This window comes from Desulfomonilaceae bacterium, assembly GCA_041662605.1.
GTDB lineage: Bacteria > Desulfobacterota > Desulfomonilia > Desulfomonilales > Desulfomonilaceae > CAJBEZ01.
This window is the reverse complement of record JBAZSD010000030.1, coordinates 1-49014: the sequence shown is the minus strand read 5'-3', so window position 1 is coordinate 49014 and position 49014 is coordinate 1. Positions and strand designations below refer to the sequence as shown.

Annotated in this window: 41 protein-coding genes; 15 read left to right on the top strand and 26 right to left on the bottom strand. The window is 48.6% G+C overall.

Annotation, left to right across the window (positions count from 1 at the left end; genetic code table 11):
- Positions 1-111 precede the first annotated feature (111 nt).
- From WC647_17615 to WC647_17600, 4 genes are all read right to left on the bottom strand, one after another.
- Entirely contained in the window at positions 112-342 is a 231-nt protein-coding gene (locus tag WC647_17615; GenBank protein ID MFA6224123.1) for a hypothetical protein, read from the bottom strand.
- Positions 343-491: 149 nt separating this feature from the next.
- Positions 492-1001: a hypothetical protein gene (locus WC647_17610; protein ID MFA6224122.1), complete on the bottom strand. Its 510-nt coding sequence runs from the start codon at positions 999-1001 to the stop codon at positions 492-494.
- Positions 1002-1079: 78 nt separating this feature from the next.
- Positions 1080-2432 (bottom strand): hypothetical protein, encoded by a 1353-nt coding sequence (locus WC647_17605; GenBank protein ID MFA6224121.1) that lies wholly within the window; start codon positions 2430-2432, stop codon positions 1080-1082.
- A gap of 509 nt (positions 2433-2941) precedes the next feature.
- Positions 2942-5386, bottom strand: a complete 2445-nt coding sequence (locus tag WC647_17600) for a sigma 54-interacting transcriptional regulator (GenBank protein ID MFA6224120.1) — start codon at positions 5384-5386, stop codon at positions 2942-2944.
- A 605-nt stretch (positions 5387-5991) separates the two neighbouring features.
- Here WC647_17600 and WC647_17595 point away from each other — a divergent pair.
- The 9 genes from WC647_17595 (at position 5992) to WC647_17555 (ending at position 15417) form a co-directional block, all read left to right on the top strand.
- Positions 5992-6555 (top strand): helix-turn-helix transcriptional regulator, encoded by a 564-nt coding sequence (locus WC647_17595; protein MFA6224119.1) that lies wholly within the window; start codon positions 5992-5994, stop codon positions 6553-6555.
- Between the two features lie 22 nt (positions 6556-6577).
- Positions 6578-7369 (top strand): molybdate ABC transporter substrate-binding protein, encoded by a 792-nt coding sequence (gene modA, locus WC647_17590; protein MFA6224118.1) that lies wholly within the window; start codon positions 6578-6580, stop codon positions 7367-7369.
- Positions 7366-8067, top strand: a complete 702-nt coding sequence (gene modB, locus WC647_17585) for a molybdate ABC transporter permease subunit (GenBank protein MFA6224117.1) — start codon at positions 7366-7368, stop codon at positions 8065-8067. Before modA ends, modB begins: the two co-directional genes overlap by 4 nt.
- A 3-nt stretch (positions 8068-8070) precedes the next feature.
- Positions 8071-8838, top strand: coding sequence for a molybdenum ABC transporter ATP-binding protein (gene modC / locus WC647_17580; GenBank protein MFA6224116.1), 768 nt, complete (start codon positions 8071-8073; stop codon positions 8836-8838).
- A gap of 325 nt (positions 8839-9163) precedes the next feature.
- Positions 9164-12223 (top strand): formate dehydrogenase-N subunit alpha, encoded by a 3060-nt coding sequence (fdnG, locus tag WC647_17575; GenBank protein ID MFA6224115.1) that lies wholly within the window; start codon positions 9164-9166, stop codon positions 12221-12223.
- Positions 12224-12236: 13 nt separating this feature from the next.
- Positions 12237-12884 (top strand): 4Fe-4S dicluster domain-containing protein, encoded by a 648-nt coding sequence (locus tag WC647_17570; protein MFA6224114.1) that lies wholly within the window; start codon positions 12237-12239, stop codon positions 12882-12884.
- Positions 12885-13023: 139 nt separating this feature from the next.
- Complete coding sequence (locus tag WC647_17565) at positions 13024-13416, top strand: LysR family transcriptional regulator (protein ID MFA6224113.1); 393 nt, start codon at positions 13024-13026, stop codon at positions 13414-13416.
- A gap of 352 nt (positions 13417-13768) precedes the next feature.
- Entirely contained in the window at positions 13769-14797 is a 1029-nt protein-coding gene (locus tag WC647_17560; protein ID MFA6224112.1) for an inorganic phosphate transporter, read from the top strand.
- Between the two features lie 8 nt (positions 14798-14805).
- On the top strand, positions 14806-15417 hold the full coding sequence (locus WC647_17555; GenBank protein MFA6224111.1) for a DUF47 family protein: 612 nt from the start codon (positions 14806-14808) through the stop codon (positions 15415-15417).
- Between the two features lie 6 nt (positions 15418-15423).
- On the opposite strand, the gene WC647_17550 is transcribed toward WC647_17555, so the two are convergent.
- From WC647_17550 to WC647_17520, 7 genes are all read right to left on the bottom strand, one after another.
- Positions 15424-18930 carry a response regulator gene (locus tag WC647_17550; GenBank protein MFA6224110.1) on the bottom strand — a complete coding sequence of 1169 codons (3507 nt, stop codon included), beginning with the start codon at positions 18928-18930 and terminating at the stop codon, positions 15424-15426.
- Between the two features lie 331 nt (positions 18931-19261).
- A complete protein-coding gene (locus WC647_17545; protein ID MFA6224109.1) occupies positions 19262-20047 on the bottom strand; it encodes a DUF4198 domain-containing protein in 786 nt (261 codons plus the stop codon).
- A 43-nt stretch (positions 20048-20090) separates the two neighbouring features.
- Complete coding sequence (locus tag WC647_17540; protein ID MFA6224108.1) at positions 20091-20429, bottom strand: hypothetical protein; 339 nt, start codon at positions 20427-20429, stop codon at positions 20091-20093.
- A 45-nt stretch (positions 20430-20474) separates the two neighbouring features.
- Complete coding sequence (locus tag WC647_17535; GenBank protein ID MFA6224107.1) at positions 20475-22307, bottom strand: hypothetical protein; 1833 nt, start codon at positions 22305-22307, stop codon at positions 20475-20477.
- Between the two features lie 277 nt (positions 22308-22584).
- Entirely contained in the window at positions 22585-23433 is an 849-nt protein-coding gene (locus WC647_17530) for a metal ABC transporter permease (protein MFA6224106.1), read from the bottom strand.
- Complete coding sequence (locus tag WC647_17525; protein MFA6224105.1) at positions 23412-24191, bottom strand: ABC transporter ATP-binding protein; 780 nt, start codon at positions 24189-24191, stop codon at positions 23412-23414. The genes WC647_17530 and WC647_17525 overlap by 22 nt, the downstream gene beginning before the upstream one ends.
- Positions 24192-24209: 18 nt before the next feature.
- Positions 24210-25127 (bottom strand): zinc ABC transporter substrate-binding protein, encoded by a 918-nt coding sequence (locus WC647_17520; GenBank protein MFA6224104.1) that lies wholly within the window; start codon positions 25125-25127, stop codon positions 24210-24212.
- Positions 25128-25309: 182 nt separating this feature from the next.
- Here WC647_17520 and WC647_17515 point away from each other — a divergent pair, with 182 nt between their 5' ends.
- Positions 25310-26551 (top strand): adenylate/guanylate cyclase domain-containing protein, encoded by a 1242-nt coding sequence (locus WC647_17515; protein MFA6224103.1) that lies wholly within the window; start codon positions 25310-25312, stop codon positions 26549-26551.
- A 44-nt stretch (positions 26552-26595) separates the two neighbouring features.
- Here WC647_17515 and WC647_17510 read toward each other — a convergent pair whose 3' ends face one another.
- From WC647_17510 to WC647_17495, 4 genes are all read right to left on the bottom strand, one after another.
- Positions 26596-29472, bottom strand: coding sequence for a PAS domain S-box protein (locus tag WC647_17510; GenBank protein ID MFA6224102.1), 2877 nt, complete (start codon positions 29470-29472; stop codon positions 26596-26598).
- A 219-nt stretch (positions 29473-29691) separates the two neighbouring features.
- The gene (locus WC647_17505) at positions 29692-30195 is read right to left on the bottom strand and encodes a hypothetical protein (protein ID MFA6224101.1); all 504 of its coding nucleotides are present in this window, start codon (positions 30193-30195) and stop codon (positions 29692-29694) included.
- 83 nt (positions 30196-30278) lie between these two features.
- Entirely contained in the window at positions 30279-31913 is a 1635-nt protein-coding gene (locus WC647_17500; protein ID MFA6224100.1) for a TolC family protein, read from the bottom strand.
- Between the two features lie 62 nt (positions 31914-31975).
- Positions 31976-33208 carry a M20 family metallo-hydrolase gene (locus WC647_17495; protein MFA6224099.1) on the bottom strand — a complete coding sequence of 411 codons (1233 nt, stop codon included), beginning with the start codon at positions 33206-33208 and terminating at the stop codon, positions 31976-31978.
- Positions 33209-33333: 125 nt separating this feature from the next.
- On the opposite strand from WC647_17495, the gene WC647_17490 reads away from it, so the two are divergent.
- Positions 33334-33963: a trimeric intracellular cation channel family protein gene (locus WC647_17490; GenBank protein MFA6224098.1), complete on the top strand. Its 630-nt coding sequence runs from the start codon at positions 33334-33336 to the stop codon at positions 33961-33963.
- Positions 33964-34059: 96 nt separating this feature from the next.
- Here the strand turns inward: WC647_17490 and WC647_17485 are convergent, their stop codons facing one another.
- The 6 genes from WC647_17485 to WC647_17460 form a co-directional block, all read right to left on the bottom strand.
- On the bottom strand, positions 34060-34332 hold the full coding sequence (locus WC647_17485; protein MFA6224097.1) for a type II toxin-antitoxin system RelE/ParE family toxin: 273 nt from the start codon (positions 34330-34332) through the stop codon (positions 34060-34062).
- Complete coding sequence (locus WC647_17480) at positions 34329-34583, bottom strand: type II toxin-antitoxin system Phd/YefM family antitoxin (protein ID MFA6224096.1); 255 nt, start codon at positions 34581-34583, stop codon at positions 34329-34331. Before WC647_17480 ends, WC647_17485 begins: the two co-directional genes overlap by 4 nt.
- Before the next feature lie 114 nt (positions 34584-34697).
- Positions 34698-35597, bottom strand: coding sequence for a 16S rRNA (adenine(1518)-N(6)/adenine(1519)-N(6))-dimethyltransferase RsmA (gene rsmA, locus WC647_17475; protein MFA6224095.1), 900 nt, complete (start codon positions 35595-35597; stop codon positions 34698-34700).
- A complete protein-coding gene (mnmE, locus tag WC647_17470) occupies positions 35584-36993 on the bottom strand; it encodes a tRNA uridine-5-carboxymethylaminomethyl(34) synthesis GTPase MnmE (protein ID MFA6224094.1) in 1410 nt (469 codons plus the stop codon). Before mnmE ends, rsmA begins: the two co-directional genes overlap by 14 nt.
- 84 nt (positions 36994-37077) lie before the next feature.
- Positions 37078-37695 carry a 50S ribosomal protein L25 gene (locus WC647_17465; protein ID MFA6224093.1) on the bottom strand — a complete coding sequence of 206 codons (618 nt, stop codon included), beginning with the start codon at positions 37693-37695 and terminating at the stop codon, positions 37078-37080.
- Positions 37696-37757: 62 nt separating this feature from the next.
- Positions 37758-38702: a ribose-phosphate pyrophosphokinase gene (locus WC647_17460; protein ID MFA6224092.1), complete on the bottom strand. Its 945-nt coding sequence runs from the start codon at positions 38700-38702 to the stop codon at positions 37758-37760.
- 164 nt (positions 38703-38866) lie between these two features.
- Here WC647_17460 and WC647_17455 point away from each other — a divergent pair, with 164 nt between their 5' ends.
- Positions 38867-39184, top strand: a complete 318-nt coding sequence (locus tag WC647_17455; GenBank protein MFA6224091.1) for a hypothetical protein — start codon at positions 38867-38869, stop codon at positions 39182-39184.
- A gap of 41 nt (positions 39185-39225) precedes the next feature.
- On the opposite strand, the gene WC647_17450 is transcribed toward WC647_17455, so the two are convergent.
- Together WC647_17450 and WC647_17445 are read right to left on the bottom strand one after the other, a co-directional pair.
- Positions 39226-39777 carry a hypothetical protein gene (locus WC647_17450; GenBank protein MFA6224090.1) on the bottom strand — a complete coding sequence of 184 codons (552 nt, stop codon included), beginning with the start codon at positions 39775-39777 and terminating at the stop codon, positions 39226-39228.
- 162 nt (positions 39778-39939) lie between these two features.
- Positions 39940-40842: a site-specific DNA-methyltransferase gene (locus tag WC647_17445; GenBank protein ID MFA6224089.1), complete on the bottom strand. Its 903-nt coding sequence runs from the start codon at positions 40840-40842 to the stop codon at positions 39940-39942.
- Between the two features lie 445 nt (positions 40843-41287).
- Here WC647_17445 and alaS point away from each other — a divergent pair, with 445 nt between their 5' ends.
- Together alaS and WC647_17435 are read left to right on the top strand one after the other, a co-directional pair.
- The gene (alaS, locus tag WC647_17440; protein ID MFA6224088.1) at positions 41288-43921 is read left to right on the top strand and encodes an alanine--tRNA ligase; all 2634 of its coding nucleotides are present in this window, start codon (positions 41288-41290) and stop codon (positions 43919-43921) included.
- A gap of 38 nt (positions 43922-43959) precedes the next feature.
- Positions 43960-44130 carry a hypothetical protein gene (locus tag WC647_17435; GenBank protein ID MFA6224087.1) on the top strand — a complete coding sequence of 57 codons (171 nt, stop codon included), beginning with the start codon at positions 43960-43962 and terminating at the stop codon, positions 44128-44130.
- A gap of 8 nt (positions 44131-44138) precedes the next feature.
- Here WC647_17435 and WC647_17430 read toward each other — a convergent pair whose 3' ends face one another.
- Both WC647_17430 and WC647_17425 read right to left on the bottom strand, forming a co-directional pair.
- Entirely contained in the window at positions 44139-45827 is a 1689-nt protein-coding gene (locus WC647_17430; protein ID MFA6224086.1) for a 4Fe-4S dicluster domain-containing protein, read from the bottom strand.
- Complete coding sequence (locus WC647_17425; GenBank protein ID MFA6224085.1) at positions 45824-46759, bottom strand: DUF362 domain-containing protein; 936 nt, start codon at positions 46757-46759, stop codon at positions 45824-45826. Before WC647_17425 ends, WC647_17430 begins: the two co-directional genes overlap by 4 nt.
- A gap of 240 nt (positions 46760-46999) precedes the next feature.
- Here WC647_17425 and WC647_17420 point away from each other — a divergent pair, with 240 nt between their 5' ends.
- Positions 47000-47677: a LemA family protein gene (locus WC647_17420; GenBank protein ID MFA6224084.1), complete on the top strand. Its 678-nt coding sequence runs from the start codon at positions 47000-47002 to the stop codon at positions 47675-47677.
- A 20-nt stretch (positions 47678-47697) separates the two neighbouring features.
- Here the strand turns inward: WC647_17420 and WC647_17415 are convergent, their stop codons facing one another.
- A complete protein-coding gene (locus tag WC647_17415; GenBank protein MFA6224083.1) occupies positions 47698-48813 on the bottom strand; it encodes an SH3 domain-containing protein in 1116 nt (371 codons plus the stop codon).
- Between the last annotated feature and the right edge of the window lie 201 nt (positions 48814-49014).

Below are 49014 nucleotides of genomic sequence, written 5' to 3'. Positions count from 1 at the left end.
GCAAGTAGAATGCAAATTATTGCCGCATACAACCCAAAACCGTTCTTTTTCATAACAATCTCCTTTTTCAATGAGTCAATACTAACGTTGTTAGCGTCTGGATAAATGGGGCTACCATTTGCTCAGACGCTCATCCAGTTCCTTCTCCGCTTCCTCACGCTTCAGCCCGTATTTCTCTTGGAGCTTCCCTACGAATTGTTCACGTGTTCCGTGCAAGACTTCCAATTCGTCGTCGGTGAATTTGCCCGATGTTTCTCTTAGTTCATGGATCCTCCTTGTCGCTGCGGATTTAATTCGCCGGGGTTTTTCTGTTCCCGGGTCAGAAACCAAACGAAGGTGCAAACGCTTCTTATGAATGGGGCTTCTCTCAATTTTTTGTTCTACAGTCGCCAGAGTGAGCCTTCTGATACTGCTCTATCATTGCGTGCTGAGCCCTACCTCTACCAGGAGTATCGCGGAGAAATCAGCCAAGCGAGTTTCTCAATGCCCAATCAATTCTTCTTGTCTGAGGGAATGGGTTCCTTAGCCTTTTCCTTGACCTTTTCTTCTTGAGGCTTGGCCCCTTCCATTTTTTCCTGGGTCTTTTCTTTCATCTTTTCAATCTGCTGTTGCTGCTGAGGCTCCTGCATTTGTTGTTGTCGCGGCGTTTGCTGTTGCTTCAGGTGTTCTTGCTGAAGCTCTTCCCGCTGCATGTGTTGACGTCGCATCGGCTCGGCCTGCTCGCGATCAGGGCGCATACGCTCACGTTGCTCCCTTTGAGGACGAACCTGTTCTGTGGGTTGCCCTGCGCCCTTTGCACAGTCCCTTGCCTTTCTTTTTTCCGCCTGTTCCATGGTTTTAAATGGACCCGCAACGGTGTCAGCTTCGATCACCCTGCACGTTCCACCCTTGTCCTTGACCACAAACCAATGTTTCTTCTCAGCCAGAGCAACCCCGGCCATCAGAGAAAAAACTATCACAACAAACAGTACTGACGAATTTCTCAACAATTGACGTTTCATGTTTCTCTCTCCGTTTGTGTTTATTTTGCAAAATATTCGCTCGCTCGTTAGCTATCCAAGAACGACCCTACCAACACACTATTGCGCAGCGTTTGGCGCTTCTTTCTTTTGTTTGTCAGATGGCTCATTTAGCCTCACCAACAGCCATTCTTGCGTACGTTCTTTACCAAGATGAACCAAAACCCCTGTTTCGTCCTTGGTAAGGTTGTAAATCCCCGTCTCCATTATCACGGCGTTTTCATTCTTGTCGGCAAAGGTCCAGACAGCTCTCTGAGATTCCTTATCAACCATGCCTTTGATCGGTTTGGCCGTATTGTCCTCGCTATTGAAGTATGTCCCCTGTATGGCGCCATCCTTGTTAACAGCCAGTTGAAGGACCATGTTAGAGGGTTTGTTAGCCTCCTGAGTGACAGCGAAAACGCCTAACGGCATCCATTGGTCCTTGTCATCCGTGATTTTTGGCGCTTTGTCTATTATCCGGACAGCCTGGTTATAATACTCCGGCGCAGAGGCAAGACGTCGACCATTGAGATAAACGTAATCATCCGCATAATAAAAATTGGAGCCATAGTCATAGTACAGGGGCGTTCCCCAGCCCCATGGGACCCATGAACTGAGCGCAATCCATGTGGCGGGACCCCACCAATACCCCCAGGGTCGGTTTGGCCAGATGTGATTGTGCCAGTAATAGTTGTTGAGGTACGGGTGGTTCCTCGACCAATTATTATTAAATACGTTGTTGTACTTCGTGGAGTAGTTATTTCGGAGTTGCTGGGTTGTCTGAGGATTTAATCGTTGGCTCGCCTGGTCGCCCTTGATGGGCAGATGGCCTGCGGTCATCCTCTCGCCGGATTTTCCTCCCGCAAAGTGATCCAGGGCGATTGCGCCTGCCGCTGCCCCCGCGGCGGCAACCCCAACTTTGCCTAGCCCGGATTTTGCGCTACCAACATTGGTCTTGGGCAGGTTAAGATGTTCCTGTAACTGACTCTGGGTCGGCTTCTTTCCAGACCTTACATTTGAGGACCTGTTTACGCTGGATGGCCCAGACCTTACATTTGAGGACCTGTTTACACTGGACGGGCCAGATCTGCCGTTTGAGGACCTGTTTACACTGGATGGACCAGACCTGGTGTTTGAGGACCTGTTTACGCTGGATGGCCCGGACCTTACGTTTGATGATCGGTTTACACTGGATGGGCCAGATCTCATGTTTGAAGGCCGGCTCACAGATGGCGTAGTCCGACCTGTCCCACCTGTTCTGGCGCCACCTCTGTTAACCCCGGCTCCTCCACCGCCGCCTCCATGAAATACGGGGCCTCCTCCGCCGCCACCGCCGCCATGGCCTCCGCCTCTGCCCTGGGCGACCGCGGAAGGCGCCATTAAGGCTAGAATTGATACAAAGGCAATTAAAAGATACGATATTTTTTTCATTGCGGCCTCTCCTTTAGAATTAGATGCGGAACCTGGTATCATTACTTTGATCGGACCTGTTTCTCGCGAATAAACTGGGTCTCTGCTTTTTCAAAATAAGTACGTTTACGACCCGCGTTGAGGGTCAGAATTGATATGACTTTTTAAAAAAGAGATCTAACAGATGATTAGATCGCCTCATTATTCCTATATCTTAAACTAGATAAACACATTAAAAGCGCTCTAGAGCCTTTCAATGTTCTATCAATCCTTCTTGTATGACGGAATGGAGATAGTTTAACCCTTATCGTATATGAAGCACATTTCGTGCCAATTTTCCTACACAGAACCATATGCTTGAAAAACCAAAACTAATTAAACAGTTAGGAATAGCGACAGAATTTGGAGTGGGTTATGAAGCGTCTACGACAGAGGCTTAACGAGAAGAACGTGCCCTAACAACGGACCACGAAACGCCTGATGTGTGTTTTATCAAGGGGTTAGAAATTAGCCTGGTGTCTTAATGTAGGTCAATCATCCTGGTCTGCGGTACGGTTTTCGCTCGTAATCCCAAAACGCTTCATGTGACGATACAGAGAATCTCGGGCTATACCCAGCGTACGGGCTGCGCATCTTCTGTTGCCTTCACAGCGTCGCAGCGCCTCTAAACAAAGGGATTTGATCACCTCGTCGGTCACGTCGTGAAGCGTGCGTTCTTGCAACGGGAAACTGGAAACGTGAGACCAGTCCTCAGAGCTTCCTTTACCGGAAGGGAGCGTCAAGCTCAAGCTATGCCCGTCGGATAGCATCAACGCGCGTTCGAGAGCGTTCCGCAACTCCCTGACGTTGCCCGGCCAATCATACCTCGTGAGCGCAATTGCGAAGGCCGGATCAACATACGGGAGAGTAGTTAGTTGAAGTTCCACCGCTAGCCGCGACATGATCTCTTCCGAGAGTATGCGGATGTCTTCGATCCTGTTACGAAGGGGTGGCACGGTTATCCCGAAAACGTTAATTCTATAGAAAAGGGCGGACAGGAATCGGCCTTCCTCAACCTCGTTATCAAGACTCCTATTGGTAGCCGAGATGATCCGAGCATTCACATTAATGGGTTTCTCACCACCGACACGAAGGAATGACCTTGTGTCCAGAAACGTAAGAAGCTTGGACTGTAACGAGAGTGGAAGCTCCCCTATTTCGTTGAGTAGGAGAGTGCCCCCTTCCGCCAACTCCAGAAGTCCTCGTTTACGCCTATGCGCCCCTGTGAATGAGCCACGCTCATGTCCGAAAAGCTCTGATTCGGCTAATTCCCTTGATATGGCAGCGCAATTCAGCGAAAAGTAAGGGCCAAGCGCACGCTTCGAGTGGTCGTGAATCCACCGCGCTAAATAGTCCTTCCCGCTCCCGATCTCCCCCTGAAGAAGAACCGCGCCGTCACTGGCGGCTGCCGAGCGAGCCTCGCTCATCGTCGCCCTCATGGCCTCCGAGGGGTAGCTTTCAAAAGATGCTTTTGGAGTTGGCAATACCCTCGAGCGCTCCGTCACATCACGAGAAATCCCGAATACGCCGATAGTTTTACCATGAGCGTCATGAAGAGGTCTGAGGACCGTATTCAGGGTGAACGAGACGCCCTTTCTGCGGACAGTGTGTTCTCTTTCGATGGCATCTCCGGCGAGTACGCGGAGATCCAGCAGTCGAAGCTGGCGCCCAACTGCCTCGCCATAGATGTCCTTGGGTTTGCGTCCAATGATTTCGGACGTGTCAAGTTCAACCATTTTGGCCATCGCTGCGTTCACTTGTGTGTATTCAAAATTACTATTCATAATGAAAATCATGTCCTGGGCGCCGTCAAATATTGCCCTGAAACGCTCTTCACTGCTACGCAAAGCTTCCTCATCCCGCTTCCGTTCGGTAATATCGAGATACGTTCCCGCTACCCGCAAGGGTTTGCCGTCTTTACCCCGTTCGACGACTGAACCACGGGCCAACACCCACTTCCAGTCGCCGAGCCTTTGCCTGACCCGAAATTCGGCCTCGTATAAAGGTATACGGCCTTCCAAATGGGCATTGAGAGTCTCCATGACCCGAGACCAATCGTCTGGATGAGTTAGATTCTCCCACCAAGGGAGATGTGACTGAATCTCATCCAGAGTGAATCCTAGCATTTCGGCCAAACGCTGGTCGCAAATGGTCTCACCTGTCTCAAGGTTGTAGTCCCACGACCCCAGGCCCGCTCCGCTCAATACGAGATTCAGCCTCAGTTCACTTTGCTTAAGACCGCTTTCCGCCTCGTGGCGCTCGACAATTTCCAGTTCAAGCGCTGAATTGGCCTGCAATAAATCGGATGTGCGTTCTTTTACTCTAAGTTCCAGTTCATCGTAGGCTCTCTGTACCGCATCCTCCGCGAGCTTGCGGTCGGTGATGTCCGTTATGGCTGTTCGCCATTGGCCGGGTCCGCCTTTAGTATCCGCTATTCTTACGCTATGCAATTGAGCGTGGAACCAACCGCCATGCGATTTTACCAATTTGATTTCGCTAATGTGCTGGGTCTCGGTTTGCAAGACCTGCTTACGATGCAAATAGAAGGTGTCCTGGTCATCCTTATGAATAAAACTCGTCAGGGGCTTATTAATTAGGGATTTTCTCTCAATTCCAAGTAGGCTCGCTCCTGTGAGGTTAGCTTCCAAAATAACAGCATTCTTGTCCAAGGTGAAATATCCAACCGGCGCATAGTCAAATAAATCCAAATACCTTTCTCTGGACCGCTCTGCTTCCTCTTGAGCCCGCTGGAGTTCCTCATTCTGCATTTCCAACTCAATCTGGTGGACCCACAACTCATGAATGAGTTTTTGCATTTCCTCTTTGGTCAGAGCTGGTAAATCGGGGATTCCCTCTCCAGATTTTCCGAGAAGGGCAGCTTCGGCCAGAGATCGTAGACCGGTGAGATTACTTTTGGGATTCTCATCTTTTGTCATGTATAAACGCAACCTCCTCGATCAAATATACAATAGTATTATAGCATTGTGTCTTAATATTATACCACCGGTTTTGATTGCCGGAAATTTAATTTGTTTGGGGCTCATATTAGTAAGGAAGCCAATTAATAAAACCGGAAATAAGGGAGAGGCGGGATCGTCTACCGACCCAACCTCTCGATGCACACGAAAAAAACCGGGCAGTTTTGTTACGTGTACTAATCAATTGTGACATGTTCTCTACATGTCAATGGCCTCAAAAAAATTTTCAGGTTCATTCATAATGGCTCCGCATTCTGAGAGCCTCTATTAATTACCCCGGCAACCAGATATTTTACAGAACCCTTAGTTTCTGGCATAATTTGAGCCGTCTTTTCAAAAAGTTACGGATATCAAACCAACTCTTTCTGAGTATGTCCTGAAGAAGTGAGGATTTTTGAGGTACCCTTCTGAGAATTTTGAGCCCAATCGGGACGAAAGTGATTCAAATGAATTCAAACATGGCGCAGGCAGCCTAGTTCGCGGTCTTTGGCCTGATTTGGGCCTATTTTCTTGACACGCAAAACGAATCTAGGCATATTACTCACACTATGACTAGTCAAGCAATGAAACTACATACCGTTTCGTCCAGAAACCCTGCGGAATTCGCTGTCATGGGCGCTCTGGACCTTGAGGATTCTCATGGCTACAGGTTGGTAGCATTCCTTCAGGAAAATTTGTCCGGAATCTGTTGGCTTGGCCGCAGCCAAATCTATGCGTTACTGTCGAAACTCGAGCATGAAGGCCTGACAGCTCACGAACGTGTCGAACAGTCTAACCTCCCTTCGAAAAAGGTGTTCAGACTCACCGAGTATGGAAGAAATGAACTCCATCAGTGGCTAGCCGCGCCTGTCTCGAATCTCAGGGATCTCAGAATTGAGTTCCTTATCAAGCTTTTTTTCGCTCGACTCAGATCTGAAGACATAGAAATGGTTCTTCTGTCCGAACAACTCGAAGTATGTAAATCCAAGCGGTCCCATTTGATTGAAGTCAGGTCCGGGGCATCAACCAGAATCGTCCAGGAAGCTCTTGAGTATCGCATTTCAATGGCTCAGGCCGCCTGTGTCTGGCTGGAAACCCTGATCAAACAAACTTCCAACCCGTCTAGTAAACCTGTTCCCGCCCAGTAATCAACTGCGCTTTGAAAGGACTATGATGAAAAGAAAAGGTTTTCTAATCCCTATTTTGTCAGTTCTATTGTTAGTTGGCGTCGCTCTTGTTTCGGGCGCCAATTGCTTTGCCGCCGAAACTGGACATGTCACCATTTTTGCCGCGGCGTCCACTACTAACGCTATTAATGATATCGCCGCCGTGTTTAAGAAACAGTTTGGGGTCGACGTGGTGTCCTCATTCGCTTCATCCTCCACTCTAGCCAAGCAGATCGAACAGGGAGCGCCTGCGTCCATTTTTATTTCCGCGGACGAGGACTGGATGAATTACCTGGCAAAGAAAGACTTGATCAACCCTGCAACCCGATACAATCTTCTAGGTAACACATTGGTGCTGATTGCTCCTGTTTCCAGTAAAATAGTGAAGATAGATAATATCAAGTCCCAATTGATGGCTGAGTTGGGCTCCGGACGGCTTGCGACAGGAGACCCGGACCACGTTCCAGTTGGTAAATACGCTAAAGCCGCGTTTGAAAAGCTCGGGATATGGAAAGAGATTGAGCCGAGACTCGCTCGAGCGAGCGATGTTCGTGGCGCTCTAGCTCTTGTCGAAAGAGCCGAGGCCCCTTTGGGAGCCGTATACTCTACTGACGCCGCTATTAGCAAGAAGGTAAAGATCGTCGGAGCCTTTCCTTCAGACAGCTATCCTCCTGTAATCTATCCGATAGCCTTGATTAAGGCCCACGAGAGCCAGGACGCCAAGAAATTCTTTGAGTTCCTCAAGGGAGTGGAAGCAAAGGCGATTTTTAAGAAATACGGTTTTAGCGTCAAGTGACTGAATGGTACTCATTGACGCCACTGGAACAGGAGGCGCTCAGGCTGAGCCTGTGGATATCAACATGGGCGGTCATAGCCATCCTTCCGCCGGGAATATTTATCGCCTGGATCCTCGCCAGAAAGAGGTTTGTCGGCAAGACCCTTCTCGATGGATTGACGCATCTGCCTCTTGTGTTGCCTCCTGTTGTAATTGGCTATCTATTGCTGGTTCTTCTTGGCCGAAATGGCGTCATCGGCGCATGGATATACAAGAACCTCGGAATCAGCTTCATCTTCAACTGGAAAGGGGCCGCCGTAGCGTCCGCTGTTGTGGCGTTTCCTCTCCTGGTAAGAGCGATTCGCCTTTCCATTGAACAGGTGGATGAAGGATTGGAAGCGGCCGCCAAAACTTTGGGAGCTGGGCCGATCCGGGTATTTTTCACAGTAACCGTGCCTTTGATTATGCCGGGGATCATTACCGGCGTTATTCTAGCGTTTGCCCGTAGCCTTAGCGAATTTGGAGCGACAATAACCTTTGTCTCAAACATTCCGGGACAAACTCGGACCTTGCCTTTAGCGCTATATACGCTGACACAGGTCCCGGACGGCGAAGCCGGAGCAATGCGTTTATGCGCAATTTCCGTGATTGTGGCGTTTGTGGCGTTGATGCTGTCGGAATTCAGCTCCAGATACGTTTTGAATAGGATTCGAGGCTAAACGGTGCTTGAAGTAAATGTCCGAAAAAAATTGGGCGCATTTACAGTTAACGTCGCATTCTCTACGGGAGATTCGGGCATCACCGCAATCTTCGGGCCTTCCGGGGCCGGAAAAACATCTGTCATTAACATGGTCGCCGGACTGCTTGAGCCTGATGAAGGCCGAATTTCTTTGGACAATGAAACGATCTTTGATTCGAAAAAAAAGATTAATGTCGCTCCCAATAAAAGGCGACTCGGTTATATTTTTCAGGATGGCCGTCTTTTCCCTCATCTATCTGTCAAATCCAACCTGACTTACGGCATGAAATTGGTTCCCAGGAAAGATCGAAGACTTAGCTTTGATAAAGTAATTGACCTTCTGGACCTGGGCGCGCTTCTCAATAGACGGCCGGCCAAACTGTCCGGCGGGGAGAAGCAGCGGGTGGCTATAGGCCGGGCTCTTCTGACGAGTCCTTCCCTCCTGCTTATGGATGAGCCGCTTTCGTCACTGGATGGACAACTAAAGGCGGAGATTTTGCCTTTCGTTTCAAAAATGCAGACGGAATCCATGATTCCGGCGCTCTATGTCAGCCATTCAATTGACGAGATATTGTTAATCGCTGAAAGTGTAATTGTTGTCAGAGGTGGTCAAATAGCGTTTTCCGGTAAACTTGATTCATCTTTAATAGAAGAGCGTTCCGAGCTTTTCCCCACACTCCAGGGAAACAGCCCTGCCCTCCTACCGGAGCCCTATCTTCAAAACACTTTAAGTTCCAGCCTCCTGTTTTAGAAGCGCAACAGTCGGTTACCTCCTTACGCTGACATTTGCTCTTTTGTTCCTGCTTTTGAGTTGAACCTATGCGAATCCAGTCATAGCATTCTTCACCAATTTCCATATTTTTATCTAATGTAATAAGCAAGTTGCATCGCAGATACGGACTCGTTGTTGACCACATCTCATTAGTCCTGCTAAATATGACATAATGGTTATGTCTGCTTGGACATATTGTTCAGGCGAGACGCATAGTAAACCAATTTACCTCACAAAATCACCATCTACAGGTTTACGTCGGAATCTATCCGAGGCGAACCACGAATCCGGAAAGGAGGTTCCTATGGATTTGACTCGTCGTCAGTTCATTTTGCTTTCCGGCGCAGTTGGAGCCGGGGCGGCTTTGTCTTCCCTCGGGCTCGATCTGGGGCCGGTCAAAGCTTATGCTGAAGAACTCAAAATCGACAAAATGAAGACCGCGAAAAATACCACAACCATATGTCCTTACTGCTCAGTATCTTGTGGTCTTATCGTGAGCACAGACACCGCAGCCGGAAAAATCATCAACATTGAGGGGGACCCGGACCATCCCATCAACGAAGGAGCGCTTTGCGCCAAAGGGTCAGCGCTTTACCAGACAACAGCCAATAACCCTAGTCGTTTGACCAAGGTGCTATATCGCGCGCCATTCAGTGACAAATGGGAAGAAAAACCCTGGGATTGGGCCATCACGGAGATCGCCAAGAGAGCGAAGGCCACACGCGACGCTGATTTCATGGAAAAAAACAGCAAAGGACAGATAGTCAACCGTGTCGAAACTATCGCTCATCTGGGAAGCTCGAACATAGACAATGAGGAATGCCATACTCTTAACGCATTGATGAGAAACCTGGGTATAGTCTATCTGGACCACCAGGCGCGGGTTTGACACAGCCCGACAGTTGCGGCTCTGGGAGAGTCGTTCGGGCGTGGCGCAATGACCAATCATTGGATAGATCTTAAAAACAGTGACTGCCTTCTGATAATGGGCAGCAACGCTGCTGAAAACCACCCTATCTCCATGAAGTGGGTAATGAGGGCAAAAGAGGCCGGGGCCAAGATTATTTCTGTAGATCCTCGTTTTACTCGTACTTCCGCGGTCGCCGACATCTATGCTCCTCTTAGATCAGGAACCGACATCGCCTTCCTGGGGGGCATGATCAATTACATCATTGGAAAGAATAAGTATTTCAATGATTACGTTGTAAACTACACCAACGCGTCGTACATTGTCGGAGAAAAGTTCGATTTTAAAGATGGCCTGTTCTCGGGTTATAACCCCGAGACCAAAAAATACGACGCTTCCCAATGGGCATTCAAACGTAACGACAAGGGTGTCCCGGAAATGGACCCCACTCTGAAGAATCCGCGCTGTGTATTCCAGTTGTTAAAAAAACATTACTCCCGATACCCTGTTGAAAAGGTTTCTGAGATAACCGGGACGCCGGTGGCCGATCTTCTCAAGGTATACGAGACATTCTCTTCGACAGGGGTGAAGGACAAAGCCGGCACGGTGCTTTACGCGTTAGGGTGGACACACCACACCTTTGGGACACAAAATATCCGGGCCAGCGCCATCATTCAGTTGCTGCTCGGTAATATTGGAATTGCAGGTGGCGGAATCAACGCCCTTCGTGGTCAGCCCAATGTTCAAGGCTCGACTGATGGTTGCTTGCTTTTCCACTTGATACCCGGCTACCTGAAAGTCCCTCGAACTTCGCAACAGAGTCTGGAGTCGTACCTCAAGGCCAATACTCCGACCACGGCAGAGCCTCAATCCGCGAATTGGTGGCAGAACACTCCCAAGTACACAGTCAGTCTTCTCAAATCCTACTATGGAGACAAGGGCTCGAAAGAGAATGATTTCGGTTACTCATGGTTGCCGAAGTGTGACGACGGGGCCACATATTCGTGGTTCGACATGTGCGATGCCATGTATCACGGAAAAATCAAAGGTTTCTTCGTATTCAGCCAAAATCCTGCGGGGAGCCATCCCAACGTGAATAAAGTCGTGAAAGCGCTTTCGAATCTGGACTGGCTGGTGCATACAAACATTTTCAATAATGAAACAGCGTCCTTTTGGCATGGCCCCGGTTTAGATCCCAAGAAAATCAAAACAGAGGTATTTCTGTTACCGGCCGCATGTTCAGTGGAAAAAGAAGGTAGTCTCTCAAATAGCGGCAGGCTTGCCCAATGGCGTTACAAGGCGGTTGAACCCCCTGGAGACGCCATTTCTGATGGAGACATGGTTGCCAGGATAGTTCTTAAGCTCAAGGAACTCTATCAAAAAGAAGGAGGGAAATGCCCTGAGCCGATTGTGAATCTCCAGTGGGATTATGTTGATGACAAAAACCGATATGACTCGCATAAGGTAGCTAAAGCTATCAACGGTTATTTCCTGAAGGACGTGACGCTTAAAGATCCTTCGGGTAAAGATCTCAATTTCAAAAAGGGCGATCTTGTGCCCGGTTTTGCATTGCTACAGGCCGACGGGAGCACATCCTGCGGTAACTGGCTCTACTGCGCAAGCTATACAAACGCCGGCAACATGATGGCCCGTCGAGGAAAAGAGGATCCCACAGGACTTGGGATGTACTCCAACTGGGCCTGGTGCTGGCCGGTCAATCGTAGAATCATTTACAACAGAGCCTCCTGTGATCCGGCCGGTGTCCCGTGGAACCCCAAACGAGCGATCTTGAAGTGGGAAGGCGGTAAATGGGTCGGGGACGTTCCTGATGGACCTTGGCCTCCCATGAGTGACAAGGAAAAGGGGAAACTGCCATTTATCATGAAACCGGACGGACGAGCTTTCCTGTATGGTCCAGGACTGGTGGACGGGCCGTTTCCAGAGCAGTATGAACCAGTGGAAAGCCCGTTAAAAAAGAACCCGATGTCCCAACAAATGAATAATCCAGCGATAAAGTTCTTCAAGAGTGACATGGACAAGTTTGCATCGGCGGATCCCAGATTTCCGTTTGTGTGCAGCACGAACGGCATCGCTGAGCACTGGTGTTCAGGGTCATTTACACGCTGGCAACCATGGTTGCTGGAGGCCCAGCCCGAACTCTATGTCGAAATGAGTCCGCAACTCGCCAAGGAGATCGGCGTCAAGAACGGCGATAGAGTTAAGGTGGCGTCCATCAGGGGAGAAGTGGAGTGTGTGGCCATGGTGACCCCGCGCATACGTCCATTCAAGATAACCGGTAAAGTGGTTCATCAGGTAGCAATGCCTTATTCCTTCGGCTGGCTGATTCCTAGGTCGAGTAGAAACAACGCAACAAATCTCCTTACTCCATCCGTAGGAGACGCTAACACCATGTGCCCGGAATACAAGGGCTTCATGGTCAATGTCACGAAAGTATGAGGGGGTGTAAAAAATGTCCAAAGGATTCTCGATACTCGTAGACACCTCCAAATGCACCGCGTGCAGAGGTTGTCAGATAGCGTGTAAGCAGTGGAATCAGTTGCCGGCCACGCAAACGAAGAACTGGGGCAGCTACCAAAACCCGCAAGATCTGTCGGCTGTGACCTGGAAATTGGTTAGAATGGCAGATGGAACCAACGGCGATGGCAAAGTTTACTGGAACTTTTTTTCCGATCAATGCAGACACTGCTTGTCTCCAGGTTGCATGGCGGCGGCTGAAAACGGTGAAATTATCCAGGACGAAAAGACAGGAGCTGTCCTGTTCACCCCAAAAACAAAGGACCTGGACTTCAAGGCTACTCTCGAGGGATGTCCTTATAACATTCCTCGCCAGGATCCCAAAACAAAGCAGCTTTTCAAGTGCGTAATGTGTTTCGACAGAATCACTAACAACCAGATTCCCGCATGTGTAAAAGCCTGTCCAACGGGCGCCATGGTTTTCGGGGAACGTGACAAGATCGTTGATATGGCCAAAAAGAGGGCGGAAGAACTGAAAAAGATCTACCCCAAAGCTGCGGCTTTGAATGCTGACGACGTCCGGGTGATCTACGTAGTCAAGGGCGACCCCAAGAAGTATTACGAGTTCGCCGCCGGCAAATAGGTTTTCTCATTTTTTATGACCGCAACCCTGAGGAATTTTCCTCAGGGTTGTCTTTTCACCGAATCAGATTTAATCTCGGTCTTTTTTCAATGTGACCCGTTCTTTGAAGATGTGATTCTAATAAATCGGTTGGTTCTGAATGGATTTCAGACTTCGCTACAAGATTTGGCTCGAAAACGACGAGGGAAAACCTGTAATTGGAATGGGCAAGGTCAAAATTCTGCTCGCAATTCGCAGGTTGGGCTCCATTAGCGCCGCGGCTCGTGAACTTGACCAGCCATATCGTAATGTTTGGGCCAAAATTAGAGAGGCCGAAAAGCAATGTGGATATAAGCTGGTAGAAACTGGACCCAGCGGATCCAAACTTACGAAAAACGGAGAAAATCTACTCTCAAAATATATTTGTCTCTTCAGGAGTTGCTCTCGATCGGCCAAGAGCAAATTCCACCAACTCTTCGCTTCTGATTGCGACGCCAAGATTAATAACCAAGTGGATTCAAATCTCCAGACTGAAGAGGAAAACTTACAATAGACAGGTTCAAGCTGGTTGTGGAACAACTGCGTTTAGAATTCTTATTCCAGAGGAGAGTCGACAACGATCGGAATTGTAAACATGGCTGACATTATGTTTAGGTAAACTTTACACCACTAACAATATATCCTGCCTACGCTCCATCAAATTGAACGTATTTTCCCGTAATTGAATCAATAAATCCTGTTTGAATTTCCATAGAAATGTTGGCGCGGTTAATGCATTAATCTAAATAGTTCATAAACAGAGCCGAATGCAAACTCGTTCTTGCGCAGCGATTAGATCAATTTGTTGACCTGAACCATAATGATTGTCTACTATCATCTCCCTCTAAGCCACGCTTGAGGTTATCTTGACTGATCCTTTCTTCGACATCGCCATAGCCCTCACACTATGTTTCGCTTTCGTAAACGGATTTCATGACGGCGGCAATGTAGTGGCCGCCACAATCTGTTCACGGGCCATGAACCCGTGGAGAGCCCTATTTTACGCCGCCATCGCGGAGTTCATCGGGCCGGTATTACTTGGGACCGCTGTGGCAAGGACCATGTCTTCCTGCGTTCTTCGGCCTGACATGGTTGAGGAGATTCAACCTCACGTCCTATATATTGTTGTATCCAGCGCAATGGCCGGCGCCATGTCCTGGAAGTTGCCTACCTGGTATTTCGGTCTGCCGTCAAGTGGTTCCCATGCGTTGATTGGCGGGTTAGTGGGGGCAGGCGCCGTCGGTATAGGCGTTCAGTCGATTATGGTCGATAAGGTTATTCGCAGTGTTCTGCTCCCTCTCATGGTGTCACCGATCCTTGGGGTTTTTCTCGGTTATTTCCTTTTTTCAGTTATTAGGCGCCTGTTCTCCGGCGCTCCCAGGCGAATCGGCCGTTCTTTCGCTGTTCTTCAAAGGCCGGTAATGGCGCTCCTCGCCGCAGGCCATGGTTCAAACGACGCCCAGAAATCCATGGGGGTCATTGCTATAGTCCTTTCCGCGAGCGCTCATCAGGTGGAAGGCGATTTGCCCATACCGGATTGGGCTCTTTACAGTTGCGCAGCGGCCTTGGCTCTGGGCCTGTTGGCCGGCGGGTGGCGCATAGTCAAAACAGTAGGAAGAGGAATCTGCAAGATGGAACCGGTTCACGCGTTTGCGGCCCAATTGTCATCCGCAGTGATAATACTTGGCGCCTCGGTTTTCGGGGGACCCGTGAGCGCTACGCAAGTAGTAGGGTCGTCCGTGCTTGGGGTAGGAGCTTCCCGCAGGGCTAGCGGAGTCAGATGGTCCGCCGCCACTCAGATCGCCTACGCCTGGATGCTTACCTTTCCTGTTTCCATGCTCATTGGAGCCGGATTCTGCCGGCTCTTAATCCATTTCTTCGCTTCCACCAATTGAGGTGACGAATGGCATTGTGGAAAATCTTCGGTAAAAAACGTGAAGCTGATTTTTACGAGCTGTTGCTGTCTCAATGTGAAAAAACAGTTTTGGGATGCCAGGCCCTTGTAAGGTTTCTGGACAATGCCAGCCCGCCTGATGAGCTGTTGAGACTGGAACAGGAAGCTGACGATATTCGTCGAATCCTCATTGACGAGCTGAATCAGACATTTATTACACCAATGGACCGTGAAGACATTTTCACGCTTTCAAGGGCCATTGACGACGTCCTGGACCACGCATACAACGCTGTCAAGGAAATGGAGGTCTTTGACGTCCAAAGTAATGAATTTCTTTTCAAGATGGCGGCATTATTGCTAAAAGGGGCTGAAGAACTCTTAAACGCTATCAAACACCTGAAAAAAAATCCCAATGTCGCGGTCGAATACGTTGTAAGGGCGAAACGATTAGAGAATGAAATGAACGACGCCTATCTGGATGCGCTCAAGCAACTCTTTTCAGGGAACAATGTCAGGCTCATGCTTAGTTACCGCGAAATTTACAGGCATTTTAACAGAAGCGCCGACACGGTGGATGAGGCGGCCAACATTATCAGCGACATTGTGGTCAAGATGGGTTAATCCATTCTAAACTGAATCCGGAGCCATTTCAGTTATGCCGTATGAAGATGAAATCGAATTCAGATCGTTTGGACGATGGGAATCGGGCGCTAGATTCTTTTTCTTGCCATTACCATTACCGTTAGAACCGCTCCATCTTTCGAGAATCTCGGCCAGGTCTCTGGCTTGAACCGGCTTGGAAATGTAATCATTCATCCCAGCCTCTATACATCTTTCTCTGTCTCCTTTCATAGCGTGGGCGGTCATGGCTATTATGCGCGCATCAGGATCCAGAATCTCGTCAACACTTTCACGAATAATCCTTGTTGCCTGTAAACCATCCATTATCGGCATCTGAACATCCATTAGAACGATATCGAACTTCTCCTTTTTCAGTATGTCCAGGGCTTGGCCTCCGTCATTGGCGCACTGCGCGTCGTGGCCCATTTTTTCAAGGACGGACAACGCCAGTTTCTGATTTGTATAATTGTCTTCAACCACCAGAACCCGAAGCCTCTTTCTCCTGGCCTCGGCTATTGTATGCCTTGTGACGATCCGTCTATTTTCTCCTGAAATTGGACCACAGGCCTGCCCAAGAGACATCACCAGACAATCGTAAAGTTGCGCCTGCCGCACCGGCTTGGTGAGGTAACCCGCAAAACCTTTCTCCTGCAGACGCTTTGCATCACCACGTCTGCTGAGTGACGTCATCATGATCAATATCAGATCACTCAGGTCAGGGTCCCCTTTGATAATTTCACCAAGAGTTTCCCCGTCCATCCCCGGCATTTGCATATCCAGAAGGACGATCTCGTATGGATCACCGGTTAAAGAAGCGTGGCGCAGCTTTATTAACGCGGACGGCCCGCCATCGACCAGGTCGAAACCGCAACCCCATGTTTGCAGATAGGCTTCCAGGAGTCTCCGATTGGTAGCGTTATCGTCTACCCCAAGAATTCTCCGTCCACAGATTTCCTCTCTCGGGCTTACGTGTTTTGGGGGAGCGAAAGGCTGCTGTTCCAGGACGGCAGTGAACCAGAAAATAGAACCATTATCTATTCCACTCTCCACACCAATCTCTCCTCCCATCAGCTCAACCAGGTTCTTTGAGATTGAAAGCCCCAGGCCTGTTCCTCCATACTGTCTCGTGTCTGATGAGTCAATCTGGGTGAATGGATCGAAGAGTTGCTCCACCTTATCCGCGGGGATACCGATACCCGTGTCAGTCACGGTAAATTTCAATATCGTTTTACTCTCCAACTCGCCCAATACGAACACGTTAACGGATACTTCCCCATGCGGGGTGAACTTTATGGCGTTTCCAATTATGTTTGTTAGAATTTGCCGAAGTCTTCCCGGATCCCCAATCACAAAAGAAGGAACTTCCGGATCGATCAGACAGACCAGTTCCAGATCCTTTTCCTGGGCCCTCATGGCCAGCAGATCCGATATGTCCTCCAGTGTGGCCCTTAGGTCAAAATCTATGTTTTCTAAAGCAAGTTTTCCTGCTTCGATCTTGGAAAAATCGAGGATGTCGTTTATCAAAGTCAACAGAGAGTCTCCACCGATCTTGATGATATCGGAGTATTCCTTCTGCTTTTCATCAAGCTTGGTGTCGAGCAATAGTTCGGTCATTCCTATTACCCCGTTCAGCGGGGTTCTTATTTCGTGGCTGACGTTGGCCAGGAACTGACTCTTGGCGATGTTCGCCGCCTGCGCCTCAACTGTCAGCTTTTGGGCTTCCTTGATGGATGATCTAAGCCTTTGGTTGGTTTCCTCGACTTCGGAGTTTGCCTTTCGTAAGGCTTCTTCAGAACTCTTCCTCTCAGAGATATCGCGGATACTTGTGAGTACCAGGTTGGTCGCTCCATCCTCAAACTTTTTTAAAATTACTTCAGCGTGAAAAAACGATCCATCCGATCGCCTGGCCTCCCATTCAATTATCTGATTCTCGCCATCCAGGGTTTTCCGCCAGACCTCCGGCATAGTGTCGAGCGGGCTCGCAGGACCAGGGAGATCTCTCTCTATAGTCGTGGACATTATTTGATCGGGGGTATAGTTAAAAAGATCGAGCATCATGCTGTTGAAATTTATCACCCTACCTGTGGCGTCCTGAATGATTAGAGCGTCATGGGCCGAATTGAACACTATCCTTAATCTGGCCTCAGAGGCCCTAATTTCGAGTTCAGATTCCTTATGCTTGAGTTCAATCGCAAAAAAACCGATGATAAGCATTACCGTAATCAAGGTAAACAATATCGGCAAGAGTCTGCTTGTAGCTATGCTCTTAGCCCACAAAGAGCTGCTGACATCTATTCCCAGGACAGCCATAACCTTGCCGTCCGTATTTGGACCAGATAGTGGGACGAAAGCGCTTATCCACGATCCCCATTTGTCCGTGTACGGCCCGTCGGTTATCTCTTTTCCAGTTTCAAATATTTTCTTTATTGCAGGCGGGGCGTCATCGTAAACGTAGCCCGGCGGGGAAAAATCTTTAGAGCCTATTGGTTCAGAGTCCATAAGAAAAACGACCAATCCGTCTTTCCATCCCAGTAGATAAAGAAAACGGCAAAGCGGATTACCCTTTTTCATCATTTCAAATCGTTCGTGGACAGCTTTGTAATCCGAAGAGTCCAGGTCACTGACTGATCCAGTCAGACGCTCAAGTTGATCTGAAGCGACTCCGCCGGCTACCATGCCGGCCTGAACCAGAAGGTTTTCCCGCTCATTTCGATCAGCCCTGGCGCCTACCAACCCTGTAGCGCCCCAACCGGCGAGAATCGTCAATGTCAATGAAAACGCAAGCCACCGCCCACCTAAGGTTTCGGTTGGTTCGAGAGAAAAGTCCTGGGTGGAAACCCAACGATGGAGGAAAAAGCGCCATATCCCCACAGCCATGATCACTGCGCAAGCGGCTCTGATCAACTGAACAGGAAACCCGAAGGTACGCCAGAACCATTCCTGGTTGAGTGACGCAGCAGGGAAAAAAGTCGATTCGGCAGGAAACAACCCGGTGGCCAAGCCATAGACTAACATGGAAACCGCTGCAATCTTTAACTGCCTGCTTTCCTTTGATAAATTGTCATTAGATTCCCGCCACAACACCATTGAAGCAAGGACGGAACTGGAAATCCCCAGAAAATACCCACACGTGGCGAACGCACCCTTAACACCTTCCAGAGCGCCAATTGCGGAGAGAAAGATCAAGGGATAATAGATCCATGGACCGATTTCATTATTCTTTGTCTGGATCAGACGACTCAGGCGGCCAAACTCGAACAGGGCGATATAAGATCCTGCCATTAGAGCGAGACGTATGACCTTGAAAAGGAACAAGTCAGTGGCGCTCAGAGCCAGCGTTTCCAATAAGGAGCTGAGGCCGTGTGTCGCCGCAAAGACAGTCATCCAAACGAACGGAAGTCTATCCCTTCCCGCCTGGGCCAAAACCCCACAAATCACGGCCAGGATTATGAACGCTAGGCCTGAAACAAAAAATGCGTAATCGACTTGACTTGTTATAAAATGTTGCGTCATTTTAGTTCACTGGAAGGAACAAATAGAATTCACATAACCCCTATGTGCGCGGGATGGAATATATTCAATCCCAACAGCGCTGTCTACAAACTTTAATCGTTTAAAATCTGAAATAAGGCAGTTTAAAGGCGTGTTAGAGTAATTTTTATCAAATATTTGAAGCTATATCGGTTAACCTATAATAATTATGCGTAAATTAATTTACGCGCAGACAATGTGTCCATCATGAAATTCGCTCAATTCCAGGATGTGTGACGCTAAACAAATTTTCTTGAAAGAGATATTGCCGGAGATTGTTCCAAACAAATGGTTTGCTTTCAGATCACGGTTGCTATTGTATGGGGTAAGCTTTGATCCAGATTACCGCTCCAATTTCTACCTTTTTGTCCTTACCTTCACGTTCGATAGGCTTATCCGCTTCCATTATCGCTGAAAAGCCCCACCAACCGGCTTTGGGCATGGCAAAGTTGAAAACTCCATTAGGGTCTGTCTTGACAACCTGTCTAACATGAGAATCCGTAGGCGCCTGTGCGGCTCCCTTCGCCCACCACTCGACTTCTACGTCGACATGAGGAGCAGGTTTTCCGTCTCTGAAAACACGGCCTGTGAAAAGATTTCCTGAGTAGAGGCTGTATGGTCTGGACAGCGGGACTATTTCAGCGGGCAAACCTGCGCTTTTAGCGATAGGTTTATCCCACCCTTCTTCGGCGCCAAAAGCGTCGACAATAACCTTCGTAGCGTGAACTATGTATTTGTCCTCAGAGGGTTCCCAGTAAGGGGCGGGCAACAGAAAAAAAATGTAATCCGCCGGTCTGGTAACCTTGAACGTGGTCTCCCAGGTTGACCTGCCATCCACCTTTTTTTCACGCAAGGCAGCCAACAGGTCGGTCACCTTTTCACCTGTCACCACGCCGAATTTCTGAGGTTTTTCCATCTGCATCAGGGGACCGCCTTCAAAAGGATGGGTAAACTGCAGAAGCAGTCCGATATCCTTGCTGTCGTCCTTGGTTACCACATCATTAGAGGGAATTATCATGGCAAAATGGGCAAAGGCTGTTGCGGCAAAAACCAACATTGTTGCGACTAACAACAAAAATATGCTCTGAATGTGTTTCAATTTTATCTTCCTCCAAAATGGCTTCAGAGCGAACTTTGAGCTGTCAGCCCAATTGGCTGGAATCCCATATACGGTCCCATCCACTGCCGCCCTTATCATCCTTCTTGTCATCGTTATCATAATCGGCTTCATCATCTCCCCTGTCTTCTTCGTCAGTAGCGGAGACTAATTTAATAAAATTGTTTTCAGTCTCAACTTTATCAACAAAAATCCCTTGAGTGACATAATCTAACCGGGCCGCTTGAATCGGCGGACAGGCCCCCGAAATATGTGAGAAACCATCAGCAATCGTTGTCTTATAAGGGCTTATATCGGACAACGCAATGGTCCCCACAACTACCAACGTGACAAACAACCTGGTGACAATCAGCCATAATTTCATTTTCAAATCCCCAAATTCCGTGAACAGAGTTGTTTGATCAAATATTTAGAAGGACGCCGATAGGGTAATCTGTCCACCGTAGATCGGGTCGATTACCCTGTCCGGTCGAACCCCAAAATTGTTGCCTATCGCCCCACTTTGCCATCCAGGCACAGAACGGTCTATGCACGCATAATTGAACCACTTCCCAGGCTGCCAGTAGCCCATGACAACACTGAAAATCATGCCTTCCAGAAGCTTCCAGTCGAAGCCCGCATTAATTTCGTAACCTAAAGAGGTATCCGGAATGTTCGGTGAAGTGGGATAGCGGTTGAAATTGAAATCAAGATTCCCATCACGAGTATTTGGAAAATTCCTGAAAGTCCTATGATTATAATCTGTATCATCATCCACTAATGGTTCCAGGTTGGGCCCTATACAACCCCATGAATAGCCATTTGATGTCCTAGTCGCGTAAAAGAACGTTCCGTATATATTCAAGTTGGTAGCGACGGCATAGTCTAGCCGAGCTGCGAGTACACTTGCATCCCGAAGATAGCCATCCCACGACATGTTGTAAGCGTTCAATCCTGAGCCATAATTGTAACAGAAAAGAGTACAATAAGGTCTGAAGACGTCGAAATTGCCCAAGAGACGATCATAACTGGGGTGCCCGCCGAAAGCTCCGGACTGTTTCCAAATTAGCGTTCCGTTTCTTCGGTCAAGGCCGGGAGACCAGGCGTTCAGAAGGCTCAACTTTGCGGGACCGGAGATTGCTCCCACTTCTATTGCGTATTTCCACTGCTCGATCTGCTGGGTCATTGGCCAACGATTTTCTTCTAATGGGGGCGGCGGGGCAATTCTCGCATTTGGGGCCGAGCGCCATCTGTCAGTCCAGTAAAGCCATGCGGCCTCAGCGTTAGCGAAAATGCGCCCGTTGTTGTATTTTGTATATATGGAGCCATGTGAGAAATTGGAATCTACAGATGCGTTTCTATTGATAACGTCGTTACTATCTTCCGAAACATTTCCATTTAGGAGCACGGCTTCAGGTCCAATATGATATGCTGAGTACGAGCCGACAATTCCCGCGGATAACGGACCGCTTGAATAAATTAGAAAAGCAAGGAAATCGGACGAAAGCGATCCTCTTCCGTCAGCTCTGCTGAAGTACTGACGCTGTTGGGTCCTGTGAGCGGAGACAGCGTCATTGTATCTGTAAACTGGTATATCATAAGGGTCAAAGGATAAACCATATTGCGGAATACTAGACGTCCCGACGAAAGTGTAAGGATAATATCCTATACCAATATCGAATGGTCCATACGGAACTACCAGGGCAACGGATTCTGTTGTAGCCGCGTCCTCTCCGTCATACTGCAGGCCCATGCCGAACTTCCATGGCCTCTTTCCCACCGTTAGCGTTCCAACAGGAGTAACAGCGGTGAGCCAGAATAATGTAAACTGGGCGTCGCTGAAAGCGTTCTTAACTCCTGGGGCGTCAAAGGTATTATAGTTGGTGTTCCAGGGGTCCCCGTACGTTCCCAGTCGAAAACGGGCCTGCATCTTTAAAGCCGAATTTATGATTATTCTTGGATCAAATGAGACATTGAAATAGGACCACCCTGAAGAAGATCCTGTGACCAGATTCGTGTCGAACTGACCGCCATTCCAGAAGTTCAGATTGGCCACTTTCGTTTTAAAACCTTCTGGTGTAAGCCCATTGTCCACATCATACGGGCCAAAGAAGCCATTGTGGCCGGTTTGGTTGTAGAACTCGTGAGTCCATGAGAAATTTCCTGTGAGATCCAGGCTCCAGGGGTAAGCGACAGACGGCTGAACAAGCGTTGACACGCAAGATACAAACATAACTAGAAAAAAGAATCTGGTTTCTTTCATTAAAGAAACTCCTGAAGTTCTATTCGATTCCGTGCAGGGGCTCCTGATCTTGTCTTTGCATCCTACACTTAGACGCGACTAATTAAGTTAGATGTAACAGATTCTTTTAAGGGGTGTCAAGTAATTTAAGTAGCACATAGAGCCATAACATGCTATTAAATTCCCCGGTCATTCACAATAAAGCAGAAACTGTCGTTTCAACCACCGTACGATATCTGAGAGTTAAAAATGGTTACCTTTTAGCCTCAGGCGCCGCCTGCGCTATATGATTCCGGAATTATGAGCGACCAAACGCCCATTTCACAGATATGGCCACCAAGTAAGCCGCTCCGGCAATGACAATGGTCGTCGCTCCTGCCGGATAGTCCGGGCTATAGCTTACAATTAATCCGGATGTGGTAAATATGGCGCATAAAATAGTTGAGATAACCATCATGCGCCATAGGGTTCTGGAAAAGAGAGCGGCGATCCCTATCGGAAGCGTCAGCATCGCCACCACCATGACGACACCGACCACTGTAGACAGGACTACCACTGTCAGAGCCGCCAAGCCCAATAGAAGAAGATAATAAACCTCAACATTGAGCCCCCTGAGCCTCGCGAATTCCTGATCGAAACAAACCGCCAGAAACTGGTTGTAGAAAAGTAGTCCGGCTATCACAATTATGGCGTCCAGCCCGCCCAGCATCCAGAGATCGTTGCTCGACACCATGAGGATGTTCCCGAAGAGGTACCCCATCAAATCCTCATTGTATCCCGGCGTCCGCGAAATAAAGATTATCCCCACAGCCATGCCGATGGCCCAAAGGGCGCTGATTACCGTATCTTCCCTTTGTTTCGCCCGAAGGCTAACTAGACCTATTATAGCAGCGGCGATAAGCGCCGATACCAGGGCGCCATGCAGAGGAATTACACTATGCCAGTGATATACCCTGTTCAGATACAGGGCGGCTCCCATCCCTCCCAGCACAGTATGGGCAATGCCATCCGCAATATATGAGATCCTGCGCACGACGACATATGTGCCGATTACACCGCAGGCTACGCTCGCGAGAATCCCCGTCAAAAGGGCGTTCTGGAGAAATGAGTATTGTTGCAGGTCCGTCAGGAATTCCGACAATTGCACGACTCCCCACCGTTATGCCGTATCATTCTCATCGGCGCCCCATATATCTCATTTATAATGGCGCCGGTAATTTCACTGGTCGGGTGCATCAGTACCTTCCTCTTGACGCATATTACGGTTTTCACAAAGCTGGATACAAAACCAACATCATGAGAAACCATGATTATCGTGAGCCGCTCGTTGAGCTTCTGCAGTAATTCATACAGGTCTCCCTCCATGACTACGTCCAGATTGGCGGTCGGCTCATCAAGCAGAAGAAGGTCAGGATCACATGCCAGGGCCCGAGCTATAAAAAGTCTTTGGCGCTGACCACCGGAAATTGACGCAAAAGATTTTTTTCGAACATCGCTCAGTCCGACCAAACCGAGGACGCTATCCGCAATTTCTTTGTCATTCCTTGAATAAGGCCCGTAGACACTGCCGTGACCTAGACGCCCCATAAGCGCCACATCCATAACGGTCGCTGGAAACTCTTGATCCAACTGTGAATGCTGAGGCATATATCCGATGAGACGCCTAGCGTTTTCAGGAGTCTGGCCGAACACCCGTACGAGCCCCTGAACGGGGCGAAGCAAGCCCAACATGAGCTTTAATAACGTAGTCTTCCCTCCGCCGTTAGGCCCCACTACCGACACGAAATCCCCTTTAGGGATGGAAATGTTTACATTTTCCAAAACAGGATGGGAGTCATAGGAAAAACGAAGGTCGTTAATCAGTATCGCAGGGACGTTTGTTGTTATCAGACTGGAGCTATCCATCAGAGGCCACACAAAACCTTACCTTGATTGGGACTGAAGAGCGGATTTGAGTTTCTTGGCTATTTCCTCAAGGTTTGTGACATAATCCCTGGCCAGATCATCGATTGGGACTACGGCGCCTCCTATCGATTCGGCGAGGTTCTCGGCGTTCTTTTTCGGAAACTGGGGTTGGACAAAAATGACTTTTACATCATGCTCTTTCGCGTTTTTAATCAATCTTGCCAATTGTCTCGCTGTTGGTTCCTTGCCCTCAATTTCCACTGCAACCTGCCGCAACCCATATTCGCGGGCAAAATATCCAAACGCTGGGTGAAACACAAAGAAGCTCTTGCCTTTGACAGGCGCCAACGCTTCTTTGAGCTGTTCCTGAATCCTGTCCAGATCTGCCCGGAAATTTTTTAGATTCGCTTCGTACATTTGACGGTTTTTGGGGTCTACTTGGATCAACGCGTCCGCTATGGTTCCAGCCTGGATTTTGGCAAGCTGTGGATCTAGCCAAGTGTGTCGGTCAAGAGCGTCATCCTCATGGGCGTGTCCATGTTCCTCTCCAACGTGGTGATCCCCATCTTTTTCGTCGACGGGTCGAAGCTCTATTCCTTTTTGGATATTAACGATTTCAGCGTTCTTGAATGTCGCTCCAAGCTTTTTTACCAGTGTCTCTTCGAAGGGAAATCCCAGGTTGAAAAACATCTTGGCTCTAGCTAGTTTGGCCATCAGTTTGGGTGTGGGCTCAAAAGTGTGGGGGTCCTGACCCGGTCCCACCAGCACACTGACTTCGACCAGTGGACCGCCTATCCTCTCTACGAAATAGGCTATGGGCTCAATGCCGACAAAAACGTTGATCTTGCCTCCGGCGCCACCCTCACCGCAGAAAGACAAACCGGGCCAAAGGCCTATCAACAGGGACAGCGTCAGTCCCGCCAGGCTTCTCCACATCGAACATTGCCTCCGCCAAAATGGATATCACATCTGCGCACAATCTCTGCCAAAAGCGCTATATAGGGCTTTGAGTCGTATTGTTACAAAGTAATACCCGTCTGTCAACAGGACCGGTTCTAAAAACTAAGGTAAATCTTCTTCCCCAAAAGACGATACTGTGGCTCCATTTTGAGTCAAAAATGATTATTCTATATCGAGAGGTGATCACAGTGTATCAGGAGCGTTTTGAAAATCTTTTCAGAGTAGCCTTGAAGATTACCTCCTCACTCAACATTTCCGACATACTGGAAACACTGAGGGATGAGGCCAAGGTATCCATTCCCAACCTTCAGGAGGCGTGTCTTCTCCTGGTCGATCCTGAAGCCGCCAACTACACGCGTCCACTGCACTGCGCAATGTCCTCAGACTCTATAAACTGTCAACTCTGCAAGAGAGGACGAAAGGCGATCACCGCCAGTCTGGAAAATCCAGCGGCCTATCTTTGCATATTATCTGGTCAGGACGGATCTCAAGTCTTTTCTTCAGCGACTCCTGTTGACGGGTTATCTGAGGTTGCGATCCCGGTCTATCACGATGGGCAGCCACTAGCGGTCCTAAACGCAGTCGCGCGTGAAGACGCCAAAATCACTGAAAAGGACCTGATACTCCTTAAAGATCTGACCGACCTGGCTTCCAACGTTATAACAAACGCAAAAAAACACTGGAAAATGTCCCAGCAGAAATTAACACTGGACAGAATCTTAGGCCATCTGCGACCTTTTGTTCCCCAAACCGTTCAAAATATAGTAGACAAGAATCCAGACGCCCCGTCACTCGACAAGATAGAAACCGAAATAACAGTCCTGTTTCTGGATGTGGCCGGTTACACCAGAATCAGCGAGTCCCTGAATCAGGATCAGGTCAATTTTATAATAGAAAAATATTTCTCAAGCTTCCTCGACATCATTTATGGACATAACGGCGACATCAATGAAACGGCCGGTGATGGACTCATGGTGATTTTTCAAGGCGCCTCCAACGAGTCAGCCATGAATGCCGCCAGGGCGGCTCTGGACATACGCCGTCGAACAAATGAGATTAACATCGAGTTGCAGGGTCGTTTCCAGCCGATCGTCATAAACATGGGAATAAACTCTGGTACTGCAGCCGTCGGCATGTCGCGCTTCCAGGGAAAGGCTGGCACTCGAATGACCTTTACAGCCAGCGGGTCAGTCACAAACCTTGCCGCAAGAATCGCAGCCGAGGCGTCCGACGGAGACATACTTGTGGGGGCGGACACTGCGGACAAAATTCGCGCTAATATGGTTCTTTACGATCGAGGTAACATGAGATTTAAGAATGTGGCGAATCTCACGCATGTCTATAGCCTGTTACCCGGCAATCACACGGAGCAGGATTTTGCTGACGAGATACAGCCCTGAGCATGACATTCCCGACGAAATGAGAAATCTTCCGGGGGAAGGATCTAGTTTTGCGCTGCGGCGAGCTTTCCGATGGTATCCAAGAGTCTTTTCATATCTACCGGCTTCTCCAGTATCGCGTCGATCCCTGATTCGCGGACGACTAAATCTTCCATAGTTTGGCCACCCCAGCCCGTGAGAAGAATAAAGGGGGTCTTGGACGTCCCTCTTTCCATGCAAATTGCCTTCACGGCCTTGCCTACCTTCAAACCATCTATGCCCGGCATTACCAGATCACAGATCACTACATCAACATCTTCGGACTTAAAAATATCAATAGCCTGCTTTCCGGACAAAGCCGAAAATATCGTGTATTCCATTTGTTCTAAAACCTGACCAAGCATTTCAACTATCGGTTCCATGTCGTCAATTATCAGGATTCGGCGGGCAATTGGTATAAATGACTGTTCAGGGGGCTCTTCTACTGGCGGCTTTTCAGACAGAGGCAGTTTAACGGTAAAAACCGTTATCTCTCCCGGTTTGCTCCTGGCGGTTATAGACCCTCCATGAGTCTCAACTATGCCATGGCAAACAGCTAGGCCAAGACCTGTACCAATGTTGGTCTTTTTTGACGTCCAGAATGGATCGAAAATCTTCCCGAGGTAATCTTCGGGAATTCCATTACCTGTATCAGAGACCTCAATGACTGCAAAACCGTCCTCAGAATGGAGGCTTACATCCACCTTCCCACCATTGGGACACGCTTCAACCGCGTTCTTTATGAGGTTGGTCACAACCTCGAAGATTTGATTATCCAGGCCCTCTATCATCATACCTTTTTCGACCTTTTGTCTAAGGCTGATTGAATCGCCATCCTTTTGCCGGTTATCTTTCCACCATGGTTTACTGATTTCTACAGCTTGAAAGACTACCTGCGAAACGTCGAAAACCTTACGATCCTCGGCCTGGCCTTCTGCCCTTATACGAGCAAATGTCTGGAGTCTTCGGACAGTTTCAGCCCCCAGTCGGACACTGTCCCGCATCCATTGAATAGATTCTCTAGCCTTCGCATGTCTCCCAGCCTCCAGGTCGATCAGGGACAACTCGAGACTACCCATGATGATTTGCAACAGGTTGTTGAAGTTGTGGGCGACCCCTCCTGCAAGGTCCGCTACCGCTCTGACCCGTTCATGTTGGACCAGGGCGTTTTCCGCAGCCTTTAGGGAACTGAGATCCTCGTACATACCTACTCCACCAAGGAATTCGCCACCTTCGGATGTGACACTGTTAAACACAGCTCGCAGAGGAACATCTCTATCCCCGGTCACAGAGTGATATTCTCCTTCGTAATGCCCGGTTTGCCCCGCAAGACTAGCCTTTATAGCCCCAAGCAAACCGGGATCCGTAAGGCGTTCCAGCATTCTGAATTCCTGAAGTTTCTCGCGTGGAGCGCCCAAAATATTGAGAAATTGGTCATTGAAATCTAGGATCACTCCCTGCTTGTCATAATGCATGATTCCAAGCGGCGAATTGGCAAAAATCATGCGGTATCGTTCTTCGCTTTTCTCCAATTGCTCAGCGATTCTCCAATTAAGTAGTCCAATTGCGGCTATTTCCGCAAAGGCTTCAGCCAGTTGAGCGTCTCCTTCGGTAAAGCCGCCATTTTTGTTTCCGAGCGCCAGCAATCCCAGAGTTTTGTTTTGAGCTACAAGAGGAACCATAAGAATATTCTCGAGATTGACATGTCCTTTGGGCAAATCCAGAGAATTTCCCCCTAAATCAATATCGTTTCTGAAAAAGGCTCTCTTCATGTTGTAGACAAGCTGATGCAGGCCCGTTACCGGAATCTCCTGACTGGGATCCAGATCACAGGCCTGTTCTCCCGGTTCGAAACAAAGGACATTCTGCATCTCGCCTCGAGAATCCAGGGCTGAGAGATGGCCGCATTGGGCCTCGATGAGTTTTAGGGCTCTTTTCAGGATATATCGCGCCGCCTGCTGAAAATTGTCGCTCTCAAGAACCGACCTGGCTGAACTCAGTAATCCCTCAATTTCAAGATTGGATTGTTTAAGTTCCTCAATGGCTTCGGCCAGTTCTCTTTCCAACTGCTTCCGATCCGTGATGTCCTCGCATGTTATGATGTCCCGTCCCGATTCCACGCGAACCGGCCTGAAATGAATCACCTTGTCCGACCCGTCCCTGCACCTCACAGTAAAAGTTCTCGGCCTTAGATCATTAAGGTTTGCAGATCTCAAGTCTTCCTTCCACACCCTCACAACTTCGTGTCTGTAATCAGGATCCGGGTACGCCTTCTCTAACCAGCTATTTCCATTGGGGAGGTCGGATAAATTGTATCCGAACATCTCGGTAAATTTTGGATTCAAATATTCAAAATCACCACTCTCGGAAACTACAACCAACCCAAATGGCGAACTCTCTGCAAGGGACTTGAAAAGATCTTTTTCCGTTGTGATGATCTCTTCGGTTCTTTTGCGCCGGTTAATATCCGTTAGAACACCGATGCTGCCTTTTAGCCTGCCATCATCGTCAAACGACGGAGAAGCGGAATATATTACTGAAATTGTCTGACCGTCAGGTCTCTTTATCTCGAATTCATAAACTCCTCGTTCCTTTTGAACACGTTTCGAGAACTCCTCCCCAAATTGCTTGACAAAATCACCAGACATAAATTCATCGGCTCTATGTCCAATTATTTCCTCACAAGCATACCCCAGTGTTTCGCAAGCCTTGGTGTTGACGTATATGATGCTGCCTGCTTCATCCAGAGCGACCACACCATCGTTCATGGCTTCGAGGAGATTCTTGGACCATTCTTCCCTATGTCTAAGGGTTCGTCTTTCAGCTTCAAGTTCGTTTATACGATTTCTGAGATCATTGATCTCGCGGAGGAGGCTGTCGGTCTCCTTTGATGAGTCTCCCATGTCCATTTCCCCCAGTAGCGGAATCCGTATTCCGGCGCAAACCGGAGTTTTTCGGCTCCTTAGATCAATTTATGTGTCAAAGGATACTAGACTTTTCGGGGGCCAGTATCAACAAATATCCGATCATATTTTTATGACGTGACAGTCGTATGAATTGTTACTCATGGGGAGCATATAAATGACAAGCATAGAAAAAAACATTTTTGGGAACCGATCAAATCAGTTTGCGTTTGCAGGCAGGCCCTGAAGTATGTTGAGTCGTCTTTTCAATTTGAGTTTGGTATTGTCGCTCACTATTTTAGACGCTGCGAGTTGAGAGTCCTGGGAAAGATTGCTGATGGCCCTCTGATTGGCCGCAAGCCGATTCAACAGGGCGTTCAACGTCCTGTTGCAATTAACGACGTCTGTGCTCGGAACAATGCGGATATTTCCTTGCGGGTCGCGAAGCACCACCGACATGCTGTTGTTCTTAATGCAGGCTTTGGCGACCGTAATAGACTGATTTAGAGTGGCCTGCTGCTGAAGGAGCCAGTTTCGTTTAAGTTCTATTGAACTTGGTCCGCCCGGGACACTGGAGATAGGAGTGGCCGCAGCGCTGGTAGAGAACTGCTGGGCAAGACCGATGTCCGCCGTTACAGTTAAAAACAGCGCCTGTGTAACAAGAACGATCAAGACTATGGTAATGGGTTGCAAAAATCTCTCTATAAAAACTTTACGATTCATTTTCCCTCGCAATAGGGTCTGTCATTTCGAGTGACGCGCGAAATCTATCCCTGCGATCGGATAAGATTTCTCGTCACATTGTATCAATGAGCGCCATGATTCCAGGGGACATCATGGACGTTCCCCTCCCCCAGGATTCCCATTTTCCGTTCAAGTGTCGCACGGTTTATCTTGAAGCCCATCAAAGATATGTAATAGTCGCCTTGGGAAAGTGACAACTGCCTTTGTGCGTCCAACACCTCGACGTATGTAGCCACCTGCTCTTTGTAACGTTCCTGGTTGATACGGAAGTTCTCGGTCCGGTACTCGACTGCGGCCTTATTATTCGCTATGTCGCTCTCTGACCGTTTCATGTCCTCGTATGCCTGCTTCACTTCGTTCATGATCGTTTCGACGAGCAGTTCTCGATTCACGAAGGCCCTGGCTTCGGTAGTTCTTTTCTCGGCTACAGTCGAACGCTTGCGGAACATGTCGAATGTCCAGGTCAAAAGACCCTGAATTTGCCAATCGTTTGTTCCTTCCGGATCAATAACATTCCAATCGTCATTATACCGTACACCTCGAGTCGCGACATCGATACTCGGCATGACATCAGCCTTGGCGGATTTTACAAGGGCCAGCGCCTGATCAACGGAAATATTGGCCTGTCGAATTTCCAGCCTGTTGGCGGCCGCGATTGCGTAAGCGTCAGGCAATCTGTATTCGCTCGGTCGATGCGACAAATCCATGACGACGTCGGTAGGAGTGTCCTGAGGATTCCTCAAGAAATAATTCAGGTTTGCCTGATTTTTGGCGATGTCGGCCAGGGCCTGGGTCCTCTGGATCAATGCCTGAGCCAACTGACCTTCAGTAGACAGCACGTCCACTTTTGGGACGACTCCAGCCTTATAGAATTCCATGGTCTGGTTGCGCAGAGCCTCAAGCGCTCGAATTGAGGAATTCGCTACCTCAAGCAGTTTCTCTGCCTGCATCATACCGTAATAGGCCTGGTATACATTAAGGATGAGGTCCTGTTTATTCACATCAAACTGGATTGCGGTGTAGTCGACCCCCAGCCTGGCGTACTTGTAGTCGCTAATCAGCTTGCCACCGCTGAATATCGGCTGCGTTATCGTGACCGAACCTGTGAACTGACGAAACGGGTCGATGCGGAAAGGATACAACGGAGGGCCGGGGAACAGGTCATCCCGTCGAACCACTTGCTGATACGAGGCATAGCGGGAATCCTGAGCTGACGTAAGAGCGGAAACAAAACTGCTGTTTCGGTATCTATCCCACGTACCGGAATACTGCAAAGTAATCGAAGGAAAGAAGTCCGAATACGCTTCACGGCGCTGATATTCCTTTTCTTCAACCGCAAGCCTGGAATCCGCCATTGTCAAGTTTCTGGTGATGGCAATAGAGACGGCCTGAGGTAGGCTGACTCTGAGGTTTGGGTCGACGTTCCTGTAATTCGGACCCGAGGCCCCGTCTGTTGGTCCCATGACATCGGAATCAGGTTTGTTTTGTAATGTCATTGACTTGGTATCGCTCGGAGGCGTCGGCGCCTTGGTGGCAGCCGGACGACCAGCGCCCTGGGAACTCTTCGAGTCGTACGCCAGGCCGTTCTTGACAGCCGCAAGTTTTTTAGCCGCCAGTGCGTCCATGGAACCCACTCCCCCGAAAACAAGCAGAGTGGCCACCATGAGAACCGGTGTAATTCGAGCTAGCCTGACCATACCTATTTCTCCTTCATCAACAAATCACGAAAATCCCGCTCAAGCGACCGGGACCACAATTGTCATTTCGAGTTGACCATCATACGACCGAAAACCTTGGCGTTTCCGACAAGATTTGAGATCAGAATCCTCTCGTTCGGCGCATGAGCCAATCCTTCAATTTTTTCCCATACAGCGGCTGCAAGCCCAGCCTTCCTGAAAAAAGTCGCAACCGTCTGTCCGCCTATTCCCTGCGGCCTTGGCTGTACTCCGTAGATTTCCTGGACCGCCTGCGCAAGTTCGATAACCACGGGGGAATCCTGCGGTGTGCCATGAGGAGACTCACTCCTCAGGCGCTCAGCTACTGCAACTTCAACCCCAAACCTATCCGCTACTTCCCCTGCTACGGCCAGCATCTCGCTGGACACATCACCAGGGTCGATACTAGGTAGGACTCTGCAATCAAAGAAGAAAACATCCTCACCTGGTATAGTGTTAATGTTTTGAACATTTGCGTCCTTACGAGTGGGTTCGAAGGTACTCTCCGGAGGGTTAAAAAAACTGTCACGCTGGTTGAAGCGATCGTGCAAAGCCTTGTCCAAATCCACTATCATATTGGCCGCAGCACGAAGAGTGTTCCTGCACTTGTCCGGACGACTAGCGTGTCCCTGCTTTCCCGTTATCTTGAACTGAACCTGAAAAAGGTGTTTTTCCGAAATTTCAATTACGTCACCGTCTTTAGAGCCCGCGTCCGGAACGAGTATCAGATCTCCCTGTCTGAAGAGGTCAGGCCGGTTCTTTAGAACATGGTCCAGTCCGTAATGGCTTCCCGATTCTTCGTCAGAAACAAGGGCAAGCCCAACATTCAGACTGAAGCTCCCAACCTCTTTAACCGCACGAGCGGCGAAAACGCTCGAAGCCAATGCCTGCCCGTTATCTTCTACGCCGCGTCCGTAAAGGTAGCCATCTTCAACATGTGGTTGAAACGGATCGTGATCCCACAGCCTGCGTTCTCCCACGGGCACAACATCAATATGGCTGAGAATCCATAGCGTTCTCGAAGTGTCTTTACCGTCGAAAATCGCCAGCAGATTGGGTCGAACTCCATCAGGAACTCGATCATCCGGCGCTGGAACCTCGATAATCCGGTCCGGACCTATCTTCAGGATCTCTTCCTTTATGACCAGGTATTTCGCCATTTCCCCTGTTCCACCGTTTTCCGGGCCAAGGGCGGGAATGGAGCATATCCGTGCAAGAAACTCGACGGACTGGTCTGTAAGTTCTTCGATACGTTGGGCGATCCTTTGAAAAGTCACAAAACCTCCAAAACTACTTTAACTATTATTAATATAAATTATATTGCTGTATTAGTATGTTATATTAATTTGCTATAATTAGTCAAGGAAAAATGATAAACAGTACATGAGGAGCGCCGCTTGAAATGGTCTACTATCTGAATATCCTCGGGACTGCGATTTTTGCGATTGGGGGCTCCCTAGCCGCCGCGCGTAAGGGAATGGATTTGTTCGGGGTTGTGGTAGCCGCTGTATTGACAGCCATAGGCGGCGGCACATTACGTGACCTTTGCCTTGGAGTCCATCCCGTCAACTGGGTAACTGACTCGACCGGACTTGTGATTGCGGGAGTCTGCGGCGTGTTGACATTCACCTACGTCAGTTTGCGCCAATTTAACAACATACCGTTCAAACATCTGAATGTAGCCGACGCGTTCGGACTCGCCCTGTTCACTGTGATCGGATGCGATACAGCCGTAAATCTTGGGTCAAATGCGCTTATTACGGTCACAATGGGGATGCTGACTGGATCGGGCGGCGGCATCATGCGCGATGTGTTTTCGGGGGAGATTCCCCTGTTCTTCCGTAAGGAAATCTATGCTACGGCGTGCCTTGTCGGTGGGGCAGCCTATTTAATTATACTTTCTCTGGACATGCCCGACGGCTGGGCAATGCTGGGAGGGGCCGCGGTGACACTTGGGATACGCCTCGCAGCTATCCATTGGCGCTTATCTTTGCCCAACCTGGCTCAATATGAGGAGAAGCTGAAAACGTGACTGGACAGAAATGACAGAAGGCATTCTCATGTGACGACTCTCCCAGAGCCGCCCCATGCATGACCTAAAAGGTCAATAGCACGCTATATAGTATTTCTACGTTTTGTTTAGCCCTCGATAAACATCTTTCCTGTGGCCTATTTTTGTGACCAGTATCAAGAGATCTTGGTCCTGGACTTTATAAATTATTCGATAGTCTCCAACCCTCAGGCGGTAAAATTGTTCCAGACCAATCAGCGCTTTCGCTCCATTCGGTCGAGGCTGAGTGGCCAGGGAAAGGATTTGGAAGTCAACCCGTTTCTGGTTGCGTTTGGGAAGGCGAATTAGTTCTTTGAGGGCGGAAGGAATGATTTGGATCCTGTAGTTCAATCAGCGCCAAATTCTTTTCTAGCTGTCTCATACGGGATTGGGATTTCATTGGGGTCCGACAATCTTCGAACAATCTCAACAGTGTCCAGAGTATCTTCAATTTCCTCAAGGAGTTTAAGGTCTTCGATCGGAACAAGGACCGCGACATCCTTGCCACGTCGATTAAGGACAATACGTTCTCGGCCAAAGGCTACCTGGTTTAACGTTTGAGCAAAGTCCTTCCTAACGTTCCCTGTTGTTAGTCGTTTCATATATCCATTCTTCCTCAGAGTACCATTTGTACGTTTGGTACAAATATAATTCATGTTGGACCATAGTTCAAGCAATCTCCCGCATCCCGGCATAGGAGCGAAAGAGCGGGCATGTCATTTCGAATAGCGCAGCGCCATCTCTGAAAAAGTGTTTGAGAACCTGACAAATTCCTCTGGAGAGAGCGTTTCAGCCCGCCGGCCCAAATCAACGCCAGAGACGCCCGCAGCCTCGATAATCCGGTCGAAAGGCAAGCCGTGCGCTACTAACGACTTCAGTGAATTCCGGAGTGTCTTACGTCTTGATGAAAAGGCGGCTTTTACCAGGATGGTAAAGAATTTGTGATCAGTTATGTTGTGCGGAGGAGTGTCCGGGAACACGATGCGAATCATGGTGGAAGTGACAGCGGGCCGCGGATAAAAAGCTTCCGGGGGGACATCGAAAAGGGATTGAGAATAAGCCGTCGCGGCCAGGAGAACCGTCAGCGCCCCATAATCCCGCGTACCCGGGTCAGCCACCAGCCGCTCAGCTACTTCTCTCTGCAGCATCACCACCGCAAAATCGAAAATGTCATGGTTTTCCTGAAAGGTAAATATTATGCGGCTGGATAAACTGTACGGGAGATTTGCCACTACTTTCAGCTTGCCGACATCTGCGGCCAAAGATCGAAAATCAAACCGTAGAACGTCCTGGTGGATCAATTTCACGTTGGGAAAACTTGAAAGATTCAACTCAAGCTCCCTGAAAAAACCAGCGTCCACTTCTATTGCCCATACCGTCACATTTAATCGGGCCAGCTCTTTGGTCAAAGCGCCTAGCCCGGCGCCGATTTCTATTATATGATCACCTTCCCGGAGGTCAGCGACGTCCACGATCATGTCGAGATACGAGGGATCAACAAGCAGGTTCTGGCCAAGCCACTTTTTCGGCGCAAGCCCCTTTGCCCTGAAGATCGCCTTAGGATGAATCTTGTTTCTGATCATAGCCATGGAATAGCCATTCTTACTTTCCCACACAAAATCGCTCAAAGATCCGATCAAGCACGGCTTCGTCCACACATTCTCCGGTGATTTCCCTTAGATCCCTTAATATTCCGGCCAATTCGAGGGACAGGATCTCAGGGACTGGACTGTTTCCGCTCGAAAGAGATTCCAAGACCGGGTCGATCTTGCGCAAGGCTGAATCAACGAGCAGCAGGCTTCTCTGGTTCAGTCGCAGAGCAGTTGAATGTCCGGATGAAGACATAATCTCAGTCGCTCGTTCATGAAGAACTTTCTTAAGGTTCTCAATGCCCCTCCCGGTTTTTGCGCTTATTTTTAACGGCGCGGGCCAAGAATGGGGAAGGCGGTCCAAATCAATCAGAACATTAGGTAAATCGGTCTTGTTGAGAACAAGTATCCTCGGAGAGTCCTTGCAGGATTCAAAAACCGAAAGGTCATCCTTATCGATTGCCGCGCCCGCGTCAATGACCATCAGGAGAATATCCGCCTTTTCCATCCAGGACAGAGCGCGGCGTATTCCTTCACTCTCAATCGGATCAGGATTGTCCCTTAGACCGGCTGTGTCGCAGATCTCAAACAGCAAGCCGTCTATGATGATGTTTTCCGACACTGCGTCTCTGGTAGTGCCTGGAAACGGCGTCGCTATCATTCTGTCTTCGTTAATAAGCGAGTTGAAGAGTGTAGATTTACCTACATTTGGCTTACCGACAATCGCCACCCTTATTCCCTCACTCCTCCGTCTACCAGCGACGCCTGATTCTATGAGCCGAAGCATCTTATCTCTGACCCTTTTAAGGACAGGCCCAGGCGTAGGAAACTCAAACTCGACATCCTCGGCAAAATCAATGCCCGCTTCTATCTCAGCGACTAGATCCGTAAGGTCTACGATAATCTCGAGAATTTCCGCCGAGAGTTTCCTGTCCAGTCGCCCCCTGGCCTCTTCCACTGACGATGGGTTCGACGCCATGATCAAATCTATCACAGCCTCAGCCTGGACCAGATCAAGCTTGCCGTTAAGAAACGCCCGGCGGGTAAATTCTCCCCGGCCGGCAAGTCTCGCTCCACAACGGAGAATAGTTGTAAGCGCTTCGTTCATGATCACGGGACCGCCATGAAGACTAATCTCAACAGTATCTTCCCCAGTATAGGAGTTCGGACCTCTCATTACTGTTGCAAGGCCATCGTCAATAGTGAGGGAATTGGCCAAATCAGTTTTGTAGGAGACGAGTCTGCCGTAAACTGCCTTGCGCTCCGGAAATACCGTATCGACAGGATTCAGGGGCACAAAGATGTCAGATATGATTCGGACCGCGTCAGGACCGCTTAGCCTTATCACCCCTATGCCGGAATACCCCGGCGGGGTCGCTGACGCTGCTATAGTGTCGGATTCATATTGAAAAGAGTCAGTCATGGATACCAGGAACAAAAAACCCGTGAGTTTCGGGCAAAAACCTCGAAAGCCACGGGCGGAAGACTTCTATGACGTAAAGTAAATCTATTTCGCAGGTTCTTCGGCGGCTTCGGCTTCGGCTTCGCCCGCCTCTTCCTTCTTCGGAACAGCCACTGTCGCCAAAGCGATTCCCAGATCCATTGCAGGAATTACACCTGTGGGCAACGTTATTTCGCCCACGTGAATCGAGTGGCCTCTTTCCAGGTTTGAAACATCCACGACTATCTGATCAGGAATGTCAGCGGGAAGGCACGACACTTTAATTTCCTTGGCCGCTGTCTGGAACAACCCGCCCTTTTCAACACCAACAGGCTTGCCCTGGAATTCCAAAGGCACCTCGACTTCAATGGGCTCATCCATAAAAATCTGCAGAAAATCCAGATGCACTATGGAGCCATCAACCGGACGAATTTGATGCTCTTTGAGCAAAGCCAGCATCGTCAATTCGTTCCCGCCTTCAGAGGCTATCCGCAAATCGAAAAGTGGGTTGCTTCCGGCTTTTTCTACAGCCTTACGAAAATCATGAATGTGTATCGACAGACTCATTGGTTCAATCTTTTTGCCATAAAAAACCGCAGGCGCCTTACCCTGGGCCCTTAGTCTTCTTGCCGGTCCCTTGCCGGTTCCGAAACGCTGTTCAGCGTTGAGAGTGACTTTGTTCACAGTTCCTCCGTTTGGGGATTGCGAGAGCTGTTGAGAGAATTCAACGTCCCGATCCCGCTCGATTAAACAAATAATTCAGAGACGGAAACTTCCCGATGTATCCGACCTATCGCCTCTCCAAGAAGTGGAGCGACTGATTGCACTTTTAGTTTTGGACATCTCTCCAGCTTATCATTTGCCGGAATAGTGTCTGTAATGTACAGATTCTCTATGGGAGAATCATTGATTCGTTGAATAGCCTCGCCTGACAACACAGAATGCGTGCAGCACGCTTCAATCTTACGCGCTCCGACGTTTCCCAGCGCAACTGCGGCTTTGACAAGAGTTCCGGCTGTGTCGACCATGTCGTCCAAAAGGACAACATCCTTCCCTACAACATCGCCAATTACGTTCATTACCACCGATTCGTTGGGTTTGGATCGGCGTTTGTCGATAATGGCCAGATTGGCTCCAAGCCTCTTCGCAAAGGCTCTGGCTCTCTCGACCCCGCCGGCGTCGGGGGAAACCACCACACATTCACCACCATTATGATCGAACTTGATTGTGTCCGCCATAATAGGTCCGGCGTATAAATGGTCCACCGGGATGTCAAAAAATCCCTGTATCTGCCCAGCGTGCAAATCCAGCGTGAGCACGCGGTCCGCTCCTGCGGCGGTGATGATATCTGCAACGAGTTTGGCTGTTATGGGCGCTCTGGACGCGACCTTACGATCCTGCCTGGCATATCCGTAATAGGGCATTACCGCAGTGACGCGACTGGCGGAGGCTCTCTTCAGGGCGTCGATCATAACGAGTAGTTCCATTATGTTATCATTTACGGGACTACATGTTGACTGAACGACAAAAACGTCCATGCCGCGGACGTTTTCTCTGAATTCAACCTGGGTTTCACCATCGCTGAAGTGTCCTACGGTAGCGTCTCCGATCGGTATCCCCATATATTTGGTAATACTCTCGGCCAGCGCAGGATTGGAATTTCCACTGAATATTTTTAGCCCGACTCTCATCGAAGGGTCCTTTTAGAAGATAGGCTGCGATGTAAAAAAAATTATATTACGATTACCGTCGTGTCATGTCAACAGGAATCAGGCTAAAACATGCGACAATTGAAATAGCTGACTGTTATTGATATACTCAAAATTCCCAAAAAAAATATGCGGAGGATGTCCAAATGAAAACACTGGTGGTGTTTTTGTCGCTGACTTTTTTTCTAATTGCGGGCGCAAGCCTTTCACTGGCCGCTGCCGACGCTCCGAACACCGACAAACCTGCAAAAGCAGTTGTTAATTATAATCCCAAATATAAGTGTGTCATGGTGTGCAAAGGCGAAAAACCAGCTCTTGAAGTTCTAGAAGATGGACTCGCCTATGCGCTGGATGTGCCTTTGGCCCTCTTGAGCCCCATAACCTGCCCAATCGTTACTCCGCTCATGGACAGGCTTGATTCTGATCCGGACAGATACTATGACGGAAAGCGATTCAAACGATAATCGAGACCATGCGGCGTCAATCAGGATATCATCTGGGGCGCTCATTTCAGGACAAAGCACTTTTCATCTCCAACCTCACCTTTGAGGTGGAATTCAATCTGCTTTTGAGGGATCTCCTTCAGGTGGTAAACGATCTCCCATTCCTGTGACTTCTTGTTCCAGGAATACTGGTCAAGCGAAACCTTTTTTCCCTTCTGCAGGTAGAGCATGAGGTACCATCCGCCATAAAGCTTGGAATAGCAGATTTTGACATGCTTCACGTTCTTCATGTGACCTGCGAAATCAAGGGCCGCTTTACTGACTTGTTCCTTTTCACCCTGGTCGACCAGTGATTCTGCGGACCCCTTTTGCTCTCCTCCCGCCGGAGGGGTGTACTGAGGGGGAGGCGGAGTGGCCAGTAGTTTTTTCAGTTCTTCATCTGAGCCCTTTTTGGGGCTTTCGGCTTGCCCCGCATTCTCCGTCGAGGCTTTTACCGGTTGTTTACCTGCTTCTTCATTCGGCTGCTTCGCGCTCTTTAGAGCGGAAACACAACCGACAACGACTACGGTCCCCGCTACTGCAAGAAAAAAGAGCATGCCTCGGAAAGATTTCATTTATTATTCCATTTATATAATTTAGGAAAAAAGTAATGTAAATATATCATGTTGAACCTGGTTTTTCAACTTAATCAATATCCGGAAATTTCTTTTTCCCTGGTCTTTGGCAGTAAGAAATACTGATGAGTAGTCGGTGGAATTGATTTTTCGGGCTGGATTTTATGCGACGGATCGACTGTTTTGTTTCGGAATTTCTGACACGAGCCGCTCAAGTCTCTGATGACTAAGGTCAATGTACTCCGGGTTAATTTCATAACCAACAAAATGTCTTCCAAGTTTTTTGGCGGCCACTGCGGAGGACCCACTTCCCATGAACGGGTCAAGCACCACATCGCCTTCGAAGCTGTAAAGATTGATCAAACGCTCGGCCAAACCCAGGGGAAACGGAGCTGGGTGCCCTACTCTCCTGGCTGATTCAGACTGGATTTCCCAAACACTTGTGGTGGCACGCATAAATTCTTCACGACTGATTGTCGATTTTCCCTTATTCGGCCTGTCGAAACGATCTTTAGAAAATATCAGCACGTACTCATGCAGATCTCTTAGAGTAGGGTTGCCTGCCGACATCCATGATCCCCATGCGCACGAACCGCTGGATCCTTTTCCCTTCACCCAGATTATTTCACCCCTCATCAGCAGACCGAGACGGGAAGCAATCACTGCTACAAATGAGTTCAAAGGTATATAGGGCTTGCGTCCAACATTGGCGACATTGAATGCGATGCGCCCCCCCGGCATGAGCGTCCTTTTAGTTTCTCCCAGCACTTTTTCCAGAAGATTCAGATATTCTTCAAGGGTAAGGTCTACATCGTAATCCTTACCTACATTGTACGGTGGGGACGTGACCATCAAAGCGACAGAATTGTCAGGCAGTTCATGCATGTTCTCGGAAGAATGGGAGAAAATCCGATCCAATACTTCTGCAGGCGCAGATCCCTCAATTCCCCTTTCTTCCTCTACACTAGATGAAGAAAATAGCTTACGGCCATAAAATGACGATGAATCGTGATTCTCGCGTTTACCTACCCCAAAGGCCTTAGTAGTTGTTCTGTGTTTCTGCACTTTATCTCTGGGAATCCATGCTTTAGTGGCGTGGCTCAGTGGCCGACAGGAGTGACAAGTAATATATCACCATTTACATGTCAACTTTTTTCTTTTATTTCGTATGAATAAATAGTTTACTTAATAAATTGACTTATTTAATATCCATGTAATATGCTTTAAAATTGATATAACATACCAATCTAACAACTATAAGTTCTCAGAAGTTGGTTCAGGACCAATCGCAGATCCAGATCCCGCTTTCATAGTCCCTCGCAAGGGATTCAATTTTCAGCCCTTCTAAACGGAGCGGGAATAGCAACACTCAAGAAAATCCCTTCCATTCGGTTTGACAACGTTACGCTTTGTTGCCAGATACTCACAAAGTGTGATAATTCTTTAAAAATGGCGGAGTTCGAGCCTGAGCCAAGCGACTATGAGTCTCACATAAAGGCTGGGAGGTTTTATGACCGGCGCTGAGTTGCGTGAAGAGTTTCTAAAATATTTTGAAGCCCAAGGACACACAAGAGTGGGAAGTTCATCGCTGATTCCCAGTGGAGACGCCACTCTACTTTTTACAAACGCTGGAATGGTTCAATTTAAGGGCGTTTTCACGGGCAAGGAACATAGACGGTATAAAAGAGCGGTCACGGCTCAGAAGTGTCTGCGAGTGAGCGGAAAGCATAACGACCTGGAGAATGTGGGCCAAACGGCGAGGCATCACACGTTTTTTGAAATGCTTGGGAACTTTTCATTTGGAGATTATTTCAAAGAGGACGCCATAGCTTTCGCTTGGGAATTCCTTACAAAGAAGCTTTCTCTTCCCAAAGATCGCCTACATGTTACGATTTATCTGGATGACGATTCTGCTAACGGCATTTGGAAAAAGGTTTTAGGAAACGGCGCCAACCCGATTATCCGTCTGGGTGACAAGGACAATTTTTGGAGTATGGGAGATACCGGTCCGTGTGGTCCATGTTCTGAAATACATATAGATCAGGGAGAGAGACTTGGTTGCGGCTCCCCAGATTGCGGCCCTGATTGTGATTGTGATAGATTCCTCGAACTCTGGAACCTGGTTTTCATGCAATACAATCGAGACGCTTCCGGTCGGCTTGAGCCGTTGCCTCGTCCTTCAATTGACACCGGACTCGGGCTGGAGAGGCTTGCCGCCGTAATCCAGGGTAAGGACAGCAACTGGGACTCAGATATATTCGAGCCTATAATTCGTAAAATAGAAAAACTATCAGGGAAATGCCGTGATTCAGGCCCAAATGAAACGGTCGCCATCAGGGTAATTGCGGATCACAGTAGAGCCGCCGCTTTCCTGATCGCGGACGGAGTACTGCCTTCTAACGAAGGCAGAGGCTATGTCTTGAGAAGGATAATGCGACGGGCCTTGCGTTACGGCAAACGATTGGGACTTGATGAGCCTTTTCTGTACAGCACGGCCTCGGTTGTAGTTGAGACCATGGCCACCGTCTACCCGGAACTCGGAACCAGACGAGCTTTAATAGATGAAGTCATCAAAAATGAAGAGGAACGTTTTCTTCAGACTCTGACACGCGGATTGGCGCTTTTTGATGAAGAAATAACCCGTCTCGGCAATTCCGGGAGTTTAGAGGTTCCTGGAACTGTTGCTTTTCGACTCTATGACACATTTGGTTTCCCCCGAGACCTGACTGAGGACCTTGCCAGAGAGGCTGGAATGGTCGTCGACCATCACGGGTTTGAGACAGAGATGGCCAAACAAAAAGAGATGGCCCGTCAGGCCTGGGAAGGAAACGGAAGTATAGAAACAACGGTCCCCTGGGACGCTGTCAGAGACCTTGGGGCCGTAGAATTTACCGGTTATGAGAGACTTGAAGACACTGGGGCAATTACGGCAATTTTAAAAGACGGCAAAAGAATCGACAAAACTGCGTCTGGCGATATTGTCTCGATCATTACAGACAGGACCCCATTCTATGGTGAATCCGGAGGACAGGTTGGGGACCATGGAGTTATAGCCAAAGACGGAGCGGAACTGGAAGTTCAGGACACTACCAGGCTCGGATCAACACTGATAGTTCACAAGGGAATCGTGAAATCAGGTTCCTTCGCAATAGGAGATGTGGTTTCGCTAGAGGTCGAAACAGGGATAAGAAGGTCAATCATGGCCAATCATTCCGCCACCCACCTCCTCCAGTGGGCTTTAAGAGAAGTTTTAGGACCACACGTCAACCAGAGAGGATCTCTCGTTGAACCCACCAGACTCCGTTTCGATTTCACTCACTTTTCCTCCATAACAGACAAGGAACTGGAGCGAGTTGAAAACCTTGTGAATGAAAGGATCCTTGAAGACATCGATGTCGCAGTCCTGGAGATGCCCGTCGAAAAGGCTGTAGAGATGGGAGCGACTGCTTTGTTTGGAGAGAAATATGGAACTGATGTAAGGGTTGTCTCAGTGGGCGAATTCAGCAAAGAGTTATGCGGTGGGACTCACGCGTCTCGGACTGGAGAGATTGGTCTATTTAAGATCACTTCCGAGGGAGGTATTGCTTCAGGAGTGCGTAGAGTCGAAGCTGTGACTGGAATGGGCGTGATATCATACCTGCGCAAAGTGGAAAATGAATTGAACCAGGTCGGTAGTCGGCTTCGCGCCGCAAAAGGCGAGGTGGCCCAAAAACTGGACAAGCTGATTGAGGAAAAGAAGGCAAAAGATCGAGAGATATTGGATATCAAGCAAAAGTTCGCTCGTCGGGAAGGATCTGATATTCTAGAAGGTTTGAAGGAAATTAATGGTGTCAAGGTACTCACGCACATTGTCGAGGATATCCACAATCCGAAAGAATTGCGAGAATATGCGGACAGAATAAAGGACAAACTCAAATCGGGTGTTGCTTTGTTAGGGGCGAAAGCTGAGGGCAAAGCTTTTCTGTTGGCGCTGGTAACCAAGGATCTTACGGACAGGTTCCACGCAGGGAACATTGTTAAGAGGGCCGCCGAATCTATAGGAGGCTCGGGAGGAGGACGTCCCGATATGGCTCAAGCAGGCGTCTCGGATGTGGAATCGTTGGACGAAGCCATCAATTCAGCGGAGAAATTTATTTTCCCTTGAGTAATGTGAATTAGAGAATAGTTCGGGGAGATCAATAGATGGACATAAATGAGAGTAACGAGGTGTACGGTAGAATCACGAGGGTAATCAACGAACTGAAGATGGCCAGACAATCTGTAACGATTTTTAAAGTAGTTGAATTGACCGGAATTGATCAATTTGTGGTGTTTCGATATTTTTATGAGAAGGGTTTATTACGCGGCAAATGACGAATATGTCACTCATCCAGGACACCTGGCGGGAGCTTGTCCTTATTGGAGGTGGGGACTCCGTTTTCAGACGTTGAGTCTTCCTCAATCCCGGATGATTCAAATGTGTCAGGAGCAAGCTTGTCAAAATTCTTGTCCGCAACCTTGAACTCCAATCCATATTCTTTAGCTTTGGCAATATAGGAACCTGATTCGAGTCTCACCTCTCCTGCAACCGAGACCCTAACAGCCGCCGCCCCTTCGACGGGACACTTATTTTCACACCACCCACATCCTGCGCATCGATTCGCGTGTACAACAGGCACGCCATTCTTCCGTCCTTGAGCAGGTTGAAAAGAAATCGCGTGGTAAGGACAAACCTCGCCACACACCAGACATTTCTTGTCCTGATTCCAGACGAGACAGTTTTGCCTGTCAATCCAAGCTGTTCCAATTTTTGCCTGAATCTTTTCCTCCACGGGCAGCTTTCGGATCGCTCCTGTTGGGCAAACAGAACCGCAAACTGCGCAGTTGACAGCGCAAGCGGCCAACCTTGGAACAAGCGTTGGGCTGAACAAGCCCTCCAGTCCAGCTTTGAGCCATACAGGCTGTAAAGTGTTTGTAGCGCAGGCCTTCATACATAGTCCGCACCTCACGCACAGCTTTAGAAATTCAGGTTCCGGCATCGCTCCTGGAGGACGAATCAAATCAGCCGGGGTAACAGCCCTTTCCTGTCCCAATAAACGAGGCTGATTCCATCCGGTTCTAGTCAGGGCTGCCAGTGTTAGTCCAGAAAACGCCGATAGTAATATGCCTCTCCGGGTAATATTCGGAGTAGTCGAGACAGTGGCCGTAGAATCTCGACCGGGGATAAAGGAAATTGCGCTCTCGGGACATACTTCCTTACAACGGCGGCAAACCAGGCATTCCTGGAAGCTCGTCCTATGCGGATCTTCTCCGATCGCTGTTGTGGGACAATTTCTTACACATAGCCCACACTGAGTGCACGAAGAGTTGACACTCCTACGAATAAGGGGTCTCCTCGACAGTATCGCCAGCATCGCCCCCGCCGGGCACAAGAATGAACACCAGAACCTGGGAGAGATTATGGCCAGCGCTGAAACAAAGAATATAAATCCGGCGATGAAATAATTGGCATTGGAAACTCTGCGTGAAATCTGAACGTAGGCAAGATCCGGGAAGAATTTATAAAGGGGGGAAGCTAGATCCAGCCCTACGTCGGCAATTGACAGGAAAATCGGATACGCCACTTGCCCCCAAAACCGGGTAACTAAAGAAATCGGGGCCACAAGAAAAGCGAGAGACACCCCTCCTACGGCCGCCGCCAGCGTTATTAGCAGTATGTAATATTTGATTGAGCGATATTGGGACCTAGAATCATATCCAGACCGAGGAGACCTTAGTCTTGACTTGGGATAGATAGCTCCTTGAATCCCATCGATCGTTGTCCCCATGGGACACACGTACCCACAGAACCCCCGCCCAACTACCAGAGCGCTCAACAATACCAGCAATGACAAAAGAAAACCTACCTGGACGTGACGTGACGTTATGAGGGTGACGCCTGCGATCAAGGGGTCCAGCTTGAGAAACGTGTCCAGAGGTAGATCAAGAGTTTCGGGATACGCCGCCCAGATTATGAAAAACAAAAAAACCGCTAAGCTGATTAGCTGTATTAATCTCTGAAGTCGAATCAAACGCTGATCTTCTTTATGTTCAAATTCTCAAGATCTATTCTTCCAAGTCCGCGTTCAGCCGCAATTCGGATGTGTTTAATTTGTTTGGGTTGAATTTTCTTCCCATACCATTTTCCCAAGGCCGTCATCTGGGCGTCCGCAGCCACCATGTCCGTTGAGGCTATCACAAGATCCATTGGAATAACTACTCCCGGCCCCCCAGGTCCACCGGTGCTCAGAATTCTTGTCCCGTCCATGACTACCAAATGAGGTTTTAAAACGGTCACCATGTCGACGATAGACTCATGGAGATCATACCGATTATGAAATGAGATCCGATCATAGATCAGACCCATCATGCCCTTCATTGACATGCTTACACCGGACGATCCGTGCGATTTTCCTACGGGAACCGCTATCAGCGTGTCAGCGTCAAGGGCGTCGGACAGTACTTTCATTTTTTTGAACTGAGTTCCCCGATCAACGGCAACATCCCTGAAAAGACGCTCATTCTTCACATAATTGACGTGTGTGTTCGGCACTTCTTTGCAGAATTCCGGAATCTTGGACAGTTTCATACAATCTGAGGGATTGTTCAAAACATTGTCAACAATCGAGATCCGGGACGCCCCCGCGTCTGCGCACAATCTGGCGACTTCTCTTACTACCAGCGGGTTAGTGTTGGCTCCCGATTCAGGCCCACGCGCAAAGCTCATGTTCGGTTTTATCAGAACCTTTGCCCCTGGTTTCACAAATCGCTTAATTCCCCCCAAGGCGTCAATCGCCTGCCTCGTGATAATAGCTGGGTCCTTGCCGTTACAAATGGTGAGATCCGGGTATTCGTCCGCAAGAGATTCAGAGGGTTCTATGATTCCAAGAGAAACTCCGGCTATAGCCGCAGACGCTACTAAACCGTTTCTTAAAAATTCCCGACGATTATTGTAACGTGACATTATACACCTCGTAAGTCTTCAAAAAGTCCAACGTTGCAAGATTATCATGATTCATGACTTGAGCAAAGTCAACGTGAACGGCCACTGGGATCAACAGATGATCACAATCGTAAAATATGTCTGGCGCAATAAGAATTTAGTTGACACGCTGCTTGAGTAACAATACAAGTTCGGTCTTGGAAATAAGAAAGGTTATTTGTTTCTGACTTCAACTGTTTGTTAATACACTTGGAAAGTTACATGGCGCTGAACCACAATTTTTCCAGTTACCATCAAAAGCCTATCATGGTTCTCCGATCTATGGATTCCGAAGGGGTTGATGATGGCCTGATATGTTTTTCAAAACATCATTCAAAAACTATTTCGCGGTTCATTGAGTTTTCCTGCGCGGTATTGGTCGCATTTATGACACTCTCAATTATTTCTTTTATTTCGCTTAGACCTGCCTTAAAGGAGATTAGAGGCGAAGCGAGAGTCCAATGGGACGGGATGGTTAACCTGGCCAGAGAGCGAAATGATTTAATTCAGGGCGTAGTGCAAGTCCTCAGGGGATTTGGAGTTATACAGAACAAATGGGGTGAAAAAATACTCGAGGAACGGTCGATACTCCTTAGAGCAGCCGACCCTGACGCTATAATATCCAGCATTGATGAAACTGACCAGAGACTGGCCAAGCTTGCTCAACTCGCCGATTCTTCCGCAGAACTGAGGGCCCATCCAACATTTATCGGAAACTGGGCCCGTATAGACGCCATAAATCATGACCTCAAATTGAAACGGATGAATTACAACGAAAAGGCCAAAATGTACAATAGCCTATTGACCCCATTCCCCCAAAACATGCTGGCTGCAATATTTGGATTTGTTCCCCTAAATAAGTTTCCATTCACACATGCTGATCGTCGTGGAAACGCTTGATTCAAATCGCTAAATCCCCGTCAATGTAGATCGATCGTGCTGGGGACCTCCTCTTCGCTGACTTTCTTAACCGTCCCTTTATTGAAAACAAAATTTGCCAATACAAGTTTGTCCGATTTTGTCGGATGCAGAAAGCGAACACTAAATCCAGGTTTCCCCTCGAAATGATAATCGGTGATTGGGAGAACTCCGGTGGTCCGCAACTGCCAAGTAATGATTCTTCTCTTGAGCTTTGAAGACCAGCTCACGAGGTACAATCGGGTGTAGTCACATCCAGGGTCTTTACCAATCGGGGCATAAGCAACAATATAGTTACTTTTGGCCCCAATGTCCGGGTCATCTGTCACATTAACCGTACGCCAGGCCACCATACGCATGAATGGGACGATTTTTGCTATATCTTCTGGAGGCGTAAGCTTCATGTTGTGCGTAAATATGTAGCCGACCCTCCCGTCTTCTATTTTGACTTTGTACCAGACGTCCTTGCGAACGTCATCAGTTCCGGCTCCTTCCTCGGGAATCGGCGGCTCATCGGCGGGAGTAACGCCATTATCTGATTGCTTGTTCCGAGTAGCCCCTTTTTCTGAATACGGACTTCTGACCGTTACGACCCGTTCGAAGACTTCAAGTTTTTTCCCAGGGGGTAGCACTTCTATAATTTCATGCTGACGCCCTGGGCTTAGTCTGAAATTGGCTTTACTTTTGGTCACTGCTTCAGCCTGAGAAGGCATACCCTCTATTGATTTTCTCAACTGCTGGGTCTTGGCGATTATGTCCTCGCCCCCTATTGCTTTTTGTTCAACATAGCCTTCCCTCCCATCCCTTGTCCTCACCTTAAACATTTCTCCGACCTTGTCCAACAAACTCAGAGGGGTTTCGGCCGGCAATTTCCTAAGGATTTCAGAATTGAGGTTGGCAGTCTGGTATAGTGACGTAGGTCGAAGGGTTATGCCATCTCGAGGAGTGAACTGCGTTTTTTTCTTGAGCAATTGGGACTGGATTTTGAGGATAATTTCTCTTTTGACAGTCTCAACTTCCTGGCATCCAATAGCCATGGAGCATATAAACGAAACCAATACTAAAAACAGAAGTTTATTCTTCTGGAATCTGTTGGAGTCAGTCTTGAATGGTTCCATTAATCGAAACCCTCTTTCGGAATGATTCGAATTCTTATATTTCCAAATCGTCGAACAATCAATAAAATGCCTAGTCCAAAATCCACCACGCGATTTTGGCGGGGAGTGATTCTCGGCTTTTTCACGACCGTTGGAGGGCTAGCCTTGGTTTTTCGTCGGGTCGACAGACCCAAGACTCAACTTTTTAAGGGTCTGTATCCT

Coding starts and splice junctions, on each gene's coding strand:
- WC647_17420 (MFA6224084.1), top strand. CDS start 47,000: ATGGCGCTGAACCACAATTTTTCCAGTTACCATCAAAAGCCTATCATG.
- WC647_17435 (MFA6224087.1), top strand. CDS start 43,960: ATGGACATAAATGAGAGTAACGAGGTGTACGGTAGAATCACGAGGGTA.
- WC647_17550 (MFA6224110.1), bottom strand. CDS start 18,930: ATGACGCAACATTTTATAACAAGTCAAGTCGATTACGCATTTTTTGTT.
- WC647_17520 (MFA6224104.1), bottom strand. CDS start 25,127: ATGTGGAGAAGCCTGGCGGGACTGACGCTGTCCCTGTTGATAGGCCTT.
- WC647_17565 (MFA6224113.1), top strand. CDS start 13,024: ATGGATTTCAGACTTCGCTACAAGATTTGGCTCGAAAACGACGAGGGA.
- modA (MFA6224118.1), top strand. CDS start 6,578: ATGATGAAAAGAAAAGGTTTTCTAATCCCTATTTTGTCAGTTCTATTG.
- WC647_17415 (MFA6224083.1), bottom strand. CDS start 48,813: ATGGAACCATTCAAGACTGACTCCAACAGATTCCAGAAGAATAAACTT.
- WC647_17555 (MFA6224111.1), top strand. CDS start 14,806: ATGGCATTGTGGAAAATCTTCGGTAAAAAACGTGAAGCTGATTTTTAC.
- alaS (MFA6224088.1), top strand. CDS start 41,288: ATGACCGGCGCTGAGTTGCGTGAAGAGTTTCTAAAATATTTTGAAGCC.
- WC647_17600 (MFA6224120.1), bottom strand. CDS start 5,386: ATGACAAAAGATGAGAATCCCAAAAGTAATCTCACCGGTCTACGATCT.
- WC647_17425 (MFA6224085.1), bottom strand. CDS start 46,759: ATGTCACGTTACAATAATCGTCGGGAATTTTTAAGAAACGGTTTAGTA.
- WC647_17460 (MFA6224092.1), bottom strand. CDS start 38,702: ATGAGAGTCGGGCTAAAAATATTCAGTGGAAATTCCAATCCTGCGCTG.
- WC647_17540 (MFA6224108.1), bottom strand. CDS start 20,429: ATGAAATTATGGCTGATTGTCACCAGGTTGTTTGTCACGTTGGTAGTT.
- WC647_17505 (MFA6224101.1), bottom strand. CDS start 30,195: ATGAATCGTAAAGTTTTTATAGAGAGATTTTTGCAACCCATTACCATA.
- WC647_17510 (MFA6224102.1), bottom strand. CDS start 29,472: ATGGGAGACTCATCAAAGGAGACCGACAGCCTCCTCCGCGAGATCAAT.
- WC647_17525 (MFA6224105.1), bottom strand. CDS start 24,191: ATGGATAGCTCCAGTCTGATAACAACAAACGTCCCTGCGATACTGATT.
- WC647_17595 (MFA6224119.1), top strand. CDS start 5,992: ATGAAACTACATACCGTTTCGTCCAGAAACCCTGCGGAATTCGCTGTC.
- WC647_17535 (MFA6224107.1), bottom strand. CDS start 22,307: ATGAAAGAAACCAGATTCTTTTTTCTAGTTATGTTTGTATCTTGCGTG.
- WC647_17490 (MFA6224098.1), top strand. CDS start 33,334: ATGGTCTACTATCTGAATATCCTCGGGACTGCGATTTTTGCGATTGGG.
- WC647_17500 (MFA6224100.1), bottom strand. CDS start 31,913: ATGGTCAGGCTAGCTCGAATTACACCGGTTCTCATGGTGGCCACTCTG.
- WC647_17455 (MFA6224091.1), top strand. CDS start 38,867: ATGAAAACACTGGTGGTGTTTTTGTCGCTGACTTTTTTTCTAATTGCG.
- mnmE (MFA6224094.1), bottom strand. CDS start 36,993: ATGACTGACTCTTTTCAATATGAATCCGACACTATAGCAGCGTCAGCG.
- WC647_17480 (MFA6224096.1), bottom strand. CDS start 34,583: ATGAAACGACTAACAACAGGGAACGTTAGGAAGGACTTTGCTCAAACG.
- WC647_17610 (MFA6224122.1), bottom strand. CDS start 1,001: ATGAAACGTCAATTGTTGAGAAATTCGTCAGTACTGTTTGTTGTGATA.
- WC647_17570 (MFA6224114.1), top strand. CDS start 12,237: ATGTCCAAAGGATTCTCGATACTCGTAGACACCTCCAAATGCACCGCG.
- WC647_17515 (MFA6224103.1), top strand. CDS start 25,310: ATGATTATTCTATATCGAGAGGTGATCACAGTGTATCAGGAGCGTTTT.
- WC647_17605 (MFA6224121.1), bottom strand. CDS start 2,432: ATGAAAAAAATATCGTATCTTTTAATTGCCTTTGTATCAATTCTAGCC.
- WC647_17450 (MFA6224090.1), bottom strand. CDS start 39,777: ATGAAATCTTTCCGAGGCATGCTCTTTTTTCTTGCAGTAGCGGGGACC.